The organism is Pseudomonas sp. FW305-7 (genome assembly GCF_058786735.1).
Map to the genome: position 1 here is coordinate 1 of NZ_JBYSZA010000033.1, position 55699 is coordinate 55699.

The window sequence follows — 55699 nt, forward strand, 5'->3', positions numbered from 1 at the left end:
GATCTCGGGGGTGCCGGCCATTCGCGAGCAGGCTCGCTCCCACAGGGGGGCGGTGGTGTTAATGAATAATCCAGCTCAGCAACCACAACCCCAGCAGCAACCAGATAATCCCGGCAATGATCGACGCATTCATGAACGCGCGAATCGCCGACCACAGCAGCATCAACCCGACGATCAGCGCGATGATGCTGATGATCGACGTGTCCATCCCCAGCGTCTTGGCCAGCCCGTCGACAAAGTTGCCACCGGCATTGCTCAGAATGTTGAACAGGCCACTGAGGCCATCAACGATAAAGCGGATGACCGAACCGAGCGCCTGGCCGAGCCATTCGAAAAAGCTTTCTACCTGCATGTGTGCATCCTGATGAAAGAGCTGAGCCTTGGGCCACAACGCAGGTGGCCGAGTTCCCTGCATGATAGTGGGTTTACTCAATCTCTGTGGGAGCGAGCCTGCTTGCGAAGGCGTTGTGTCAGTGACATCAATGGTTGATGACACAGCGCATTCGCGAGCAGGCTCGCTCCCACACTAGATCACCTGCGCTGCTTGCCTTTGGTGGACATCCCCCCGAAGCTATACGCCTTCAGGAGAGCCCGATGAACCTTGTTGAACTGACCGAACGCCTGCACGCCATTCGCGACCGCAATGACTGGCGGCAATTTCACAGCCCGAAAAACCTCGCCATGGCCGCCAGCGTCGAGATGTCCGAACTGGTGGAGATCTTCCAATGGCTGACGGAAGACCAGTCGCGCCAGTTGCCGGCAGACAAACTCGCCCACGCCGGGCAGGAAGTCGGCGATATCGTCCTGTATCTGTTGCTGCTGTGCAGCGAGTTGGGGCTGGACATGAATGAAGTGGTGCGCAGCAAGCTCGCCGACAGCGAACGGCGGTTCAGCTGATGAGCGACCGGCATTTCGATCAGTTGGCGACCCGCTTCGCCGAAAAAATCTACGGCGGCGCCAAAGGCGCGATTCGCCTCGCGGTGTTGCAGGCTGACCTCGCCGAAGCGCTGCCGGATCGTCCGTTGCGCGTACTCGATATCGGCGGAGGTCTGGGCCACATGTCGCTGTGGCTGGCCGAACGCGGGCATGACGTGACCTTTACCGAGCCGGCCGAGCCGATGCTCGAAGGCGCCCGCCAGCGCTTCGCCGAGGCGGGGCAGACCGCGACGTTCATTCAGGCGCCGTGGCAGGAACTCTTCGGGCAACTCACCGAACCGTATGACCTGGTGATCTGCCATGCGGTGCTGGAATGGCTGGCCGAACCCCACGCGATCCTGCCGGTGTTGCACCAACTGACCAAGCCCGGTGGCTGGTTGTCGCTGGCGTTCTACAACCGCGATGCGCTGATTTATCGAAATCTGCTCAAGGGCCATTTCAAGAAGATGCGCAAGAACGACATGGCCGGCGAAAAGCAGAGCCTGACTCCGCAGCAACCTCTCGATCCGAGGGAACTGGCAACGCAACTCGACGGCCTGTGGCAGGTCGAAAGCCAGAGCGGGATACGGGTTTTCCACGACTACATGCCGGTGGAATTCCAGGCCCGCGCCGAACTCGTGGATTTACTCGAGATGGAGCTCGCTCACCGTCGTCACCCAGGCTTCGCCGGGCTTGGGCGTTACTTGCACTGGATCTGCCGGCCGATCTGATCGGAGCGCGAAATGAAAGCACAAGCGGGGTTATTGCTGATCTGTCTGGGGTTGGCCGCCTGCCAGGGCAGCAACCCCTACGTCGCGCAGTCGCAGCCCCTGCCGCCAGCGCCACCGCAAGCGTCCAACACCTTTGATCGCAGCGCTTACCCGGCGCCACCGCGCGATTATGGGCGTTACCGCAGTTGGGCCTGGCTCAACGGGCAGTTGCCGCCGGGCACGGCCTGGGCGGATTCGGCGCAAGTGGCCGAAGCGGTGAGCAATGCGCTGGATCAACGCGGCTTGCGTCCTCTGCACGACAATCGCCCGGCAGACCTGTTCGTCACAGCCAACCTGCGTCTGGAAACCCGCTTGCGTCAGGTCCAGGACGATTACGGCTACGGCGGGTACGGCGGCTATGATCGTTACGGTCGCGGTTACGGCATGTACAACAGCGTGCCGGTCGTGCGCACGTATCAGGAGCAGGTAGTGGTGGTGCGGGTCGATCTGTTCGACGCTGGCACCGGGCAACCGGTGTGGAGTGCCAGCGCCGAAACCGCGAACAAGGGCAGCCAGATCGATCGCACCGATGCGATTCGCGAGGCTGTCGAAAAGGCCATGTCGGCGTATCCTCCCAGTTAGCTTCCGGCTGTCGGGAAGCTCCTGCAGGTTCATGTCTTCAAGTGGAGAACAACCATGTTCCGCCGTCTCGCTTTACTGGCCATGGCCGCGCTGCTCAGTGCCTGCGCCGCCAACCAGGTCAACCATGACTTTGATGCCAGCCGCGACTTTGCCGCCTATCGCAGCTGGAGCTGGAAAGACCCCGCTCTGCAATATCGCCCCGACGATCCACGGATCAAGAGCGACCTGACCGAACAGCGCATCCGCCAGGCCGTCAGCGATCAACTCGATCAGCGTGGCTTGCGCCCTGCCGCCGCGGGCGGCAAAGGTGATTTGAGCGTGCAGACCTACCTGATCGTCGAGGATCGTCAGCAGCAAGTGACGACCAACTACGGTGGCGGTTGGGGTGGCCCGTGGAACGGCTACTGGGGCGCGCCGATGTACAACGAAACGCGCAATATCACCTACAAGGTCGCGACCATCCAGATTGACCTGCTCGACGGCAAGGACGGCAAACTGGTGTGGCGCGGCAGCGATGAGCAGATGCTGGCCAGCAAGCCGAATCCGGAGGATCGCAGCAATGCCATTCGCGAGACAGTCGCCCGCATCCTCTCCAACTACCCACCGCGTTAACTGCCCTTAACATCAATTCGAACCCTGTGGGAGCGGGCTTGCCCGCGATGACGGCGGCACATACAGCACTGATGTGTCTGACCCACCGTTATCGCGGGCAAGCCCGCTCCCACAGGTTCATTGGTTGCCCAAAGTCAGCATTCCATTGCCAAGGGACTGGCTTGTTGCCAGCAGTCTTATCCAGCGCCGTCTACACTCAAATCCACCAATGGAGGTAGCGCTCGGCAGTGCGCCGGCAAAGGAGTGCGCGATGTCGCCTCGTTCGCAATTCAACGGCCCGGCCCGGCAGCGCGGGGCGATCGGTCTGATGGCGGCGCTGACCCTGGGCCTGGCCTTGGTGTGCATGGTCCTGGTGGTCGACAGCGGCCGTTTGTACATGGAGCAACGCCGCTTGCAGCGGGTGGTCGATGTCGCCGCGCTGGAGGCGGTCTCGCGCGGTGGCGATTGCCTGTCAGGTGCCAGCGCCAACGCTTACGCCACCGCCAGTGCGGCGCGCAACGGTTTTACCGTGGGCCAGGGGGCGACTCTTGTCGTGACCTGCGGCACCGTTCAAACCGGTGCCAACAACCTGCGCGCCTTCGCCGCCGATGCCAGCAAGAAAGAAGCCATCAGTGTGGTCGCCACCCGGGTCGTGCCCAGCAGTGTGGCTGCGGCGTTGTACGGGCTGTTTACCCCGGGCAGCGTCTCGCCGACCACTCGCCTCGGCGCTACCGCCGTCGGCGCCTCCTCGATTCTGCCGCCACAGGCGCAATTGACCATCGGCACTACGCTGGCCACCGTCGATGCGAGCAAGTCTGCGCTCCTCAACTCGGTATGGGGGGGCATGCTTGGTGGCAGCCTCAACCTCAGCGTTGCTGGCTGGCAGGGGTTGCTGGACGCCAATATCAACCTGCTCAGTTACCTCAATCAACTGGCGCTCGATGTCAATGTGGATGCCGGCAACTACACCCAACTGTTGAGCAAGAACATCCAGATCGGCCAACTGATCGATACCGCCATCACCGTGCTGACCAAGGGTGGCACCACTACCAGTGTCGCGGTCAACGGCCTGCTCGGGTTGAAGGCCGTGGTCGGCAGCACCGAAGTGGCGCTGGGCAAATTACTGCAGTTGCAGACCGGTGCCACGTCTGCCGCGCTCAATGCCAATCTGCAAGTGTTCCAGTTGCTTGAGGCCGTCGTGCAGGTGGCCAACAGTCAGAACGCGCTGAGCGCGACGGTGCCGTTGAGCATTCCGGGGCTGGTCAACGGCTCGGTCAAAGTCAAAGTCATTCAGCCGCCGCAATTGTCGGCCGTGGGCAACCCGATGCTGGCCAAGGCCGACCCCATGGGTGCCAACCGGATTTACGTGAAAACCGCGCAGGTGCGCACGTTGATCTCGCTGAACCTGCCGGTGCTGTCTGGCGTCGCCGGGCTGGCCAGCGCCATCGTCAGTACGCCGCTGGTGGGCGGATTGACGGACACACTGAACAACCTGTTGCACCTGAACATTGCCGGTACGCTGAACTCGTTGTTTTGCACGCTCGGTGGCACCTGTCAGCGCACGGACCTGAAGATTCTGCCGACGTCGAGCATCGACATTCTCCTGGAAGCTTCGGCCGCCGACAGCCATGTCACCGATTACAACTGCTTGAGCGATGCGACCAAAAGCCTGACCACCCAGACCAACTCCTCACTGGTCAAACTCAAGGTCGGCAAGATCGACGCGACCAATGCGTTTTCATCCTCGGCAGACGTCACGGTGCAGCCGCTGGCGTTGATCGATGTCGGCGTCATCACCTGCACCATTCCACTGCTGGGCCTGGGCTCGGCCACTTGCGATCCCAACTCGCGCAAGCCGTTTTACGGTGGCGGTCTCGGCGTGATGGTGGACACCTCGGTGGCCAGTACCCAGAACATCCACACCTACAATCAGCCACCGGAAATCAAGCAACCGCCGCTGAACTACAGCTTCGGTACACAAGGCGTGGTCAATAGCCTGAAAGGCACGTTGAGCGGGGTTCAGGTGCAAGCCTACAAACCCACCGGTTCGAGCCTGCTGGGCGGTTTGCTCACCACCACTGCGGATGTCCTGGCTGGCGTCAACAACACGCTGGGCGTGGTCATCGACAACTTGCTCAGCCCGGTGCTTGACCCGATCCTCGACAGTTTGCTCGCCAACCTTGGCATCACTCTGAACAAGGTCGATGTCGGCGCCAACCTCAGTTGTCGACCGCCCGGCCAGCCGACCCTGGTGATTTAATCGTTGAGCGCGATCGGCAGCTCGATACAGAACTGAGCACCTTCGTCGCCATTGCGCACACTCAGGCGTCCGCCCATGTTGTCGATGATGCCGTAACTCACCGACAAGCCCAGACCGGTGCCGACGCCAACCGGTTTGGTGGTGAAGAATGGCTCGAAAATGCGCTCCAGCAGACGCGGATCAATGCCGCCGCCGTTGTCCTCGACCCACAACCGCACCACGTGCTCATCGCACTCGGCACGCACGGCGATCCACGGCTGGAAGTCGCGATCCGCCTCGCGCTTGCCGAGCAAGGCATCGCGCGCATTGACCATCAGATTGATCAGCACTTGTTCGAGTTGATCGACATAGCCGCGCACCTGAACCTGAAACTCCGCCTCGTTGACCCGCAACTCGACACCTTTGCCACGCAAGCCTTCCGACAGCAGCGACAGCGTGCCTTCAATGGCATCGAGGGGGTTGAACGGATGCTGTTCGATTTCCGAGCGGCGGCCGAACACGCGCATGTGATCCACCACCCGTGCCGCCCGTTGCACTTGCGCGTCGATGCGATTGAGCTTGTCGGTCAAATAGTCGATCTGCACATCGCCGTTGCCCAGACGCTTGAGCACATTGACGATGGCCATGCGCATCACGTTCAGCGGCTGGTTGATTTCGTGAGCGAGACCGGTGGCCATTTCGCCGAGGGTGGCCATTTTTGCGCTTTGCGTCAGCTGCTGCTGGGAGCGCCGCACCTCGGTGTTGTCGCGTCCCACCGCTTGCACCTCGATCAGGCGACCTTGCTCATCAAACACTCCACGATCCGACCAGACCCACCACGCGTGCTCGCGACCGGGCAGGCGCAAATTGATTTCGGCGCTGCTCACCGGCTGTTCCGGGGTCAATTGCGCCAGGCGCTGGATGAAGGCTTCGCGCTGTTCGTCGGACATCCAGCCGCCCAGATTCACGCCGGGCAATTGCTCGGGCAGGCATTCCAGATACGTCGCCAACGGCCGGTTGCCGAAGGTCAGTGTCAGGTCCGGGCGGTAGCGGCAAATCATCGCCGGCGAGTCTTCCACCAGAATCCGGTAACGCTCTTCGCTGGCCTTGACCTGTTCGGCGGCGAGGGTCGCTTCGGTGACGTCCAGCCACAATCCCACCGCTTCTACGGGCAGGCCGAGATCGTCACGCAGCAGCTTGGCTTCGTCGAGCAGCCAGTGCGCATTGCCCTGACGGTCGAGCACGCGATAGCGCGTGCTCACCGAACCTTCGCGCAGCAACTGGCGTGTGCGTTCGAAATAGCGCGGGCGGTCTTCGGGATAGACGTGTTCGACCAGCCGCCCGTTGTCGCAATCAGCGAGATTCCAGCCGAGCAACGGTTGCAGGCTGGCGCTGAAAAACGTCGGTTGCAGCGCGCCTTCGACATAGCGCTGCACATAGATCACGGCAGGGGCACTGGCGATCAGATTGTCCAGCCGCGCGTGAGCGGCGGCAGCCTGTTGCTGCTGATTCTTGATGTCGCTGATGTCGAGCATGAAGCCCACCAACCGGCGCTCGGCACCGATGCCCAGCGAGCGACCCTGCAAGCGATACCACAAAGGCAACGGCCGATCGCTGGATTGCAGGCGCACACACAATTCCAGTGGCGTGCCTTCGTCCTGCAAGGCTTGCAGATGGCTGCGCAGCTCATCGCGGTCGGCGGGATGCACCTGAGTGAACCAGTCCTGAATCGGTAGCCGTTCCGCTGACAAACCCAGGCTGGCGGCCAGCGCCGGGGCCAGTTGGACTTCGGCGCTGTCGCTGCTGACCTCCCACCAACCGGTGCCGAGCAGCGCTTGCAGCACGTCAAGGCGTTCCAGTTGTTGGTGATGGCGATGCTCGCGCAGGCGCTCCAGTAACGGCGCGGCCACGGCAGCGGCCACCAACAGCCAGTCGTGATCGTTCAGATCCGGTGCCTGTTGCTGCGCGTTATAACTGGCGCAGAGCAACCACGCCGCGACGCCCTGCGCATCGCGGTAGGGCACGGCGAAACCTGCGTGCGGGCCGAACAGCGCGCTCAGGCGCGGTTGTTCGCTGGCCAGCAAACGTTGCGGCAAGGCGCCGTTGAGACTGTCGAGGCCAGTGCCCAGACGCTGCTGATCACGCCATATCTGCGGTGCCTGCAACGCGGCGTAATGCTGATGAACCTGCCAGCCCTGGCCTTGCTCATCGAGCAGTGCCACCGCCAGACAAGGGATGTGTAAATGCTGACTCAGGCGTTGCAACTGTTCGCCCAGTACCTCGGGCAAGCGGGCGAGGCTGCCCAGGCGCAACTGATCGCGAACCTGCGTGGCCAACAACTGGCATTGCTCGCGACTGCGGGTCTGCCGGCGTTCGCCGAGCAGGTCGCCGATGTCGAGCAACTGCAGCAGCCAGCCGTCACCTTGCGCCTGCACCCAGCCGCGTAAATGCAGCGGCGGACCGGCGAGGCTGAAAAAATCCAGGTCGAGCAACTGGCCTTGCCAATCGGCTGGTCGCCCCTCCAGCGCGAGGCTGCTGTGTGGCAACACATACTCCAGCAACGGCGCGGGATGGCTGGTGGACATCCGCTGCGCGAGTACATGGCGCAGCGGCCCGCTCAGATGAAGGACCTGGCCATCGCCATCCAGATGCAGTTGCAGGCCGACGCTCGGCACCACAGGGTTGTCCAGCGGCTGGACCGTTTCGGGGTGTCGATTGAGCAGGCGACCGAACAGCTTGTCACCGGAACTCAAAATTGCAGGCTCGACGAGGCGCGTAGCGTCGCGGGCAGGCGCGGTACCGAACCGATGCCCGGCAACACCAGAAACGGCAGTGCCTGATTCAATTTGCTGGTGGGATAGTTGATGGTCACGGTCAGCACGCCGCCGGTATAGGTGATGGTGCTGTCCGAGGCGGCGTTGAAGTTCAAGGCGCCGGGCAGCCACGCCAATTGCCGGGTCAGCTCGGATCTGGCAGTGGCCGTGACGGCGGCGGGGTAATTGGCGGTGGCCGGATCAAGTGCCACGCTGCGGCGCACGGCTTCGGCCGTCGATTCATTGAACGACTGCATCAGCAACAGCGGCAGGCTGTAGCTGACCAGACCATAAAACACGGCAAAAAAAACGATGAACACCAAGGCGAATTCGATGGCGACAGCGCCTTTTTGCTTGCGGGGGAGGCCGGATTTCATGAGTGCGTCTACCCTGACAATCACTACGTAATATCAGCATAGAATCATTCGGCCAAAACGGACGTTTTTTACCGCATGCACAGCTTTGTCCTACTGATCTGGCTGACACTTTGTGCGGCGCAGGATGCCCGCCAGCGGCATATCGGCAATGGCCTGACCCTGGGGGTGGGCGGGCTGGCGCTGGGATACTTGTTGATCACCGGTCACACCTGGCTCGGCGCCGACATGGCGCAAGCAGGCTGGGCAGTGCTGCTGGCCGTGGTGCTTTCTATTCCTGGTTATATCCTGAAACGTTTTGGCGCCGGCGATGTGAAATTAATGACAGCCTTGGCGCTTGCGACGGACGGTACGCTGCTGCTCGGCGCGTTCATCGGTGCAGCGCTGTCCAGCGCCCTGTGGATCCTGCTGGTGCCAAAACTCTGGCTGCATATGAGTCAAGGGCTTAGAGAACGTCTTCGATATCTAGGGCCAGACAAGTCAAAAAAGCTGCCATTTGCACCGTTCGTGCTGATCGGAACAGTGCTGACTTTGCTTTGGATCCATTAGTCGCCGCATGCCACTACTGCTATGTACATAGTCGGAAAGTGCGTCTACTTTCAAATCAACGTTGTACAGCTTCGCGCTGTCAGTACAGGAACGGTCAGCCTTTGGCCTGGGCATGGAGTGGCAAGTGAACAAGCTTACGTCTGCGATAAAGGTGCTGGTGGTCGACGATCAGCCGCTGATTGTCGAGGAACTCTGCGAATTCATCGAAAGCAGCGGCTACCGTTGCGTGCCTTGCGAATCGAGCAAGCAGGCGATCGAACAATTCGTCGAAGATCCCGCCATCGGCCTGGTCCTGTGTGACCTGCATATGCCGGACATGGACGGCATTCAACTGGTGCAGGAACTGCAACGGCTGGCGGGCAAGCATCGCGTGTTCGAAGCCATCATGCTCACCGGTCGCGCCGACAAACAGGACGTGATCAAAGCCTTGCGCGCCGGGATCGCCGACTACTACCAGAAACCGATTGATCTGGACGAACTGCTCGAAGGTCTGCAACGCCAGGAAGTGGCATTGCAGGAACGGCAGAAAACCCTGCAATTGGGCCATCTGAATCAGAAGCTGCAATACCTCTCCGAGTCGATCGACGATCTCTACCAGGACCTCGACAAAGTTCGCCGTGGCCCCGCGCCTGCAAGTGACGACACGTCGGCTGAGCTGGAAGGCGTGGAGATACCGGCGATTTTCAATCAGTTGTCGCCACGTCAGCTCGACGTCGCAAGGTTGGTTGGCAAGGGCCAGACCAACTATCAGATCGCCTGTGAATTGGGCATTACCGAGAACACGGTAAAACTCTATGTCTCGCAAGTGCTGCGTCTGACGCACATGCATAACCGCACCCAATTGGCCCTGGCCTTATCACCCGGCAACTCGGGACGGCAACGGGTGACCGCGCACTGACTTCAACTGACCCCCGCACTCAACGGGGTCATACCCCGCGAACGCTGCTGACCTTGGGTTTGGGAAACAGATTGTCCAGGGTTTCCAGCAAGCGCACGTGATAGATCGGCTTACGGAACAGATCCAGCACCTGCAAGCGCAGCATGTCGCTGACGTCCTCCATGTCCGCGTGCCCGGAGGTGACGATCACCGGCAGATGCTGGCGCGAGGTGTGCTCACGCAGGCGCTTGATCAGCGACATGCCGCTTTCTTCCGGCATGCGCAGATCGGTGATCACCAAGGCGATATCGGGATGGCGGGTCAGATGGTGCAGGGCGAGTTTTACCGACGTCGCGGTGTGACAGGTGAAGCCTTCGCCCTCCAGCAACTCCGCAAGCTCCAGCAGTGCGTCCTCCTCATCGTCGACGAGGAGCAACTGCTGGCGTGGAGTGTGTGAGGAGTTCATAGGCAACACCTGCAATGGACTGAGTGCTGACGGTAGAACCCAATGGCTGCATTGACAAGTTATCCGCCGAGCGCGGTCTGGATCTGGGTCAGAATCGCGGTGACACGCGTGCCGATGCCCGAACCGAACGCGGCAATCACCAGCGCCACCAGACCGACCACCAACGCGTACTCGATGGCGGACGCGCCTTCAGTGTCTTTGGTCAGACCTTTGAAAAATGTGGTCGTGGATTTGATCTTTTGAACAATGAGGGAATACGACATGAGAATTCTCCTTGAGCACGCCAGGTGTTGCGCGTTCGCAACATGATTTCCCTGTGCCAGCATCAGCATTGTCGGCATTTCTCGAGCCTACAACTGTAAGAACGGATTAACCCTAAAGTAGTAGGGGGCCGATTCACGGCATAAAACGACATTTGGCGCTTCAGGCCTCTACTTTCGTTGGATATTTCCGCCTTCGTAATGGCGTTTTGTTCGGGCTGCGCTACCGTCAAATAGCGAAATAGTTACTTGTTCATAGCTGCCTGATTGCGAAGTTATCTCGTTGAACGTCACGGGTCACTGCAAGAGAGACAAAGCGCAGCGGGAAAGGGAGAGCCGTCATGAACAGTCGCGTCACTTTGGGTCTGGCCGGGTTGTTTCTGGTGGGCGCCATCATTGCCGGATATTGGGGGCTGACATTGAGCCGGCCATCAGTGGCCGAACCGGTCGCTGCACCTGCCGTGGTGCCGGTCGTACCGCCCGCCGCCAAGGCCGAACCCGTGGAAGACCCCACACGCCAACCCGTCGTTGTGCTGCTGCGCGACATCGCCCCTTTCGTGAAAATCACCGCGGCTGACGTTGCCGTGGAAAAACTGCGCACTGCCCCCGCCGGCAGTCTGGGCAACGTCGATCAAGTGATCGGCCGCACGCCGTGGCGGCCCTTGAGTGCCGGCAGCTGGTTGAATGAAGAAAGCTTCGAACCCGGTAGCCAACTGGCACGGATGATTCGTCCCGGTGAGCGCGCACTGGCCGTGGCGGTGGATGAAGTGATCAATGTCGGCGGGCAATTGGCGCCCGGCGATTACGTCGATGTGCTGCTGTTTCTGCGCAAGGACGAAAGCAATCCACAGGCCTCGGCGCAACTGGTGGTTCCGGCGGTGCGAGTGCTCGTGGTCGGCAGCCAGAGCGGCCTGACCAACGACGGCCAGCCAAGCAGCCCCGCGCGCAGTGACGACGAACGATTGAAACAGGAACAGCAACGCATGGCCGCACGCAGCGTGGTGCTGGCCGTGCCTGAGCCGTTGCTCAACCGCTTGATGCTGGCCTCCGGCGCCGGGGTGTTGCGCTTGGCAGTGCGCAGCGCCGATGAGCAACAACTGGCGAAATACTGGGCTGGCGAAAGCGATGTCGCCACCCGTCTCGACACGCCGCGCCGCGACCTGCTCGAGTTCAGCCAGTTGTCCCTGGCAGCACCGCCAAAACCACTCGCGGTGGCCGGGCAACCGACGGCGCGCAAACCCACCGTGGAAGTCATTCGCGGTGCCGAAAACGCTCAACCCACTCCCTGATTCGAGCAAGGACGCCTTTACATGCGCACACGCTTTACGCCCCTGTTCAACGGCTTGTTCCGCGCCTCGCTGCTGAGCGTCGCCTCGATCGGCACGGCCGTTGCCGCCGCGAGCAACTGCGCCGCCCTCGGTCCGTTGCCGGCGACACTGGAAGTCGGCGAAGGCCTGCAACAGGCGTTGCAATCTCCCGTGGCAATCACCCGGGTGGCGGTGGGCGATCCGAAAATCGCCGACGTGCGCGTGACCGGCGATCAGGGCATCCTGCTCACCGGCGTCGCGCCCGGCGCCACCACACTGATGATCTGGAGCGCGTGTGCCAGTGCCCCGCGCCAGAGCATGGTGTTCGTACAAGGCAAGGCGAGTGCGGCGATGAAGGCGGTCTCATTGCCGGCCTCCGACGACCCGAATCTGCCCTCGCAAGTGCAGACCGACATTCGCTTCGTTGAAGTCAGCCGCACCAAACTCAAAGAGGCCGGCACCTCGATCTACGGCAAAGGCTCGAACAATTTCCTCTTCGGTGGACCGGGCACGGTGCCCAACACCGGGGTCACGCCCGGCGTCGTGCCGCTGAACAATATCGACCCGCGCATCGCGGTGCCGAGCATCCCGCTGGCCAACGACATGTTCAACATCGTCTGGGGCGGCGGCAGCAGCAAATTCCTCGGCATCGTCAACGCACTGGAAGGCAGCGGATTCGCCTACACCCTGGCGCGCCCGAGTCTGGTGGCGTTGAGCGGGCAGAGCGCAAGTTTCCTCGCCGGCGGTGAAATCCCGATCCCGGTGCCCAGCGCCAACAGCAACAGTTACTCCATCGAATACAAGGAATTCGGCATCCGCCTGACCCTGACGCCGACGGTGGTCAGTAGTGACCGCATCGCCCTGAAAGTGGCACCCGAAGTCAGCGAGCTGGATTACAACAACGGCGTGACCATCGGCGGCACCAAAGTGCCGGCCTTCACCATTCGCCGCACCGACACCAGCATCTCGCTGGCCGATGGCGAAAGCTTTGTCATCAGCGGTTTGATCAGCACGCAAAACGCCTCCCAGGTGAACAAGTTTCCCGGGTTGGGCGACATTCCGGTACTCGGTGCATTTTTCCGTAACTCCTCGATCAACCGAGAGGAGCGCGAGCTGCTGATGATCGTCACCCCGCATCTGGTTCAACCGCTGGCCGTCAACGCACCGTTGCCTTCGCTGCCGGGTGAAAAACTGCGCAACTACGACCCGAACTGGTATCGCCTGTACTTCCTCGAAAACGGCAACTTCGATAAACGCAGCGGGTTATCGCAATGAGCCAGAGCCTCAGTCAGACCTTCCTCGCCATCACCCGCAACGACACCGATCTTGAGTGGTTGCAAGGTGCGCTGGCGCCGCTCGGGCAAGTGGTCAGCGCCGGGGGCGGCAGCCTTGACGAGTTGCTGGCGCTGGTCGACGTGACCTTCGCCAGCCTGGTCTTCGTCGGGCTCGATCGCGATCATCTGGTGGCCCAGAGCGCCTTGATCGAAGGCGTGCTGGAAGCCAAACCGATGCTCGCCATCGTCGCCCTCGGTGACGGCATGGACAATCAGTTGGTGCTCAACGCGATGCGTGCCGGGGCGCGGGATTTTGTCGCCTACGGTTCACGCTCCAGCGAAGTCGCCGGGCTGGTGCGGCGCCTGAGCAAACGCCTGCCAGCCGTGACGCCGAACGCCCAGCTCGGTGGCTTGACCGTGCTCTACGGCGTGCAAAGCAACGCCGACGGCGCGCTGCTCGCCAACCACATGGCGCTGGTGGTGCAGAAGAGCGGCCAGCAAACCCTGTTGCTCGATCTGGGTTTGCCGCGCGGTGACAGCCTGGCCTTGCTCGGGCTTGAGAGTTCGTTCCATTTTGGCGATGCGCTGCGCCACTTGCGGCGGCTCGATGCGACCCTGATCGACAGCGCCTTCACCAGTGCCGAGGCCGGCCTGCGCATTCTCGCCTACGCGCCTGGCGACGAACCGCTGGAGCGCACCAGCGCCGCCGAGTTGTACATGTTGCTCAGTGCCCTGCGCCAACACTTCCAGCACATCGTCGTCAACCTCACCGGCCAGCCCGACAGTGAGGCGTTGCGCACTTTTGTTAGCCATTGCGACAAGCTGTTGTGGTACACCGACCAGAATGTGCTCGACTGCCGGCGCAACCTCGCCGTGCTCAATCTGTGGCGTGAAAAAGGCATGAAACTCGACCACGGCCGGCTGCTGGTGGATCGCTACCTGCGCAACGTTGCGCCGGATTCCGAGACCCTCGGCAAGACCTTCGGCCTGGAGGTGATTGCGGTACTCGCGTTCAGCCCGGAGATCCGTCTCAACGCAAAAAACCAAGGCGTGACCCTCTTCGAACTGGCCCCGCGTGAGGCCATCAGCCAAAGCCTGCGCACCCTTGGCGAACGCTTGGCGAAACGCTCCGAAGGCCTGGCCAAACCCAAGGCCAACTGGTTCAACCGCTTGCGAGGCACCTCATGAACGGCGAACAACTGTTCGGCGGGCCGCAGCGCCATGCCTCCGGCAACACCGATCACGATGGCCTGAAACTGGTGCTGCACCGCTACATCATCGACGCCATCGAAGAGTCCGGGAAAAACCTGCTGGAGGGCTCTCGGCAGGTGCTGTCGCAATTTGTCATCGACAAGGTCGCCGAATACATCGCGCGCCTGCACCTGGCGATTTCTCGTTATGAAATGGAGCGTCTGGCCGAAGAAATCGTCGATGAGCTGACCGGTTTCGGCCCGTTGGAAGTGCTGCTGCGCGACAACGCGGTGACCGAGATTCTGGTCAACGGCCCGCACCGGGTGTTCATCGAACGCGATGGCGTGCTGCACCTCAGCGACTTGCGCTTTATCGATGCGCATCATGTCGAGCGGGTCATGCAACGCATTCTGGCGCCGCTGGGACGGCGCCTCGACGAGTCGTCGCCGATGGTCGATGCGCGCCTGCCGGATGGCAGTCGGGTCAACGCGATCATCCCGCCGATTGCCCTCGACGGGCCGTGTCTGTCGATCCGGAAATTTCGCAAAGACATGCTCAAGAGCACCGACCTGATGGCGATGCAAACCATCGATCAGGCGATCTACGACTTCATCGAGGAAGCCGTGGGCAAGCGCTGCAACATCCTCATCAGCGGCGGCACCGGCACCGGCAAAACCACGTTGCTGAACATCCTCAGCCAGTTGATCAATCCTCACGAACGGCTTGTGACCATCGAAGACGTCGCCGAATTGCAGCTCGGCCATCCCCACGTCGTGCGTCTGGAAACCCGCCCGCCGAACGCCGAAGGCCACGGCGAGGTGAAGGCCAGCGACCTGATTCGCAACGCCCTGCGCATGCGCCCCGACCGGATCATCCTCGGCGAGATTCGCGGCGTCGAAGTGGTCGACGTACTCACCGCGATGAACACCGGCCACGACGGCTCGATGAGCACCGTGCACGCCAACAATGCCCAGGATGCCTTGCTGCGTCTGGAAACCCTGGTCGGCCTGACCGGGCGCACCATCGCCGAACGCACCTTGCGCCAGATGATCTGCGCCGCGCTGGATGTGGTGATTCAACTGACGCGCATGCCCGACGGGCGCCGCTGCGTCAGCGAAGTGGTGGAGGTGGTCGGCGTGCGTGACGACGTCTACGTCACCAACACCCTGTTTCGCCTTGATCGGCGCACTGGCTTCGGCTTCCTCCGCGAGGCGGTCAATCCGGCGGGCGACAAGTTGCGCCGCGAACCGGCGCTCGCGCATTGAGGGCTACGGCATGCTCAAACCGCTGTTGCTGATCGTGATTTGTCTGGCCTTGCTCGGGCTGTCGTTGCGGATGTTTTACACCGGCTGGCGTCAGGGCGGTGCCGAGCGGGTGCTTGATCGGCTTAATCAGGGACAACCCCAACTGACCGCGGATTCGCCGCGCTGGGCCGGTCTTGAACGCGCCTTTTTGCGCGCCGGACTGGGCCGGCCGACCGAGCGCATCGGTGTCTGGCTGCTGCTCTGGGGTTTCGCGGTGCTCATCGGTTTTGCCTTGGCGGGGTGGATCGGTCTGCTGGTGCTGCTCGTGCTGCCACCGCTGGCATTGCGCGTGTATGTCAGTTGGCGCTACCAGCGCCGGTTGCGGCGCATGATCGAGCAACTGCCGCAATTGCTCGATCACACCGTGCGCAGTTTGAAGTCCGGGCGCACCCTCGCCGATGCGGTGCTGGGTGGCATCGAGGCCAGCGAATATCCGCTCAAAGACGCCATGGGCCGGGTCCAGCGTAACGTGCAGTTGGGCGTGAGCCTGCCGGACGCCGCGTCGGATCTGGCCGAGCTGTACGAGCGTGATGAGTTTCGCCTGTTTGCCCTCGGTCTCAAGGTCAATCATCGCTACGGCGGCAACGCCAGCGAGTTGCTGGAAAACCTCATCAAGATGATCCGCGAGCGTGATCAGGCCTCCCGCCAATTACGCGCCATGACCGGTGAAACCCGTCTCACGGCCTGGGTGCTGGGTTTGTTGCCGATCATCATGGCCGGGTACTTCCTGATGGCCAATCCGATTTATCTGGTCGCCATGTGGCACGACCCGTCCGGGCAGCGAATGCTGGCCACGGCGTTCGGCATGCAGGTGATCGGCAGTCTTCTACTCTGGCGGATGCTGCGCAGCCTATGAGCACGCCCCTGATGATCAGCGCCGTGCTGTTGCTCGGCGCCGCGCTGTTGCTGCTGGTCAGCCTGTTGGAGCAGCGCCGCCGCACCCGGCAAGTCAGCCGTCGACTGGAGGGCGACCTGCTGCGGGAAAACCGTTTCGGCAATCTGCTGCAAGTGCTCGGCGACAGCAAGGTCGGCCAGCGCAGCGTCAAACTCGACAATGAAACCCAGGCCCTGCTCAACCGTCTGGGCTGGCGCAGCGCGCGCCAGCGTTCGTTGTTCGCTGCCTGCCAGATCGGCTCACCGTTATTGCTGCTGGCGCTGACGGTGTTGCTGCAATCGGTGTTTTTCCCCGCCGTGGAAAAGCAGTGGATCGCGCCGTTGTTCGCCCTCGGCGTCGGCTATCTGTTGCCCAAGCGACTGCTGGTGATTGCGGTCGCCCGACGGCAAAAACAACTGGCGACCGAGATCGGCACATTCATTCCGCTGCTGCGCATCCTCTTCGAATCCGGCATGGCCGTGGAGCAGGCATTACGTGTCCTCAGCCATGAGGGTCAGGCCTTGCTGCCGGTGCTGACTCAGGAGCTGCGTCTGGTGCTGGCGCGTGTCGACTCGGGTCTTGAACTGGGCGAAGAACTGAACAAGGCCACGCAATTGCTGGCGGTGGATGAGTTCACCGACACCTGCGTGATCCTCCAGCAACTGCTGCATCAGGGCGGCGGCGCGATGAAGTCGCTGCTGTCGCTCAAGCAATTGCTCGATGACCGACGCCTGACGCGTCTGCAGGAATACATCTCGAAGATGTCCGCGAAAATGTCCGTCGTGATGATGCTGTTTCTCTTCCCGGCGTTATTGATTGTCCTCGCCGGCCCGGGCTTCACTGCCCTGGCGAAAGCGTTGGGTGCATGAAGGAGTGGTGATGAAAGCAATGATTGCAGGCATGTGTTTGTTGATGCTCGGTGGCTGCGCCAATACCGGGCAGAACCCGTGGGAGGCGCTGACCAACAGCGCCAGTTGCGGCAAGTTGAGTTCCGATCAGCAACTGTCGCTGAACCTGGCCGATGACATGGCCAATGACGGCAAGCTGCACGCCAGCCTGGCCAACCTGCAAAGCCTGCCGGACAACCTTGCCGATGTGCGTTTGCGCAAGGCCAAGGTCTATCGCCTGCTCGGGCGCAGCGAGGCCGAACCGTTGTATCGCAGCCTGCTCGGCACCTGCCTCGCTGCCGAGGCCGAGCATGGTCTGGGCCAACTCGCCGCAGCGAAATCCGACTACGGCCAGGCGCAAGCGCACCTGCAACGTGCGGCACGGTTGGCGCCGACCGACGAAAAAATCCGCAACGACCTCGGCGTGGTTTACCTCAACCAGTTGCGCATCGAAGACGCACGCTTCGAATTCCTCACCGCCATGGAGCTCAAGCAGAGCGATCAACTGGCGGCGCTGAATCTGGTCACGCTGTTGCTCTATCAGGACGACTGGACCCGCGCCGCCGAACTGGTCGGCCGTCTCGGTCTGAGCCCGGCGCAATTCAGTGAGGCCCAGAGCCGCGCGGAAAAACTCAAGTCGCCGAGTCGCGCCACCGTCGCTGTCACGGCGATGCTCAAGTCAGGAGAACTGTGATGAAAACCGCGATGTTTTGTCTGGGCTTGTTGGCACTGCCGCTGACCAGCCACGCCATCGACGCCGGCCCGGCCTCGGCCCAGCAACAGGAAACCGAAGGCTGGCTGCAACTGCAGGGCCGCAACAAAGTCGCCTCGCCGAAAATGCAAACGGCCACGCCGACCGAGCGTGAACTGACCATGCAGCGTTGGCTGAAAAGCTATCAGCACGAGATCCCGCAGTTTTTCGATCAGGAGCAGGGCGGCAAGGTCGACAGTGGCTCGGGGGGCGGGGGCTGACAGTTTTTCAGCAGGTTTACCGCGTCATCGTTCATCGCTGGCAAGCCAGCTCCCACAGGATTTGCATCAGTCTTGGGTTTGCACATGAACCTGGGGAGCCAGTTGCCACAGGATTTGCATCAGTCTTGAATTTGCACACGACCCCTGTGGGAGCGGGCTTGCCCGCGATGAGGCCCGCCCAGTCACCCCATCATCAGTTGTTTAAATATGTGTGGATTTACCGGAACTGTCCCACAAGGTTTTCAGGTTGTCCGTCGGACGTGCGCTCACTAGTCTTGGGCGGTCGCTGACCTCTCAGCGATCGGGTGTGGAAACCTGAATTCTAAGTAGATGCACTGCATCAGCACCGTAATCGTTGCCGACGTCTTCGTTCGTCTGCAAACTGCGTCGCGGCGGCTGTGCGTGGGCAGACTTCGGTCTGGCCGGTTGCCTACTTATCGGTTTTCCACCCTGCGTACAGCTGCCACCTTTTTATCGTGTGGAAACGATCGGGAGGTGGCTCCAACAGCCAAGCAGGAGCTTTTTCATGGACAAACTGATTCCCGACCCACCCCTCGAAACCACCACCCCGCTCGAAGAAATCCTGCGCGCCGAGGACCAGGCCAGAAACCGCGAAGCCATCAAACGCGCCCTCGATTTCTACCTCTGCCCCAACCCCGTCAAACCCCGCCAACCCAGCACGATGTTCCTCGTCAACCCGAGTGTCGACACCGAAAGCCTGCTCGCCCACGCTTGCGAATCACTGGCCAGTGCCAGCGCGGCGACCAGCAACTTCGCCAATGAACTGAGCGGCACGCAGCGCAGCACGGTGTTGGGCATCCAGCAGGTTGTCATGCTCGCCGAACTGGCGGTGAACCGCGCGCTGGACCGGGTGGACCCACAGACCTGATCCGCAGGTTTACCGCGTTATCGTTCATCGCTGGCAAGCCAGCTCCCACAAGGTCATGTGCTGATTCAAGACTGATGCAAAACCTGTGGGAGCTGACTTGCCAGCGAGGCCCGCCCAGCCATCCCATCGGCAGTTGTTTAAATATGTGTGGCATTTCCGGAACTGTCCCACAAGGTTTTCAGGTTGTCCGTCGGACGTGCGCTCTCTAGTCTTGGGCGGTCGCTGACCTCTCAGCGATCGGGTGTGAGAACCCGGCAACTTATGGTCATTCAGTATCTGTGCACGCATAATCGCCGCCAGCTATCCGCTGTTGGTTTGCGTCATGGCGGCTGTGTGCGGGCAGACTTCGGTCTGGCCGGGTGTCCATAACCGGTATTCTCACCCCGCATATAGCTGCCACCTCTTTGCCCCGTGAGAATGGCAAAGGGGTTGCGCTGAAGACTGTGGAGAACTGTTGCAATGGACAAACTGATTCCCGACCCACCCCTCGAAACCACCACCCCCCTCGAAGAAATCCTGCGCGCCGAGGACCAGGCCAGAAACCGCGAAGCCATCAAACGCGCCCTCGATTTCTACCTCTGCCCCAATCCCGTCAAACCCCGCCAACCCAGCACGATGTTCCTCGTCAATCCGAATGTCGACACCGAAAGCCTGCTCGCCCACGCTTGCGAATCGCTGGCCAGTGCCAGCGCGGCGACCAGTAACTTCGCCAATGAACTGAGCGGCACGCAGCGCAGCACGGTGTTGGGCATCCAGCAGGTTGTCATGCTCGCCGAACTGGCGGTGAACCGCGCGCTGGACCGGGTGGATCCGCAGACCTGATCCGCAGTTTTACCGCGTTATCGTTCATCGCTGGCGAGCCAGCTCCCACAAGGTCATGCGCTGATTCAAGACTGATGCAAAACCTGTGGGAGCTGGCTTGCCAGCGATGAGGCCCTTTCAGCCATCCCAATACTTGTTGCCTGGCCGTTCTGCGTCGGAGCCGCCGCAGTGGGCTATCGAAAAATTGACGCCATCGCTTTGACATTTTAATGGTGTCGAAATGATGGCTCGTGTAGATTGCGCCGCGCCCGGATCAGATGAACTGGTGGGCCGGTAGGGATGCCAAAGTGAATGCGTGAACCCTGCTGAAACCGTATTTGCTGTTTTGGAAGGGAATCTCGCGTGAACACTTCTTGCCTGCGTCGCTCGTTATTGGCGCTTTCCGTTGCTGCTGCCACTTTCAACGCCACGACTGCGTTGGCCGCCACGCTCAATTACGATCTGAGTGGCGGGCCATTGGTCAGCGTCAGGAAAACGTATGACTTCCTCAATCTCGTCGGCTCGATAAACGTTGTGGAGACTTCGCCGTCGGCCATGACCAGCGCCGCGCAGTTTTCCGGATCGCGGGTCAATGTCGAGATGACCAACAAGGCTGCGATCACCATTGATGGTGCCACCCACGGTGTCGGGATCGATATAAAGTCAGCGGGTATTTCCTGGGTCGGACTCGGTTCGAACCTCATTCACGAGGGCTCGATCACCGTCAATGGTCTGGCCGACAGTGGTGATTCGACCGGTATCGCGCTAAAGGACATGCCGATCACGCGTCACCTGCTCAACAGAGGCACTATCACCGTCACCGGCAATAACGCCACAGGGATTTCGCTGATCGGCACGACCATCGGCAACGGTGTGAACAATGACCTCGGTGGCAACATCATCGTCAGTGGTAACAATGCCCGTGGCATTTACATGGAAAACACCCGGCAATCAGCGTCGATCTACAACGTCAAGACGATCAAGGCCACCGGCAATGGCGCAGAAGGGCTGTCATTGAACGGCGCAGCGTTTGTGCCGAGGGCGAGTGACAGTACCGACAGCATTTTCAACATGGGCACCATTTCCGGCGAAAGCATTGGCATCCATGTGAGCAATCAGCCGGCCGCGCAAGGCTCGTTCAATATCACCCTCGGCGGGGGACTGGTCGAAGGCCGAACGGCTGCCATCCAGGTGGACGATGGGCGCAGTTATTTGTACTGGTGGGGCGGCGACATCAAAGGCAATTTGCTCGGCCTGTCCGGGATGGCGGTCGATGGCGAAGTCGACTTCGATGGTTCGCTGATCAAGTCCGGTTACGTGGCCATTCAAAAGGCCACGTTGAGTCTGGTGCAGCCTCACACCACGATCATCGGCAATCTGGACATGGAAGACGCCGAATCGAATATCGCGATGTCGGTCGGCAATGACACCGATATCAACCGGCCGATTCTGACGGTCAGCGGCACCACCGACATCGCACCGGGCGGACACCTGCAGTTGCAGGCGCGCTCCAGCGATTTCCGCACCGCCGCCGCCGGCAACCGATACACCTTGATCAGTTCGGGCAATCTCGTCGGTGGGGAAAACCTCGCCGTCGAGTCGACCTCCGCGCTGCTCTATGTAAAAAGCTATGGCGTGGAAGGCAACGACATCAAGGCATTGGTCAGCACCAAGTCGCAGGAAGTGGTGACGGAAAACACGCTTGATGCCGGTGGCAGCCACAACGCTGCAACGGCGGCAGGACATTTGACCAGCCTGATGTCACGCATCGACGAGCAGGATCCGGTGTTCCAGACCTTCGCCAATGCCAGCACCGATGCGCAACTGGCGCGTCTGTCCGAGTCCCTCAGCCCGGATGTCAGCCGAGGCGTGCTGCACGCCGCCACCAACAGCCAGACGCTGGTCTCCGGCGTGATCAACGAACGCTCCAGCCGCGCGCGCAATACCACCGGTTCGAGCGAAAAAGGCGTGTGGCTGCAAGCCCTGAGCAGCGATGCCAATCAGGACGAGCGCCGCGGTGTGTCGGGTTATGACGCCGACAGCCACGGGATTGCCGTGGGTGCCGATGGCCAGTTGAACGCAGACACGACGCTGGGCCTGGCTTACAGCTACCTCGATACCGACGTGAAATCCGACCTGGGCAGCAAGACCAAAGTCACCGGTCACGCGCTGACGGTCTACGGCAACTGGGTGCATGACAACTGGTTCGTCGACACCTCGTTGATGTACGGCTGGAACGACAACGAGTCCAAGCGCTACATCGCCGGCACCCGCGCCAAGGGTGATTACGACAGTGATGTGTTTGGCGTCAGTGCCCTGGCCGGTTACAGCCTGCGTCTGATGCCGGATGTCGTGCTGGAGCCGCAAGTCGGCGCACGTTACGCCAACGTGGGCATGGATGCGTATCGCGAGAAAGGCAGCGCCGCCTCGCTGAATGTCGGCAGCCAGCGTTACGAAGTCGGTGAGTTGGGCATGGGCGCGCGTCTGGCTGCTGCGTTTGCAGTCGGCGCAGGCAGTCTTGAGCCTGAAGCGAAACTGATGGCCTGGCACGACGTGATTGGCGACAAGGTGTCCACGCAGTCTTCGTTTGTACAGGGCGGCGATTCGTTCACCAGCCGCGGCACCACGCCAGTGCGTGACAGCTATGAACTGGGCCTGGGCGCGAACTACCGGATGGGCGCGTGGAGTGTCGGCGGTGCCTACAACTACGTGACGGCCAGCGGATTTGATTCCGATGGTTTCACGGCGAAGGTGCGTTACGCGTTCTGATCCATCAGATAACCGCGTGATCGTTCATCGCTGGCAAGCCAGCTCCCACATTTGGAATACGTTCCAACCTGTGGGAGCTGGCTTGCCAGCGATGGCGGTCTGTCAGCTCAACAGATTTATCTGACACCCTACAACTGATAACTGAAGCTGATGCTGTAACGCGTCCGCCGATTGAAAGTGTCCAGCGCTTCATCCGACATCGCCTTCGCCGCTTCCAGCGCAATGTTGTAGTACTTGGCGTCGCCGAATCTCAAACCCACCGCCGCCGACGACAAGTTGTTGGCCTGCACCGGCAATTCATTGAACCAACTGCGCGAACGATCGAGCACCACGTACGGTTGCAGGATGCGCACCCAGTTGCCGTCGCGATTGAAACTGTAGTTGACCTCGTAAGCCACCCCCCAGCCCTTGTCGCCCGACGCCTGATCATCGGGATAACCGCGCCCGAAATTCTGCCCGCCGAACACTGCGCGTTCGCTGTCGGGGAGGGTGTCGTCGCTCCAGTACAACGCGGCCGACAGCACGCCTTGCCAGTTGTCGAAGAACTTGTCGCTCTGCACGCCGGACAGGCGCACCCGGAAGAAGTCGAGGTCGATGGCGTTGTTGTTGGTCTTCGCGCCCATGCTGTCCAGGCCCTGGTACACGCCACCGCTGAGAATCCGCAATTGCCGGGCATCGGCCTTGCGCCAATCGCTCTCGAAAGCGAGGGCGCGGATGTCGGTGCGTTCTTCGACGCTCAGCGGGTAACCGATGACGTTGTAGCGAGTCTTGTCATTGACCGCGTACAGCCGCGATCCGGCGGTCAGCAGTTCGTTGGAAGCCGCGATCAGGGGGAGGGTGAAGCCGATCGAGTAGCGGTCGTTTTCGCGGTGCGGTTTGAGTTGCAGGCCATTGTCGAGCAGCACATTGGTGCCGGGGTCGGCACGGTAGCGGGAGGCGGAAAGGGCCAGTTGCGTACCTTCGCTATCGAGGAACTGGCTGTAGTCGAGGCGGTAGTAATGTTCTTTGTCGTCACCCGGTGGAAACAGACCGCTGAGGCTCAATTGCTCGCCCATGGACGTCTGCGAATTGCTGCTCACGCCGAGTAAAGCTTGCGTGCCGTTGCGGTTGTCTTCAGTGGTGCTCAGCGTGCTGGTGAACGGTTTGCGGCTGGCTTGCGCGACCAGCGTTGTGGCGCCATCGGTGGTGCCCGGCGGCGGTACTTGTGCCTGGATCGTCACGCCGGGGATGCGCGTCATCAACGTGGTATAGCGCTCGAACGTCTTGCGGGTCAGCGGCCGCTCGGCCTGGATTTTCGCCGCCAGTTTGTCGAGCAGGCCTTTGACCCTGCCGACATCACCCTGCATCTGCACATCCCGCACGTAACCTTCGACCAGTACGACGCGGGCGACGCCGTCGTCGAAGTTCTGTTGCGGTAAAAAGGCGTAGGACAGCAGGTAGCCGTCCTGCTGATAGCGCCGGGTGATGTTGCGCGTCGCTTCGATCAGCTCGGCGAGGCTGGTTTCGTGGCCGATCAGTGGTTTGTAATTGTCGGCCAACTCGTTCAGCGGATAGATCGTGCCGCCCTCGATCTGCACGGTTTTGAGATTGACCTTGGTGCTCATCATCAACGGTTGCGCGGCAGTTGCGCCGGGGTCTGGCACCTGCAACGGCGCGGCAGCCGGGCGATAGGCGTCGGCCGGCAAATTCGGCACGGGCAGATTACGGATGGTTTCGTTGCTGTTGAGAAAGCTGGGGAGGGTGTCGGCGAGGGCGGCGGAACTGAGACTGAGGCACAGCAGGGATGCCATAACGCGCATAGGACACTCCATGGTCAGATCACAGCACAGGGCTGGGTTCTCCTAAGAAAAAAGCGGAAGACTCGTGGGAATCTTCCGCCCTCAACCAAGCGTAGGCGCTGTATGTGAGGCCGTCGAATCGGCCAGGTGCAATTTAGCGTTTGTTGCCTCCCAGGGCGCCGGTCAGGCCACCGAGTACTCCGCCCAGACCGCCCGTGGTGCCGCCGCCGGTTGCGGTTCCGGTGCCGCCGTTGACCAGGCCGCCAACCGCTGCAACGGTACCACCGACGTTGTTGACCAGACCTCCGACGGCTGTGGTGACCGGGTTGTTGGTGGCGGCAATCGCGCCACCCAGATTGCTGACCGCACCGCCGACTTGACCTGTGAGCGCGGCGACTGGCGAGCCGAGACCAGTAGCGGCGCCGACTTGCTGGGTCACGTTGGTGACGGCGCTGGTGACCGGATTCAGACCAGCACCGACGGTGGCGCCGACAGTGGCCAGTGGCGAAGTCGTTGCAGTAATCGGTGAGCCCGAACCGCCGAGCACGGTGTTCAGCGAAGCGACGGTGTTACCCAGTCCGCCTGCGGCAACGCCACCGGCACTGACCACGCCGTTGGTATTGCCAGCGTTCAAGCCTGTGCCGACGTTAACCACGGCGCCGCCCACGGTTTGCAACAGACCCGTGCCGCCGAGGCCGCCACCCAGTCCACCGCCGATACCGCCACCAGTTCCTGAGCCGGTGCCGTTCGACACCAGCCCACCCGCCTTGCCAACCGCTGTGCCGACGTTGCTCACGGCACCGCCGAGGGTGTTGGTCACGGCGTTGCCATTGCCAGCAGCGGTGACCTTGCCGCCCAAACCGTTCACGGTGCCGCCGACTTGCGAAATCACGCCTTTGAGCGGATCACCGAGGCCGGTGGTAGCGCCGAGTTTGCCGGTGGTGCTTTCAACCATGGCGATCACCGGGACCAGGCTGGCGCCGACTTTATTGGTCAATTGGCTGGTTGGGCCATTGGTCAGCGTGGTGTCGAGGGTATCGCCGAGCATGGTGACTTTCTCGCCAACGCCGTCGAGCAATGGTGCCACTTTGGTGACCACGCCGCCGACCACGGGAACGCTGCCGGTGGCGGTTGCCAGTTTGCCGCTGAGGTCGGACACGCCGTTGCCGACATCGGTAACAACTCCGCCGACCGAGGCCACGGTGGTGGTCAGGCCTTTAGGGTCGGTCGCCAGTTTGCCGACGCCATTGGCAATGCCATCGCCTAGCGTGGTGACGACGTTGCCGGTGGTGTTCGCCGCGCTCTGCACTACGCCACCGACTACAGGCACGGTGCTCAAGGAGTCGCCAATCTGACCGACACCATCGCCGACGCCGCTGACGGTTTTGCCCACATCCTGCACCAGGGTGGTGGTTACCAGTGACGGAGTAGTTGGATTGGTCGGGTTGGTTGGATCAGTCGGGTTCGTTGGATTGGTTGGATCCGTCGGGTTGGTCGGATTAGTCGGGTTGGTTGGATTGGTGCCTCCCGTTCCGCCCGTACCGCCAGTGCCTGCAGTGCCGTCTGTGCCACCGGTACCGCCAGTGCCACCGGTCCCACCCGTTCCAGCGGTGCCGCCGCCGGTCCCATCAGTGCCACCCGTGCCGCCGGAGCCATCGGTTCCTGCGCTGCTGGCGGGAGAAGAACTCCCAGAACTGCTTTTATGGCCGCCACCGCCACTGCTGCAACCGGTGAGGCCGAGGGAGAGGATCAATGCCAGAGCGATTGCTGATTTGCACCACACGTCTTGAGTTTTCATGATCGAGATTCCTTGCACCTGTTACAACGTTCGTTGTCTTCGATGGCTCCCCGGTCTATCGCCGGTGATGCCTCCGTCCGTTGTGTCAATCTCAGTCCAAGGGCAGGTTCCAGGCCATTCTCAAGTTGGTATTAACGCCTTTATATATAAGGTGATGCGCAGCGCCTAAGGACTAATACCCAAGATATAGACGCGCAAAAAAAAGCCTTGAGAATCAAGGCCAGGTGTTTGTCGAAGAGGTGGTCAAGGTGCGGAAAAACTTAAGTGATATATACACAATTTACAGGTCGGCCCCTATTTCCCGGGCGCTGAAAACCTTGTGGTGACAGGGAGCTTTTGTGGTGAGGGGATAAATCCCCTCACCACAGAGATTCCTTCACACAAATTCTGTTTTCATCACCCACTTCTGGATTCAGGCAATCGGCTGCCAATTGCCCACCATATGCTCCAGATCCCCCGCCCCCACCAGCCGCAATTCGCCACTGGATCCCGCTTCGCTGGCCAGCAACGTCACCTCACTCGGCAATCGCACCGGTTTGCGAAAGTGCACCGCGATCTCCAGATTGGCCTTGGGTAAATGATCCGCCAGCGCCGCGAGTGTGCGGGCCTTGTTCCACAAGCCGTGGGCGATGGCCGTGGGAAAGCCGAACAACTTTGCGCTCGCCGCGCTCAGGTGGATCGGGTTGTAGTCTCCCGACACCTTGGCGTATTGCCGGCCAATGTCTGCCGGCGCCTTCCAATGGGCCACTTCCGTCAGCGCTTGCGATGGCTGCCAATGCTGTTCGACGGCTTCACCGTCAAGTTTTACCCCGCGACAGAGCATCTGACTTTCGGCTTCCCACAACGGCCCGAGCTGATCATCCAGCGTGGTCAGCAGATCGAACGTCGCGCCCTTGGGATGCGCTTGCAGATTATTCACGCGCACGCTGACTTGCGCGCGACTGATCGCGCCCATCGGCCGCAGCACGCGAATGCGGTTGCTCAAATGAATCAGGCCCAGCAGCGGAAACGGAAAGTCCTTCGCCGTGAGCAACTGCATCTGCAAGGCAAACGCGAGGATGTGTGGATAAGTCGGCGGCAGCAGACCGTCGTCGGTAAAACCGCAGACCTTGCGATAGTCCGCCAGGCGTTTGCCATCGACGTCGACCCAGCAGCGCAAGCCGCTGTCGGGCAGTTGCGTGCCAGTGATCTTGCGTCGCGTCGCCGCCCGCGCATATAGCCCGGTCAGGCTTGGTTCGCGGTCCAGTGTGTGCCATTCGATGCTCATGCCTAAGCCCCCAGAACACTTTGTCCACAGACCCGCAGCGCCTGCCCGGTGAACGCGCCGGTGCCCGGTTGCGCCAGCCAAGCCACGGCCTCGGCGACGTCTTGCGGCAAGCCGCCCTGGCCCAGCGAACTCATGCGTCGTCCGGCCTCACGCAGGCCGAAAGGAATGTGCGCGGTCATCTGCGTTTCGATGAATCCCGGCGCCACGGCGTTGATGCTGATGCCGCGTTCCAGCAGTGTCGGCGCCCACGCTTGGGCCAGGCCGATCAAGCCTGCCTTGCTCGCGGCGTAGTTGGTTTGCCCGCGATTACCGGCGATACCGCTGATCGAGGCGAGCAGGATCACCCGCGCGTTGTCTTTCAGCGTGCCGCTGTCGAGCAGGGCTTTGGTCAGCACTTGCGGCGCATTGAGGTTGACCGCTAGCACCGCGTCCCAGAATTCCGGGGTCATGTTGGCCAAGGTCTTGTCGCGAGTGATCCCGGCGTTGTGCACCAGAATGTCGAGGCCGTCCGGCAGTTGTTCGATCAGTTGCGTGGCAGCGTCCTCGGCGCAGATGTCGAGGGTGATGCTGCGCCCGCCGAGGCGTGCGGCGAGGGCTTCAAGATCAGTCTTGGCCGGCGGCACGTCGAGCAGGATGACCTCGGCGCCATCGCGTGCCAGGGTCTCGGCAATCGAAGCGCCAATGCCGCGCGCTGCGCCGGTGACCAGCGCCTTGCGCCCGGCCAGTGGTCGCGTCCAGTCGGTGACCGGCGTCGCGCACGCGGTCAGGCGAATCACCTGTCCGGAAACGAAAGCACTTTTCGGCGAAAGGAAAAACCGCAGCGGGCCTTCCAGCTGATCTTCGGCACCGTCACCGACATAAATCAATTGCAGCGTGCCACCGCTGCGCAACTCCTTGGCCAGCGAACGGGAGAACCCTTCCAGCGCCCGTTGTGCGCTGGCGGCGAACGGATCGCTCAGGGTTTCCGGGGCGCGACCGAGGATCACCAGGTGGGCGCTGGATTCAAGATTTTTCATCAGCGGCTGGAAGAACTCGCGCAGCTGTTTGAGCTGATCGGTCTGTTGCAGATCGCTGGCGTCGAACACCACAGCCTTGAGTTTCGGACCAAGGCCGGGAATCCATTCGGTAGCGCTCGCCGGTTGCTCGCCGTAGCGGTAAATCCCCTCGGTCAAGCGATTGGCGAAGGCGCTGACGCGCTCGGCCAGCGGCCCGCCGCCGATCAGCAGCGCACCCTCCACCGGCCGCAGGCGTCCGGCCTGCCAGCGCTCCAGTCGCACCGGCGACGGCAGGCCCAGAGCCCCGACCAGACGATGGCCGATGGACGAGTTGGCAAAGTCGATATAGCGGTCAGACATGGAACGCTCTCCAAATGTTGGGGTTCAAAGTGTGGACTGCCAATGGCAAACAATCGTTCGATCCACGCAATAAGGCCTACGCTAGAACAGCAGAGTAGACCACTGACCCTGTGCGGGCTGGCTTGCCAGCGATGGCGGACTGTCTGCCACTGAAGGTGTTGGATGTGCCGGCCCCATCGCTGGCAAGCCAGCTCCCACAGGGTTCTATGTGAACCTGGACATCTAAAAAGGAGCTTTTCATGAGTCAGCTGCGCCGCGTCGCGATCATCGGCGGTAACCGTATCCCTTTCGCCCGTTCCAACGGACCGTACGCTACCGCCAGCAATCAGGCGATGCTCACCGCCGCCCTCGAAGGCCTGATCGAACGCTACAACCTGCACGGCCAGCGCATCGGCGAGGTCGTGGCGGGCGCGGTGCTTAAATTGTCACGGGATATGAACCTGACCCGCGAATGCGTACTTGGCTCGCGCCTGTCTCCGACCACCCCGGCCTATGACATCCAGCAAGCCTGCGGCACCGGCCTGGAAGCGGCGCTGCTGGTGGCGAACAAAATCGCCCGTGGCCAGATCGACAGTGGCATTGCTGGCGGCGTCGACACCACCTCGGACGCGCCGATCAGCGTCAGCGAGGGCCTGCGCAAGATCCTCCTGCAAGCCAACCGCGCCAAGACCACCGGCGACAAACTCAAAACTTTCCTGCAACTGCGCCCCCAGCACCTGATCCCGGAATTCCCGCGCAATGGCGAAGCGCGCACCGGCCTGTCGATGGGCCAGCACTGTGAGCTGATGGCGCAGACCTGGCAGATTCCCCGCGAAGAGCAGGATCAACTGGCCCTGGAAAGCCATCACAAACTGGCCGCGTCCTACAGCGAAGGCTGGCACAACGATTTGATGACGCCGTTCCTCGGCCTGACCCGCGACAACAATCTGCGCCAGGACCTGACCCTGGAAAAACTCGCGTCGCTGAAACCGGCCTTCGAAAAAAGCGCCAAAGGTACGCTGACGGCGGGCAACTCCACGCCGCTCACCGATGGCGCCTCGGTGGTTTTGCTCGGCAGTGAGGAATGGGCGAAAGAGCGCGGCTTGCCGATCCTCGCTTACCTGCGCGACGGCGAAGCGGCGGCGGTGGATTTCGTCAATGGTGCCGAGGGCCTGCTGATGGCGCCGGTGTACGCGGTGCCACGTTTATTGGCGCGTAACGGGCTGACGTTGCAGGACTTCGACTACTACGAAATTCATGAGGCGTTCGCTGCGCAGGTTTTGTGCACCCTCAAGGCCTGGGACGATCCTGAATACTGCAAAACCCGTCTGGGGCTGGATGCGCCGTTGGGTTCGATCGACCGCAGCCGGCTTAATGTCAAAGGCAGTTCACTGGCGGCGGGGCATCCATTTGCCGCGACGGGTGGGCGGATTGTCGCGAATCTGGCGAAGTTGCTGGATGCGGCGGGCAAGGGCCGGGGGCTGATTTCGATTTGCGCCGCGGGCGGCCAAGGCGTCACTGCCATCATTGAAAGATAAATCGGATCCTGTGGGAGCGGGCTTGCCCGCGATGAGGCCATCAGATTCAATATTTTTATTGACTGGGATATCGCCATCGCTGGCAAGCCAGCTCCCACAGGTTTATGCGGGCGTGCTCAAGGACGCTTACAGGCCAATGTCAGATTCTGTCGCAAATGCCCTCAACACCGATCAGCTACATTCACCACCGCCTCGGCTATGATTCGCCGCGGTCAGATTTTCGGCACAGTGTGTGCATTCTCAAGGTTCACAGGTCGGCAACCCCTCCCCGAGACGCGAGGATTGCCGTATAACGAGTGACATTCGCGTGTTTGGTAATAAAGGACCCACAATAAAAGCTGATGAAGACTCCAAAACGCATTGAACCCCTGATCGAGGACGGTCTGGTCGACGAAGTGCTGCGCCCACTGATGAGTGGTAAAGAAGCAGCTGTTTATGTGGTGCGCTGCGGCAATCAGTTACGTTGCGCAAAGGTCTACAAGGAGGCGAACAAACGTAGTTTCCGCCAGGCGGCCGAGTATCAGGAAGGCCGCAAGGTTCGCAACAGCCGACAGGCCCGAGCGATGGCCAAAGGCTCCAAGTTCGGTCGCAAAGAGACCGAGGATGCCTGGCAGAACGCCGAGGTGGCGGCGCTGTTTCGTCTGGCCGGTGCCGGTGTGCGCGTGCCGAAACCGTACGACTTCCTCGATGGCGTATTGTTGATGGAACTGGTGGCCGACGAATTCGGCGACGCCGCGCCGCGTCTGAACGACGTGGTGCTGGAGCCGGATCAGGCCCGCGAGTATCACGCGTTCCTGATTTCGCAGATCGTGCTGATGTTGTGTACCGGTCTGGTGCACGGTGACCTCTCCGAGTTCAACGTGCTGCTGACACCGACCGGCCCGGTCATCATCGACCTGCCGCAAGCAGTCGATGCAGCGGGCAACAACCACGCGTTCAGCATGCTCGAGCGTGACGTTGGCAACATGGCCTCATACTTCGGCCGTTTTGCGCCAGAGCTGAAGACGACCAAGTACGCCAAGGAAATGTGGGCGTTGTACGAAGCCGGCACCTTGCATCCGAACAGTGTGCTGACCGGTGAGTTCGACGATCCGGAGGACCTGGCCGATGTCGGCGGGGTGCTGCGCGAGATCGAAGCGGCGCGGCTGGACGAAGAGCGCAAGCAGGCGATTCGTGCGGCAGATGACGAGCCCAAGGGCAAGTCGGACGAGCCACCGCCTCCGCCATGGATGCAGTGATCGTGTAAAGAGAAACCCGGCTTCGGCCGGGTTTTTTTATGGGTGCTGTCTGTATATGCCTGTGATATTGCAGCCCCTCACCCCAGCCCTCTCCCCAGGGAGAGGGAGCCGAGCGAGTTGTCTGGCGCTAGACATCGACCTGAAACACCGAGTCGATTAAGGATTCGGCAAAGCACGATCAGGTCGGTGTACCTCTCAAATATTCCCCAATCAGTCCCCTCTCCCACTGGGAGAGGGTTAGGGTGAGGGGCTTTTAGATCCTGTCGAATAAGCGTCTACTGTCCACCGCTCTAATCCACACTCAAGGACTGAATGTGACCACCCCCCGCAACGCCTACCTGATCATCACCGCCCGACTGATCTCCGATTTCGGCGCTTTCCTCAACATGGTTGCGCTGGCCACGTACGTCTATCTGCTGAGCAACAGCGCCATGAGCGTCGGCATTTTCCTCGCCAGTCGCGTCGGCGGCGGGATTTTCGCCAGTCTGATCGGCACGCGGTTCTATCGGCGCTGGAGCGGGCGTTTGCCGCTGATTGCATTCGATCTGCTGCGCGCTGGCGTGCTTGGTCTGTTGCTGATCGTGCCGGTCAGTCAGCAAGCGCTGCTGTTGCCGCTGATTGCCTTCGGGCTGGGCTTTGGCAACTCAATGTTCGCCATCGGTCTCAACAGCCAGTTGCCCAGGTTGATCGAGCCGTCGCAGTTGCTGAAAACAAACGCGTGGATCACTTCGGCCTCTTCGGCGGCGATGGTCGGCGGCAGTCTGGTCTCGGGGTTGCTGGTAGCGGGTTTTGGCTTCGAAACGGTGTTCGCCCTGAACGCGCTGACCTATTTGCTGGCTGCATTACTGATTGTGCCGCTGCGTTTCGACGCTCCGACCCTCAACACCGAGCCCGAGCGCGGCGAATGGTCGGCCCTCAAGCAAGGCCTGCGCAGTGCGCCGGTGATTGCCGCCATGCTCGCCGTGACGATGGCCGACACCTTGGGCAGCGCCGCGCACAACGTCGGTTTTCCGATCATCTCGAAACTGCTCTCGCCCGAGTCGGCGAGCACCACGCTGGGCCTAATGCTGGCGGTATGGGCCAGCGGCAAACTGCTCGGTGCACGAATCGCCAGCCGCCTGAAAGGCTCGGACAACATCCATCTCGAGCGGCGGTTCTTCTTCGGTGTGGCGCTGATGTCCTGCGGTTTCATCCTGATGTTTCAGCAGCACAGTCTCTACGGATTGCTGTTGTTTTCCTTGCCGGCCGGGCTGGGTGACGGCTTCTCAGAAGTCGGCCTGATGTCACGGCTGCAACGCGAACCGGAACACCTGCGCCTGCCGATTTTCAGTTTCCTGACGCTGCTGCAAATGACCGGATTCGGCGTCGGTATGTTGATCGCCGCGCCGTTCTACGAGTGGTGGACACCGGGTGCCGTGGTCATGCTGTTCCACGGCATTCCCCTCGGTACCCTGCTCACGGTGAAAGGGCTGGCGCTCAGGCGCGGGCTGGTTGTGCGCAGCAGCCCGACGCCAGTTCCTTGAGGATCGGGCAATCAGGGCGATGGTCGCCCTGACAATGCTCGACCAGATCCTGCAAGGTGTCGCGTAGCTCGCCGAGTTCGCGGATCTTCTGGTTCAACTCGTCGATGTGCTGCCGCGCCAGCGCCTTCACATCGGCGCTGGCCCGCTGGCGATCCTGCCAGAGCGTCAGCAGTTTGCCGACTTCTTCGAGAGAAAAGCCGAGATCGCGCGAACGCTTGATAAAAGCCAGTGTGTGCAAGTCATCATCGCCGTAGACCCGATAACCGCTGTCGGTGCGATGGGCCGCTTTGAGCAAACCGATCGACTCGTAGTAGCGGATCATTTTCGCGCTCAGGCCACTGTGCCGGGCCGCTTGGCCGATGTTCATCGGTGCTCCTCCAGATCCTTGGGTTTCCAGGTTTTCAACAGTAGCGCATTGCTCACTACGCTGACGCTCGACAACGCCATCGCCGCACCGGCCAGCACCGGGTTGAGAAAGCCAAACGCCGCCAGCGGAATGCCGATCAGGTTGTAGACGAAGGCCCAGAACAGATTCTGGCGAATTTTCGCGTAGGTCTTGCGGCTGATCTCCAGCGCCGCCGGCACCAGCCGTGGATCACCGCGCATCAGCGTGATGCCCGCTGCGTGCATGGCGACGTCGGTGCCGCCGCCCATGGCGATGCCGATGTCGGCGGCAGCGAGTGCCGGAGCATCGTTGATGCCGTCGCCGACCATGGCGACGACACCGGTTTTCTTCAGTTCGGCGACGGTGGCGGCTTTGTCTGCCGGCAAGACTTCGGCGTGAACGTTTTTAATGCCAAGGGCCTCGGCCACCACGCGCGCACTGCCGCGATTGTCGCCGGTCAGTAAATGGCTGTGGATATCGCGTGCGGCGAGTTGTTGTACGGCTTGCAGTGCGCCCGGCTTCAAGGTGTCACCGAAGGCGAACAAACCCAGTACACGCAGCTCGGGGCTTTGTTCGATCAGCCACGACAGGGTTCGGCCTTCGGCTTCCCATGCCTTGGCAGATTCACTGAGGTTGCCTGCACTCAATCCGCTTTCTTCCAGCATCCGCCGATTGCCAAGGGCCAGACGCCGACCGTCCAGCGTGCCAGCGATGCCACGACCGGTCAGTGACTGGCTGTCGCTGATATCCGGCACAGGCAGATTTCGCTCAGCGGCTGCGTCCAGCACCGCTTTGGCCAGCGGATGCTCGCTGCCGCGTTGCAGGGCCCCGGCCAATTTCAGCAGCGTATTTTCATCGCCATTGACGGCACTCAAATGCGCGATGCGCGGGGTGCCGGAGGTCAACGTGCCGGTCTTGTCGAACACCACGCTGCTGACTTCATGGGCGCGTTCCAGTGCTTCGGCGTCCTTGATCAGAATGCCGTGCCGCGCCGCCACGCCAGTGCCGGCCATGATCGCCGTCGGCGTGGCGAGACCGAGGGCGCAAGGGCAAGCGATCACCAGAACCGCAACGGCGTTGATCAACGCGGTTTCCAGCGGTGCGCCGTACAGCCACCAACCGATCAGCGTTGCCAGGGCCAGGACCAGCACGGTCGGCACGAACACCTGGCTGACTTTATCCACCAGTTTCTGGATCGGTGCTTTCGCCGCTTGAGCGTCTTCGACCAGACGAATGATCCGCGCCAGCACGCTTTCCGCGCCGAGTGCGGTGGTGCGCACCAGCAAGCGACCTTCACCGTTGATCGCACCACCGGTGACTTTGTCCCCCGGTTGTTTCGGCACCGGCAGACTCTCACCGCTGATCAAGGCTTCGTCGGCGTGGCTCTGACCCTCCAGCACTTCACCGTCGACCGGGAAGCGCTCGCCGGGTTTGACCAGAACAAGGTCGTTGAGGCGCAGGGCGCTGATGGCGACATCCTGTTCGCGGCCGTCGATCACCTGAATTGCCCGTTCCGGCCGCAAGGCTTCAAGGGCGCGGATGGCACTGGCGGTCTGGCGTTTGGCGCGGCTTTCGAGGTATTTGCCGAGCAGCACCAGGGCAATCACCACCGCCGACGCTTCGAAATACAGATGTGGCATGCGCCCGGCGGCAGTCGCCCACTCATAAAGACTCAAGCCATAACCGGCGCTGGTGCCGAGGGCGACAAGCAAGTCCATGTTGCCGGCCCCGGCGCGCACGGCTTTCCACGCCGCCACGTAGAACCGTGCACCGAAGATGAATTGCACTGGCGTGGCGAGGGCGAATTGCGCCCAGGCGGGCAGCATCCAGTGAATGCCGAACGGTTGCAGCAACATCGGCAAGACCAGCGGCAGGGCGAGGGCGATCGCGCAGATCAAAGCCCAGCGCTCGTGCTTCAGGCGCTGTTGCTGGTTATCGGTGGGTGGGTTTTCGGCTTGCCAGACGCTGGCCGAATAACCGGCCTTGCTGACGGCATCGAGCAGGGTTTGCGCGTCGATCTGGCCGAGCAGTTCGAGGTGCGCGCGTTCATTGGCGAGGTTGACGCTGACGCTTTTCACCCCGGCGACTTTGTTCAGGGCGCGCTCGACGCGACCCACGCAGGAGGCGCAGGTCATGCCATCAATTTTCAATTCGAGGGTGTGTTGCGGCACGCTGTAACCGGCGCGCTCAACCGCGTCCATCAACGCCGGCAAGCTGTCGCCGGGCGCCTGCACGCGGGCCTGCTCGGTGGCGAGGTTGACGCTGACGGCACTGGCGCCGCTGACTTTGCTCAAGGCCCGCTCGACACGCCCGGCACAACTGGCGCAGGTCATGCCGGCAATCGGCAGATCGAAAGTGATGGATTCGGACATCGGTCACGCTCCCTGTAGAAGTTGCCTACAGGATCAACCTTGCCATGCGGGCAAGGTCAAGCGCCAATCTTTGAGGCACCATCAATCAATGTGGGAGCGAGCAAGCCCGCTCCCACATGGGGATTTGCTTAGTAGCCGAGATCGGTGCGCTTCAAGTACATGCCTTCCTGGTTCATCGCGATTCGGAACTTCAGGATTTCGCCGGCATGCAGTTTGATCTCCTGCGAACCCGGCGCGAGCATGCCCGGGTTGCAGCCCGGCATTTGCCCCGGCAGCAGTTTAAGCCGTAGCGAGACATTGCCCGGCGGCAGATTGAATGAGGTGCTTTGCTCCTGAAACAGGCGCGCCGACAGTTGATCCTGAATGTAAACACCGATCTCGCAGGACGTCGCTACTTCCAGGCGCTCGCGGGAAATGATCAGCACGCCATAATCCTCGCCGGCGGCTTGCACCTGAGGGATAGCGGCAAACAGGCCGAGGAAGCCAAACAGGCTGAAAGCTGACCAGCGCATGGCTGAATCTCCTGAATTTATGTCATTGATGCACGCAGCTTGGCCGAGCGCGGCGCCGATTGCCAGCCCGGCAGTTTATTCAAGAACTTGACCTTGCCATCGTGGCAAGCTCGAAACTGCCGGCAACCTCACTCAAAAGGAGTCATTTGCATGCAAGTGTTCAATGTTGAAGGCATGACCTGCGGTCACTGTGTCAAAGCCATCACCAACGCCTTACAGGCCAAGGATCCGGCGGCCAGTGTGCGCGTCGATCTGGCGGCCAAGGAAGTCGGCGTCGAAAGTGCGCTGAGTGCTGAGCAGGTCATCGAAGTCATCAGCGAAGAAGGCTACGCAGTGAAACTGGCCTGATACAAATCCCTGTGGCTAGGGAGTTTGCTCCTGCTGGACTGCGCAGCAGGCCCATTGTTTCTGGCCTGGATATAAATCGGGGCCGCTGCGCGCCCCAGCGGGAGCAAGTTGTGGTTTGTCAGATTTTTAATTGTTAGCGAGCTATCGGAATGTTCAAGGCGTTCGGGCGCGGCTAGACTGTCGGGCTGCCGACTTGCCAACCTGGATGCCTGATGAACTTCCGTACCATTCTGATTCTCGGTGCCTTGACTGCCTTCGGGCCGTTGGCCATCGACTTTTATCTGCCTGCCTTTCCGTCCATGGCGCTGGCGTTCGGCACCGACGAAAAACACGTGCAGATGACCCTGGCGGCGTATTTCCTCGGTTTGTCCATGGGGCAGCTGTTGTATGGCCCGGTCGCGGATCGCTTCGGGCGACGGATTCCGCTGCTCACCGGTCTGGCGCTGTTCACGCTGGCCTCTCTGGCCTGTGCCTATGCGCCGAACCTGGAATGGCTGATCGGCGCACGCTTCGTGCAAGCGCTGGGCGGCTGTGCGGGCATGGTGATTGCGCGGGCGGTGGTCAGCGACAAATGCGATGCGGTGGGTTCGGCGAAAGTCTTCTCGCAGTTGATGCTGGTGATGGGCCTGGCACCGATTCTGGCGCCTATGCTCGGCGGGCTGCTGGTCAACACCACAGGCTGGCAGTCGATCTTCCTGGTGCTGACCGGTTTCAGTGCGTTGGCGGGGCTCGCCGTTGCACTTGGCTTGCCGGAAAGCATGCCAGCGCATATGCCACGCCAACCATTGTCCGGCGCGTTGCGCCAATACGGGCGCTTGTTCAAGGATAAAGTCTTTCTTGGCCACGCCCTCACCGGCGGCATTGCCGTCGCCGGGATGTTTTCCTACATCGCCGGTTCACCTTTCGTCTTCATCAAACTCTATGGCGTGCCGGCCGAGCATTTCGGCTGGCTGTTCGGCACCAACGCGGCAGGTTTCATTCTGGTGGCGCAGGTCAATGCACGGCTGTTGGCCAAGCGCGGTCCGGCGTTTCTGCTGGCGCGTGCGGTGTGGGTGTATCTGTTGGCGGGGCTGACACTGCTGGCGGTCAGCGCGCTTCATACCGAAGCGTTGTGGCCGTTACTGATTCCGTTGTTCATCTGCATCGCCAGCCTCGGCTGCATCCTGCCCAACGCTGCGGCCTGCGCAATGAACGGCCAGGGGGCGCGGGCCGGCAGTGCGTCGGCGCTGATGGGCTGTCTGCAGTTCAGCGTGGCTTCCGGTGCTGCTTCGCTGGTGGGGATTCTGCACGACGGCAGCGCCATGCCGATGGCCATGGTCATCAGCCTGTGCGGTCTGCTGGTGGTATGCGTCGCGATGCTCACCCGGCGTTTGCAGAATGCCCGGGCGCTGGCGCAAGCGGCTGTCTGAGCAGACTCAGCCGGCGGCGCGCTGCTGGCTGCGGTCGGGAATCTGATGGGGCGCGCAAATTCGCGCTTCGAGGGTGCGAGTGAAGGCCAGGGCCTCGGCTTCACTGCGGAATGTCACGGCGTGTTGATCGAGTCGAACCTGCCATTGAGACTTTGCCACTTCTTTTATCAGGATCTTCATTGCTGACCTCCCTTGCGTAAAAGATGTATCGCAGAGGCTTCGATTCTAGTCCTGAATACGATCGCAATTGTGACAAAGGTCAAGCATCTGACTGACGGCAAAAAAACACCGCAGCCCGGGCAGGAACTGCCGCAGGCTGCGATCTTTTGATCTTCAGAAATGTTCTAAAACAATTTTCCCTTTGGCTTTACCGCTTTCGAGCAATTCGTGCGCCCGGCGTAGGTTGGCGGCATTAATCGTGCCGAAATGCTCGCCGACCGTGGTCTTCAAGGTCCCGGCATCGATCAGCTCGGCCACGCGGTTGAGCAGATGGTGCTGCTCGATCATGTCTGGCGTCTCGAACAGCGAGCGGGTGTACATGAATTCCCAATGCAGCGACAGGCTCTTGCGCTTGAGCTTGCTCACGTCCAGTGACTTCGGATCGTCGATCAGCGCCAGTTTGCCTTGTGGCGCCAGGGCTTCGACCAGTTGATCCAAATGCTGATCGGTCTGGGTCAGGCTGGCGACGTGGGTTACGTTGGCGAGCCCCGCGCGTTTCAGCTCTTCACTCAGCGGCTGACTGTGATCGATCACCAGATCCGCACCCAGTTCGCTGACCCAGTCGCGAGTCTGCGCCCGGGAGGCGGTGCCGATCACCTTGAGACCGGTCAATTGTTTTGCCAGTTGGGTGAGGATCGAGCCGACACCACCGGCTGCGCCGACGATCAGCAGGCTCTGACCTTCGTCGGTCTGGCCTTCGCGGATTTGCAGGCGTTCGAATAGTAGCTCCCACGCAGTGATCGCGGTCAGCGGCAGGGCGGCGGCTTCGGCGAAACCGAGGGACTTGGGCATATGGCCGACGATTCGCTCATCGACGACGTGCAGTTCGCTGTTGCCGCCAGCACGGGCGATGGAACCTGCGTAAAAGACTTTATCCCCAGCCTTGAACAGCGTCACTTCGCTGCCGACGGCTTTGACCACACCGGCCACGTCCCAGCCCAGCACCTTCGCTGCGCCGGCTTCAGGCGCCACGTTCTGGCGCACCTTGGTGTCGACCGGATTGACCGAGATGGCTTTGACTTCCACCAGCAGATCGCGCGGGCCGGCGACCGGCTCCGGCAGTTCGATGTCTTGCAGGGAATCGGCGTCGCTGATGGGCAGGGAAGCGTAATAGGCAATGGCTTTCATGGTGGGCTCCGTACAAGTAAGGGAAGAAGGGCTCAGGCGATGCTGCCCAGACGTTTCAATTCGAAGTGTTCGATGCACTGCCCGGCAGTGGCCTGGAAGTTTTGAAAATGCGCGCTGGCGTTGTGCGCTTGCAGAATCGCTTCACTGGCCCAGTGTTCGATCACGTAGAAAACCCGTGGGTCGGCCAGGTCGCGGTGCAAGTCGTACTGACTGCAACCGTCCTCGGCACGGCTCGGTTCAACCAGTGCGCGCAACGCGTGTTCGAGAGTGTCCTGTTGGCCGGGTTTGGCGATCAGGGTGGCAATGGCGGTGAATGGCTGGGACATGTTCGGCTCCACAGAAGCGGGATGAATTCGATGGAGCAGATGATTGGCTATTTCTCCCCGAGATAAAACCGGCTAAAAGAGCAGTCTCTTTCAATATTTTTTTGATAATCGAGGCTGTAAATGCTGCGTTTCGATGACTTGCAGTTATTTGTCCGGGCGGCGGATCTGGGCAGCCTGTCGGCGGCGGCGCGGGTGATGGACATGTCCGCTGCGGTGGCCAGTGCGGCGTTGAAACGCATAGAGCAGCAACTCGGCGCGCGTTTGCTGGCCCGTTCGACGCGCAGTCTGCGGCTGACCGCGGAAGGCGAAGGCTTCCTCGAATACGCCCGGGCGGCATTGAGTCAGCTGGACGAAGGCCGGCGCCTGCTGGCCAGTGGGCAGGATCAGGTCAGCGGGATCTTGCAACTGTCGGCACCGTCGGATTTTGGCCGCAACCTGCTGTTGCCGTGGCTCGACGAGTTTCAGCGCGAGCACCCGAAGCTGACCGTGCGCCTGTTGCTCGGCGACCGCATTGCCGACCTGTTCCGCCAGCCGGTGGACATTGCCCTGCGCTATGGCGAGCCGGAAGACTCCAGCCTGATCGCCTTGCCCATCGCCCCGCACAACCGCCGTGTGCTTTGCGCCTCGCCAGCCTATCTGGCGCGGCACGGTGAGCCGCGCCAGCTCGAACAACTGGCGCAGCACAATTGCCTGTTGTACATGCTCGGCAGCCGGGTTCATGACCACTGGAGCTTTCACGACGGCAAGCGCGAAGTCGGCTTGACGGTCAGTGGCGACCGCTTCAGCGATGATGCCGACGTGGTGCGGCTGTGGGCGCTGGCCGGGGCGGGAATCGCCTACAAATCCTGGCTCGACGTGGGCGCCGATGTGCTCGCCGGACGCCTCAAAGTGCTGTTGCCAGAGCTGCAATGTGAGCGCGCTCCGCTGAATCTGTTGTGCGCCCATCGCGCACAATTGAGTAAGCCGGTGAACCTGTTAAGGGAAATGCTCGCCAGCCGATGCGCTGATTTGAGTAGTCAATTTCCCGTTTTCCCAAAAGTTGATCATTAGTCGCAGGTAAATAGAGAAATTTCTGTCAGGAACAATCACCACCCGTGCAGGCTGCGAGGCGGGACGGAGCGTGCATCCCGCTTATACTAGCGCCCGCCTCATGCCAGTACCGAAACCCGGCCCGAACGCCGTCAATGCCGAGTTGCCCCTGTTTAATTGCGGGGTTCGCTGCGGTGGCGGGTTCTGCGCCGAAGCATGTTGCGTCAATGGCCTGCCTTGCCCCGGCTCAGGGCGTTTTTCGCGTCTTGGCCGCCGACCCATTACTGGTCAAGATGTCTCCGAGCAGTAGACGATACGATTCCACAGGGAGTGAATACATGGAACATGCACCTTGCATCAGCCAGATCGCCACGTTGCTGGCCGACCCCAAGCGCAGCGCGATGATGTGGGCGTTGATGGATGGCTCGGCCCGGCAGACCGAGGAGCTTGCGCTACTGGCAGGGCTGTCGCCGTCATCGGCCAGTGCGCATCTGGCACGGCTGGCCACCGGCGGTCTGTTGAAGGTCGAAGTCCGTGGTCGCAAACGGTTTTTCCGCCTCTCGGCGCCGGAGGTGGGGGCCGCGATAGAAGCACTGGCCAGCGCCACCATCGCCAGTGCTCCGCGGGAAATCGCCGAGGTGTTCAAGCGCACCACCCCTATGGCCAAACCTCAGTCGGCGCCGTCGTCGCTGTTGCGTGCACGCTTTTGCGATGACCACCTGGGGGGCACGCTGGCCGCCGATCTGTATCAGCGACTGCTCGACGCCGGCTGGATTGAACAGCTCGAACAGCGCGTAGTGGTGACCCACAAAGGTGCGAAGCAACTGGCCGGGCGCGGGGTGTTCATCCAGGCGCTGGCCCATCGCAACGTTCAAGTGGCCTGTGCATGCCCCGACTGGAGCGAGCGACGTCCGCACATGGGCGGCTCACTCGGCGCGGCGTTGTTGCAGTTATTCATGCAGTCCGGTTGGCTGACCCTGCCCAATGATTCACGAGCCCTGCAACTGACGGCCGCCGGCCAGCGCGAGCTGCATCGATTCGCCAAGGAAACCGAGCTGGAAATGGCGTAACAGGCGCTGCGCAAGCGTCGCCTGTTACGGCATCAGTCCTGCTGGCGTCGTCTACGGTTGCGAACAGGTCGCATCCAGCACGAACGCCAAGGCACTATCGCGCACACTCGATCCGGGGATATTTCGGATGGGGGAGGCGATATGGATACTCAAGGCTTCAGCGCGGCAGAACGCCTGGAACGACTGCCGATCAGCGGTTATCACCGGATCATTTTCATCATCATCGCGCTGGCGTTTTTCTTCGACTCCATGGACCTGGCGATGATGACGTTCCTGCTCGGCTCGATCAAAGCCGAGTTCGGCCTGAGCAGCGCACAGGCAGGATTGCTCGCCAGTTCGAGCTTCTTCGGCATGGTGCTCGGTGCGTCGCTGTCCGGCATGCTCGCGGACCGCTTCGGGCGCAAACCGGTGTTTCAGTGGAGCATCGTCCTGTGGGGCGTGGCCAGTTACCTGTGCTCGACGGCGCAAACGGTCGAGGCGCTGACGCTGTTTCGAATTCTGCTGGGGATTGGCATGGGCATGGAGTTTCCCATTGCGCAGTCGATGCTCTCGGAGTTGATCCCGGCTCAGCGGCGTGGGCGTTATATCGCGTTGATGGATGGCTTCTGGCCGCTGGGTTTTGTTGCTGCCGGTGTGCTGTCGTACTTCCTGTTGCCGGTGATTGGCTGGCGCGACATCTTTCTGGTGTTGGCGGTGCCGGCGGTGTTCGTGTTGGCGATCCGTTTTTTCATCCCCGAATCACCGCGCTGGCTGGAACAGGCCGGGCGGCAGGAGGCGGCGGACAAGGTCCTCGACGGCATCGAACAGCGCGTACGCGCATCGCTCGGCGCTACCACGTTGCCCGCGCCGGTGCGGTTGCCCCGCACCGTGACGCCACCGGGCCATTTCTTCTCGGCGCTCAAGCAGATCTGGTCGCCACAGTATCGCCAGCGCACAACGATGATCTGGAGCCTGTGGTTCTTTGCGTTGCTGGGTTTTTACGGGCTGACGTCGTGGTTGAGTGCGTTGCTGCAACAGTCGGGCTTCGCCGTGACTCAGTCGGTGTATTACACGGTGCTGATTTCGCTGGGCGGGATTCCCGGATTTTTAATGGCGGCGTGGCTGGTCGAGCGTTGGGGGCGCAAACCGGTGTGCATCGTCACCTTGCTCGGCGGCGGGGTGATGGCGTTTCTCTACGGGCAGAGCGCGGTGTTCGGCGGCAACGTTGCCCTGTTGATCGGCACGGGGCTGCTGATGCAGTTCTTCCTGTTCGGCATGTGGGCGGTGCTCTACACCTACACGCCAGAGTTGTATCCGACCTCGGCACGGGCGACGGGCTCGGGATTCGCCTCGGCGATAGGCCGTGTGGGTTCGCTGCTCGGGCCGTTGGTGACCGGGCTGGTGTTCCCGATTACCGGGCAGGGTGGGGTATTTGCGCTGGGGGCGCTGTGCTTTGCGATAGCGGCGGGGGTGGTGTGGCTGTTCGGGATGGAGACGCGGGGCAAGACGCTGGAAGAGCTGACTGAGCGCTAGATTTCCAGCTAAACATAACTCCTGTGGGAGCGGGCTTGCCCGCGATGGCGGACCGTCAATCAACATTGATGTTGGAACTGATGGCCTCATCGCGGGCAAGCCCGCTCCCACAGTTTTTCGTATTGCTCTTTATGGTTTTACCAACCGCGCATCCAGGCTGTTCTGCGCCAGGCGCTTGGCCTGATCCTGAGTCATGCCCAGGTGTTCGTGCAGCGCATAAAAGTTCTCGGTGACGTAGCCGCCGAAGTACGCCGGGTCATCGGAATTCACCGTGACCTTCACACCACGTTCGAGCATGTCGAGAATGTTGTGCTGCGACATGTGATCGAACACGCAGAGTTTGGTGTTCGACAGCGGGCACACGGTCAGCGGGATTTGCTCGTCGATAATCCGCTGCATCAGACGCTCGTCTTCGATGGCGCGCACGCCATGGTCGATGCGCTGGATTTTCAGCAGGTCGATGGCTTCCCAGATGTACTCCGGCGGGCCTTCTTCACCGGCGTGAGCGACGGTCAGGAAGCCTTCGTGACGAGCGCGATCGAACACACGCTGGAACTTGCTCGGCGGGTGGCCCATCTCGGAACTGTCGAGGCCGACGGCAACAAATGCGTCACGGAACGGCAGCGCCTGATCGAGGGCTTTCTGTGCTTCGTCTTCGCTGAGGTGGCGCAGGAAACTCAGGATCAAACCGCTGGTGATGCCCAGTTGCTGCTCGCCATCCTTCAGTGCGGCGGCGATGCCGTTGAGCACCACTTCGAACGGGATGCCACGGTCGGTGTGGGTCTGCGGATCGAAGAACGGTTCGGTGTGAATCACGTTCTGTTCTTTGCAGCGCAGCAGGTAAGCCCAGGTCAGGTCGTAGAAATCCTGCGAGGTGCGCAGCACGTCGGCGCCCTGGTAATACAGGTCGAGGAATTCCTGCAGGTTGTTGAAGGCGTAGGCCTTGCGCAGGGTTTCGACGTCGTTCCACGGCAGGGCGATCTTGTTGCGTTCGGCCAGGGCGAACAGCAGCTCGGGCTCCAGCGAGCCTTCCAGGTGCAGGTGCAGTTCAGCCTTGGGCAAGGCGTTGAGCCAGTCGTACATATTCTTTTCTCATCAGGTGCAATGACGGCATTCTACAGATGCTCGCCGAAACAATTGGCAAAACCTGACCAAGCGATCCATCACACCGCCTCTTGTTCGCGTCGGTAGGCGTAGGTATCGGCGAAGCGCGACAGCAGGAATTCGGCGCAGGTGGTGGTCGGATATTTCGCCGGATGCTGTGCGTCCTGGCAACCGGGCAGGCATTCGATGCGCGTGTCCGGGTGTGGCTCGGCGAAGAACGGCATCGAGTAGCGATCCACCCCGAGCGGGCTGATCACTCGGTGCGGTGTCGAGCGATAACGGTCGTTGCTCCAGCGCGCCATCATGTCGCCGAGGTTGACCACGAAGGTGCCGTCGATGGGGGGCGCGTCGATCCATTCGCCCCGCACATTCTTCACCTGCAAGCCCCCGGCGCTGTCTTGATACAGCAGGGTGATGCAGCCGTAATCGGTGTGCGCGCCGGCGCCTTGCTGCTCAGCGGAACTGGCGGTGTGGCGGGGCGGGTAGTGGATCATGCGCAGCACGGAGACGGGATCGACGAAGCGGCTGTCGAAGAAGTCGCGCTCAATGTTCAAGGCAATCGTCATGGCGTGGAGCAACGTCTGCGCGAGGGCCTGCATATCGAGGTAGTGCTGTTCCATCAGCGCTTCCCAACCCGGTTGCGCGGGATGGCGGTTCGGTCCGCGCAAGGGTTTTTCCGCCAGCACCTCGGGATGGTTGGCCGGCAGGTGCAGACCCATGTCGAAGGTTTCTTTGAGGTCGCTGGGTTTGCTCGGGTCGAGTTGCTCCGTGGCGACGGCGCCGTAGCCTCGGTGGTGGCGAGTCTGGGTGATGTCGATCTTGAGTTTGTCGGCGACGGGCAGGGCGAAGAAACGTTGCGCGTGATCCAGCAGATCGTCGATGCGCTGGGCGGAGATCGGATGGCCCTTGATGTAGAAGAAGCCCCATTCGCGGCAGGCTCGGTCGATTTGCGCGGCGACGGCGGGCCAGGCGTTCTGGTCGTCGCTGTAGAGCGGGCTGATGTCGATGATCGGAAGCTGATCCATACAATTGTCCTGAAGAAACGTTAACTTGAGAACACTGAAAAACCCTGTGGGAGCTGGCTTGCCAGCGATGAGGCCATCACATTCAACATCATTGTTGCCTGTCAGACCGTCATCGCTGGCAAGCCAGCTCCCACAGGGTCGGTGTTTTTTTCGAGGGGATTACTTCGGCATCTCGGCCTTCATGCCTTCCACGTAATAGTTCATCGACGCCAGCTCCGCATTGGTCGCGCTTACACCTGCCGGAATTTTCTCGACCCCGGCCTGATCCTTGATCGGCCCGGTAAATGGCTGCAACGCGCCGCTCTTGATGTCGGCGATGATCTGCTCGGCCTCGGCTTTCACCGGTGCCGGCACCAGATCGCTGATCGGCAATTCAACTGTGCCTTCTTTCAACCCGCCCCAGTAATCCTGAGGTTTCCAGGTGTGGGCGATCACGCTTTGCGTCGCCTGGATGTAATGCGGCGCCCAGTCATTGACGATCGAGGTCAGCACCGCTTTCGGGCCGAAGTGCGCCATGTCCGAGGCGTAACCCACGGCGTACACGCCACGACGCTCGGCCGCTTGAATCGGCGCCGGGCTGTCGGTGTGCTGGAACACCACGTCGACGCCCTGATCGATCAGCGCATTCGCGGCATCGGCCTCTTTGCCCGGATCGAACCAGGAATTGACCCACACCACTTTGATCTCGGTGCCCGGGTTGTATTTGTTCAGGGCCAGTTGAATGGCGTTGATGTCGCGGATCACTTCCGGGATCGGGAACGAGGCGACGTAGCCGATCTTTTTGGTCTTGGTCATTTTCGCGGCGAGGAAGCCACCGACGTAGCGGCCCTCATACGTGCGCGCCAGATAGGTGCCGAGGTTTTTGTCCTGCTTGTAGCCGGTAGCGTGTTCGAAAGTCACCTTGGGAAACTGCTTGGCAACTTTCACGGTCGGGTTCATGTAGCCGAAAGAGGTGGTGAAGATCAGGTCGTACTTGTCCTTGGCCATGTTGCGGATCACCCGCTCGGCGTCGGCGCCCTCGGCGACGTTTTCCACGTAGTTGGTGGTGATCTGATTGCCGAGTTTCTCCGCGAGTGCCTTGCGCCCCTGCTCATGCTGATACGTCCAGCCGTGGTCGCCGATCGGGCCGATATAGACGAAACCAACCTTCAGCGGATCGGCAGCGCTGGCGCTCAGGCTGATCCCCAGACCGATGGCGGCGCACAGCAGTTTGTGCAGCGGACGTATTTGCATGAATTGGAGCTCCATTTTGTTGTGTGTGCTCCGGGCCAATGCAAATTGCTGACCAACAGGACAACAAACCTTCCGAAACTGCGTAACGGCCATCGCGAGCAGGCTCACTCCTACATTTGGAACGCGTTCCCCTGTAGGAGTGGGCCTGCTCGCGATAACGCCCTCAAGGCCAATAAAAGTGCACTTGGCAAAGTCTCGCTATCAGTTGGTGCGCTAAGGTGTAACGAAACGTTAGCGCCGCCCCGCAGTCAGTAGCTCATTCGACTCTCTTGGCAAAAAGGCCCGCCATGTTCTCAATCCTCAAGCAAGAAAGCTTTCTGCTACTGGCGGTCATTGCCGCGTGCGTCGCCTATCCGCTGGAGCACTGGATGCTGCACAGCGGCCAGATCGTTGCGCTGGTCTCTGGCTTGGTGCTGATCGCCTTCATCGTCGCCGCGTCGATGCGCGTCGCCCATCACGCCGAACTGCTCGCGGAAAAGGTCGGCGATCCCTACGGCACGATGATCCTGACCCTCGCCGCGGTGCTGGTGGAAGTGGTGATCCTGGCGATCATGATGAGCAACGAGGCATCGGCGACGCTGGTGCGCGACACGATCTATTCGGCGGTGATGCTCGACATCAACGGCATCCTCGGCCTCGCCGCATTGATGGGTGGGATCAAGCACGGCGAGCAGTCCTACAACGACGACTCGGCACGCAGCTACAGCGTGATGATCCTCACCGCCATGGGCGTGTCGATGGTGGTGCCGGAGTTTATTCCCGAGGCGAACTGGAAGATTTATTCAGCGTTCACCATCGGTGCGATGGTGGTGCTTTATGCGTTATTCCTGCGCATGCAGGTCGGCCCGCACAGTTACTTTTTCAGTTACAGCTACCCGGACAAACGCCGCAAGAAAGAGCCGGTGGAGGAGGAACCGAAACCGCTCAGCCTGGGCTGGTCGATCAGCATTCTGGTGTTCGGTGTCGTGGTGATCGGCGCACTCGCCGAAGTGATGTCCAAAACCCTCGATCTGGGCCTGGAAGGCACGGGCGCACCGCCGGTGATTACGGCGATTCTGGTGGCGGCGATTTCCGCAGCGCCGGAGATTCTGACCGCATTGCGTGCGGCGCTGGCCAACCGCATGCAGTCGGTGGTCAACATTGCGATGGGGGCGTCACTGTCGACGGTGATTTTGACCGTGCCGGTGATGGAGGCGATGGCGCTGTATACCGGCCAGCCGTTTCAGATGGCGATGACGCCGGTGCAGACAGTGATGATCTTCATTACCTTGATCGTCAGCGCGATCAATCTGAACGACGGCGAGACCAATGCCATTGAAGGCATGACGCATTTTGTGTTGTTTGCGACGTTCATCATGCTGTCGCTGCTGGGTCTCTGATAGCCACATTGATCGTTCCCACGCTCCGCGTGGGAATGCCGCCATGGACGCTCTGCGTACGCTGCTGGGACGCGGAGCGTCCCGAGATGCATTCCCACGCAGAGCGTGGGAACGATCAGATGGGGAGGGGGAATCAGGTACCGGCGATCAACTGGCGAGCCGCCTGGCTGTGATCGGCAATCAGGCCTTTGAGATCCAGTCCTTCAACCTGGCCATCAATCACCCGCCACATGCCGCCAATCATCACCCGATCGGCACGGTCCGCACCGCACAGCAGTAATGCCGAAATCGGATCATGGCTACCCGAGAACCGCAGCTCATCGAGCTTGAACAGCGCCAGATCCGCCTGCTTGCCCACCGCCAGTTCGCCGATGTCGGTACGGCCCAACAGGCTCGCCGAGCCCTTGGTGGCCCAGCCGAGTACGCGCTCCGGGGTGATCTTCTCGGCGCCATAACGCAGGCGCTGGATGTACAGCGCCTGACGCGCTTCAAGGATCATGTTCGAGGCATCGTTGGACGCCGAACCATCCACGCCCAGACCAAACAGCGCGCCAGCGTCGGTCAGATCGATACTCGGGCAAATGCCGGAGGCCAGACGCATGTTCGAACTCGGGCAATGGCAGATACCGGTGCCGGCTTGGCCGAGGCGGGCGATTTCGTCCGGGTTGAAGTGGATGCCGTGAGCCAGCCAGGTGCGCGGGCCGAGCCAGCCGACGCTGTCCAGATAATCCACGGTGCGCAGGCCGAAACGCTGCAGGCAGAAGTCTTCTTCGTCGAGGGTTTCAGCGAGGTGCGTGTGCAGGCGCACGTCCAGTTTGTTCGCGAGTTCGGCGCTGGCCGACATGATTTCCGGGGTCACCGAGAACGGTGAGCATGGCGCCAGGGCGATCTGGATTTGCGCGCCATCGCCACGCTCGTGGTACTCGTGAATCAGGCGCTGACTGTCGTCGAGAATCACCTGACCTTCCTGCACGGTCTGCTGCGGTGGCAGGCCGCCGTCCTTCTCGCCGAGGCTCATCGAGCCACGAGTGAGCATGGCGCGCATACCCAGTTCGCGCACGGTTTCGACTTGCACGTCGATGGCGTTTTCCAGACCGTCCGGGAACAGGTAATGGTGGTCGGCGGCGGTGGTGCAGCCGGAGAGCAGCAATTCAGCCAAAGCCACTTTAGTGGCGAGGGCAAGTTTCTCGGGTGTCAGGCGCGCCCACACCGGGTACAGGGTTTTCAGCCACGGGAACAACGGCTGATTGACCACCGGCGCCCAGGCGCGAGTCAGGGTTTGATAGAAGTGATGGTGGGTGTTGATCAGGCCCGGCAGGATCACATGCTCACGGGCATCGAACACTTCATTGCACGGCGCCGAAGGCTGTTGACCGGCAGCGAGCACTTCGACGATCACGCCGTCTTGCAGCACCAGACCGCCACGGGCATCAAGCGCGTTGGCCGTGAAAATAGCGAGGGGATTTTTTAACCAGGTACGGGTCGCGGGCATTTGCCGGCTCCTCTGAAAGTTGGGTTCAGGGTTGCCAGCTCAGTGATGCCCTGTCTGCTGATCCAGGGTCGCCGCGAAGGACGAGGTGCGCAGTTTCAAACAAATTGTTGCATCGGGCAAGCCCCACCCGACCGGACAACTCATATCCCTGTGGGAGCTGGCTTGCCAGCGATGGCGTCGGATCAGCACCTTATATGGCCACTGACACTCCGTCATCGCGGGCAAGCCCGGCTCCCACAGGATTTGGGTTGTTTACCAGGGAATGGTTTCACCCTTGTAATTCACAAAGTGATGCCCGCCCTTGCCGGTAAACGCATTCACCTGATCAATCAAACCGCGCGTGCTGGTTTCGACATCAATGTCGGCGCCTTCACCACCCATGTCGGTCTTCACCCAGCCCGGATGCAGCGACAGCACGGTGAGTTTCTGCTCGCCCAACTGGGTCACGAAACTGTTGGTCATCGAATTCAGCGCAGCCTTGCTTGCCTTGTACAGCGCCAGTTCCGGCGCATCGGGCATGGTCACGCTGCCGAGCACCGAACTCATGAACGCCAGCACGCCGCTGCCATCGCGGATCTGCCCGACAAAACGCTGGGCCAGATTGATCGGCGCCACGGCATTGGTGAAAAACAGTTGCCCGACTTCGGCCAGGGTCGCCCCGCCCGATGTTTGTATATCCGGACCTTTGACCCCGGCGTTGACGAACAGCAGGTCGAAGGTTTCGCCCTTGAGTTGCTGACTCAGGGCGATGACCGCTTGCTGATCATCCATATCCAGCTTCTCGATGCGCACCTTGCCCAGCGCTTGCAGCGCCTCGGCCTTTTGCGGATTGCGCACGGTGGCCGTCACTTGCCAGCCGTCAGCCAGCAGGGTTTTCACCAGCCCGAGGCCCAAGCCACGGGAGGCGCCGATGATCAGTGCATTTTTTGCCTGGGACATGATGGGTTCCTTGAAAGTTACGGTTCACGGATTCAATGGACACGCCTGACCGAGCCGTAGTTGCAACTCCTGACGGAGCGCGTCGAGTTCGCTCATGCGGGTTTCGATCAGTTGCAGTTTGTCGCGCAGCAACTGCGCCACGGCGTTTTCCGGATCGGGCGCTTTCCACAGCGCGGCAACACTGTTGCCGATCTCGCTGAGGGTAAAGCCCAGCCGTTGCGCAGTCTTGATGTAGAGCACCAGTTGCACAATTTCCGGTGGATAGTCGCGATAACCGTTGGCGCTGCGTTGTGCCGCGATCAATCCGCGTTGCTCGTAGAAACGCAAAGTATCGCGGCTGACGGCGCTGGCCAGGGCTAATTCACCGATGCGCATGCGGGCTCTCAAAAGGGCTATTGACCCTGGAGCATACTCCAGGCTTTACCGTGCTTGCTCCTCAAATTTCTGGAGCATGGATGATGTGGACTTCAACGCAGTATCGAAACGTGGTGCGCGGCAGTGCCTGGTATGACCTGATCGTGACGGCGGCATTTGCCACGCCGTGGAGCTTTGCCGTTGTGCATGGTTTTTTGACCGCGCTGAATCTGCCGGGTGACTTGCCGGCATTCCAGCCTGTGCATGTGCTGATGGCGAATCTGCTGGGCTCAGTTGTTTGCGTGTGGGCGGTGCTGCGGATTCGTGATCCGCAGGCGCTTTATGGACGTTATGACGCAGTGGCGCGGTTTCTGTTTGCGGCTTGGCAGGGCTATGCGCTGCTCCATGGCGCCAGTTCATTGTTGGTGATCTTCTTGTTCTTTGAACTGGCGTGGGGCGTTGCTCAGGTGTTGCCTGTTCGGGCCCCATCGCTGGCAAGCCAGCTCCCACAGGGATCTCGGATATGAATGAGATATCCGCCACACCACAAATACCTGTGGGAGCTGGCTTGCCAGCGATGGGGCCAGTGAGATCACCGCCCTAATGCCCTGATTGCCAAGGCTGCCCCAGCGACACCGGTGCATACAACCGAGTCCGAACCGCATCGCGTGACAACACCACTAACACCACAATCGTCGCCACATACGGCAGCATCGCCAACAGACTCGATGGAATCGCCAGCCCCAACCCCTGCGCCACCAGATGCAGGATGCTGGCGAGGCCGAACAGATACGCCCCGAGCAACAACCGCCACACCCGCCAACTGGCAAACACCACCAGTGCCAAGGCAATCCAGCCGCGCCCGGCGGTCATGTTTTCCGCCCACATCGGCGTATACGCCAGCGACAGATACGCCCCGGCCAACCCGGCCATCGCGCCGCCAAACAGCACCGCCAGTGTGCGCACCGTCAATACCGGCAAGCCCATCGCACTGGCCGCATCCGGGTTTTCACCAACCGCTTGAATGATCAACCCGACACGGCTTTTGATGATCACCCACGCTACCAGTGCAAACAGCGCAAACGACAGATACACCAGCAGATCCTGAGCGAACAGCATCCGCCCGATCAGCGGGATTTCACTCAAATACGGAATCGACAACGGTTCAAACCCGGCCAAGGGTTTACCGACCCACGCCGCGCCAACGAAGGTCGACAGCCCTACACCAAAAATCGTCAGCGCCAGCCCGGTCGCGACCTGATTGGCGTTGAACACCAGCGCCACCAGGGCAAACAGCGACGACAGCAACATCCCGGCAAGCATCGCCAGCAACACACCGAGCCACAGGTTGCCGCTGTTGAGGGCGACGATAAAACCGATCACCGCGCCAAACAGCATCATTCCTTCCTGGCCGAGGTTGAGCACGCCGCTCTTCTCGCAGATCAGTTCGCCCAGCGCCACCAGCAACAGCGGCGTGCCGCAACGCACCATGGCGTAGAAAATATTGCTCAACAGATCGATATCCATCACAGCGCTCCGGCGGTTACGGCGGTGGTCGAAGTACGCCGTGTCCAGCGCAGGTTCAGGCGCGGCCGATAGAGGATCAGCACGTCACAGGCGAGCAGGAAAAACAGCATCATTCCCTGAAACAACTGGGTGATCGCTTGCGGCAGATTCAGACTCATCTGCGCGCTCTCGCCACCGATGTACAGCAGCGCCATCAACAGGCTAGAGAACAGAATCCCGAGCGGATTGAGTCGCCCGAGAAACGCCACGGTAATCGCCGCATAGCCATAACCCGGCGACACCTGCGGCACCAATTGGCCGATCGGCCCAGTCACTTCGCAGACACCCGCGAGCCCGGCCAAGCCGCCACTGATCAACAGCGCCAGCCAGATCAGGCGCTTCTCGCGAAAGCCGACAAACCCTGCCGCGCGCTTGTCCAGCCCGAGCACTTTGATCTGGAAACCGACAAAACTTTTCTGCAACAACACCCACACCGCAACCAGTGCAAGCAGGGCGAAATACACCCCGGCGTGCACGCGGCCATCCTCCAGCAACAACGGCAAACGGCTGGCGTCACCGAACATCGCCGATTCGGGAAAGTTGAACCCGGCCGGGTCTTTCAGCGGCCCATGCACGCAGAACAGCAGCAGGTTCAGCGCAATGTAATTGAGCATGATGCTGGTGAGGATTTCGTTGGCGTTGAAGCGCGTGCGCAACCACGCCGTCAGCCCGGCCCACGCCGCACCGGCGAGGGTGCCGGTAAGCAGAATCAACACCAGCGCCCAACGGCTTTGCATGTCGATGATGTTCACCGCCAGGGCACTGCCGGCCAATGCGCCGAGGAGTAATTGACCTTCGGCGCCGATGTTCCAGATGCGCGCCTGATAGGCCACCGCCAGACCGAGCGCGCAGAGCAGAATCGGCAGGGCTTTGACCAGCAATTCCGAGACGCCATACACGTCGCTGACCGGCGCAATCAGCAAGGTGTACAAGGTTTGCAGCGGATCATGGCCGAGGGCGATGAACAGCAGCGAACCGCAACCGAGCGTCAGCGCCGCCGCCAGCAACGGCGAGCACCAGAGCATCAGGCGCGATTGCTGGCCACGGGGTTCGAGGGAAAGCAGCATGGTTGAAAGCTCCGTTAAACCGTGGCGTGTTTTTGCGCGACGTCAAACTGACCGGCCATCCAGCCGCCAACGTCGCTCAATAAGGTGTCTGTGGTGTTTTGCAGTGCCGACAGCCTGCCGCCGCACAACGCGCCGAGGCGGTCGCTGATCTGGAACAGTTCGTCGAGGTCTTCGGAAATCACCAGAATCGCCGCGCCGGCATCGCGCAGCGCGATCAGTGCGCGGTGGATGGTGGCGGCGGCGCCGACGTCAACGCCCCAGGTCGGGTGCGCAGCGATCAGCAGTTGCGGTTGCTGAAGGATTTCCCGGCCGAGGATGAACTTCTGCAGGTTGCCGCCGGACAGACTGCGCGCGGCGGCTTGGGGGCCCGGGGTTTTCACGCCGAAGCGCTGAATGATTGTTTCGGCGAGGGCTTCGACTTTGCCACGCTCGATCAAGCCGTTGCTGACCAGTCCTTGCTGGAAAGCGGTAAGCAGGGCGTTGTCCGCCAGACTCAATTCCGGTACCGCGCCGTGACCGAGTCGCTCGGCAGGCACGAATGCCAGGCCGAGTTTGCGTCGCGCATCGGGGCGTAAATCACCGACGCTTTTTTCGCCGAATCGAATGGTCGCAGCCTCGGCACGGGGCAGGGTTTGTTCGCCACTGAGCAGCGCGAGCAATTCATCCTGACCATTACCAGCGACCCCGGCGATGCCGACGATTTCACCGCTGCGCACTTGCAAGTCGACAGCCGTCAGCGAGCAGCCGAATGGGTCGGGGTTGTGCCAACTCAAGCCACTGACCTGCAAAAACGCCGCGCCACCGCCGACCTTCGGATAGTCGCCGATGAGTGCCGCCGCTTCGCCGACCATCAACTGCGCCAACTGTTGATCCGAGCACTCGGCCGGCGCGCAATGCCCGGCCACGCGCCCACCGCGCAATACCGTGGCGCTATGGCACAAGGCGCGCACCTCAGCGAGTTTGTGGCTGATAAACAGAATGCTGCAGCCCTCGGCGGCGAGACGGCGCAAGGTAACGAACAACTCGTCGGCTTCCTGTGGCGTCAGCACCGAAGTGGGTTCATCGAGGATCAGCAGGCGGATGTCCTGCATCAGGCAACGAATGATTTCCACCCGTTGCCGCTCGCCGATCGACAGGCTGTGGACAAGTCGCTCAGGTTCCAGCGCCATGCCGTAGCGGCGCGAGACTTCACGAATTTTCGGTTCCAGCTGCTTCGGCGTTCCGGCCTTGGCGCCCATCGCGAGCGCAATGTTTTGCGCCACGCTTAGCGTTTCGAACAGTGAAAAATGCTGGAACACCATACCGATGCCCAACTGCCGTGCCTGCGCCGGATTGCGGATAGTTACCCGTTGGCCTTGCCAGAGCATCTCCCCCGCATCGGCCTGGGTGACGCCGTAGATGATCTTCATCAGCGTGCTTTTGCCCGCGCCGTTCTCGCCGAGCAGGGCGTGGATTTCCCCGGGGGCGATGCTCAGGTCGATGGCGTCATTGGCCAGACAACCGGGGTAGCGTTTGCTGATATGGCGCAGTTGCAGGCGCGGGATTGAATCGGCGATGGGCATGGCAGGCTCGACTGGCTTGGAGTTATGCCTGTGGATAAAGCAATTTCCTGGCCATTGAGTCAGGAACCTGTGCAGTGCCTGCTCGCAAGGGCTGAACACAGAGCTTCGCAGCCGGAATCGAGCTGATTCATGGCACCAATTCGGCGCAAAGCCATTGAGCAGGCTCCAGTTTTGCCCGTCGGCCATTGATCAAAAAATGAACAAACCGGTGGGACCTATGCAATACCTGCGACTGCGCCAGCCATGAACGGGTTATCCACAGGTTGTTCCACAGTTATTGTGCGCAAGCGGAAAACCCGGGCATAAGCACTGGGGGGCTTTCTTCTAATGGTGATAAACGCGGCTAACTGGTTGTTTTTGCGTGGGATTTGCATTTCGTCTGGCGAATTGAGCGAAAAGTGAGCAAACCCCGCAAACCCGCGTGACAGAAGGGTTACAGCGGAATGTACTCAGGTTATCCACAGTCGGGTGCACAGCAGATGTGGGCA

52 protein-coding genes are annotated in these 55699 nt (G+C 61.2%); 28 read left to right on the plus strand and 24 right to left on the minus strand.

Features of this window, described 5'->3' with window-relative positions:
* Positions 1-58 precede the first annotated feature (58 nt).
* The gene (locus AC3WMT_RS26945) at positions 59-352 is read right to left on the minus strand and encodes a hypothetical protein (protein ID WP_007914623.1); all 294 of its coding nucleotides are present in this window, start codon (positions 350-352) and stop codon (positions 59-61) included.
* 242 nt (positions 353-594) lie between these two features.
* Here AC3WMT_RS26945 and AC3WMT_RS26950 point away from each other — a divergent pair, with 242 nt between their 5' ends.
* From AC3WMT_RS26950 to AC3WMT_RS26970, 5 genes are all read left to right on the plus strand, one after another.
* Entirely contained in the window at positions 595-897 is a 303-nt protein-coding gene (locus tag AC3WMT_RS26950) for a MazG-like family protein (protein WP_007951009.1), read from the plus strand.
* The gene (locus AC3WMT_RS26955) at positions 897-1646 is read left to right on the plus strand and encodes a methyltransferase (protein ID WP_103306305.1); all 750 of its coding nucleotides are present in this window, start codon (positions 897-899) and stop codon (positions 1644-1646) included. The genes AC3WMT_RS26950 and AC3WMT_RS26955 overlap by 1 nt, the downstream gene beginning before the upstream one ends.
* A 12-nt stretch (positions 1647-1658) precedes the next feature.
* Positions 1659-2267, plus strand: a complete 609-nt coding sequence (locus AC3WMT_RS26960; RefSeq protein WP_103306304.1) for a DUF4136 domain-containing protein — start codon at positions 1659-1661, stop codon at positions 2265-2267.
* Between the two features lie 54 nt (positions 2268-2321).
* Positions 2322-2879 carry a DUF4136 domain-containing protein gene (locus tag AC3WMT_RS26965; protein ID WP_103306303.1) on the plus strand — a complete coding sequence of 186 codons (558 nt, stop codon included), beginning with the start codon at positions 2322-2324 and terminating at the stop codon, positions 2877-2879.
* A 250-nt stretch (positions 2880-3129) separates the two neighbouring features.
* A complete protein-coding gene (locus AC3WMT_RS26970; protein ID WP_103306302.1) occupies positions 3130-5118 on the plus strand; it encodes a pilus assembly protein TadG-related protein in 1989 nt (662 codons plus the stop codon).
* Here AC3WMT_RS26970 and AC3WMT_RS26975 read toward each other — a convergent pair.
* Together AC3WMT_RS26975 and AC3WMT_RS26980 are read right to left on the minus strand one after the other, a co-directional pair.
* Entirely contained in the window at positions 5115-7850 is a 2736-nt protein-coding gene (locus tag AC3WMT_RS26975; protein WP_103306301.1) for a PAS domain-containing sensor histidine kinase, read from the minus strand. The two genes, AC3WMT_RS26970 and AC3WMT_RS26975, sit on opposite strands and share 4 nt — an antisense overlap.
* Positions 7847-8287, minus strand: a complete 441-nt coding sequence (locus tag AC3WMT_RS26980; protein ID WP_103306300.1) for a TadE/TadG family type IV pilus assembly protein — start codon at positions 8285-8287, stop codon at positions 7847-7849. The genes AC3WMT_RS26975 and AC3WMT_RS26980 overlap by 4 nt, the downstream gene beginning before the upstream one ends.
* A 75-nt stretch (positions 8288-8362) precedes the next feature.
* Here AC3WMT_RS26980 and AC3WMT_RS26985 point away from each other — a divergent pair, with 75 nt between their 5' ends.
* A complete protein-coding gene (locus AC3WMT_RS26985; RefSeq protein ID WP_103306299.1) occupies positions 8363-8833 on the plus strand; it encodes a prepilin peptidase in 471 nt (156 codons plus the stop codon).
* A 124-nt stretch (positions 8834-8957) separates the two neighbouring features.
* Complete coding sequence (locus tag AC3WMT_RS26990) at positions 8958-9731, plus strand: response regulator transcription factor (RefSeq protein WP_103306307.1); 774 nt, start codon at positions 8958-8960, stop codon at positions 9729-9731.
* A gap of 28 nt (positions 9732-9759) precedes the next feature.
* Here AC3WMT_RS26990 and AC3WMT_RS26995 read toward each other — a convergent pair whose 3' ends face one another.
* Positions 9760-10176, minus strand: coding sequence for a response regulator (locus AC3WMT_RS26995; protein WP_103306298.1), 417 nt, complete (start codon positions 10174-10176; stop codon positions 9760-9762).
* Positions 10177-10235: 59 nt separating this feature from the next.
* The gene (locus AC3WMT_RS27000) at positions 10236-10439 is read right to left on the minus strand and encodes a Flp family type IVb pilin (RefSeq protein ID WP_103306297.1); all 204 of its coding nucleotides are present in this window, start codon (positions 10437-10439) and stop codon (positions 10236-10238) included.
* 338 nt (positions 10440-10777) lie between these two features.
* Here AC3WMT_RS27000 and cpaB point away from each other — a divergent pair, with 338 nt between their 5' ends.
* The 11 genes from cpaB (at position 10778) to AC3WMT_RS27055 (ending at position 22704) form a co-directional block, all read left to right on the plus strand.
* Entirely contained in the window at positions 10778-11725 is a 948-nt protein-coding gene (gene cpaB, locus AC3WMT_RS27005) for a Flp pilus assembly protein CpaB (RefSeq protein ID WP_103306296.1), read from the plus strand.
* A 21-nt stretch (positions 11726-11746) separates the two neighbouring features.
* Positions 11747-13018, plus strand: coding sequence for a type II and III secretion system protein family protein (locus tag AC3WMT_RS27010; RefSeq protein ID WP_103306295.1), 1272 nt, complete (start codon positions 11747-11749; stop codon positions 13016-13018).
* On the plus strand, positions 13015-14205 hold the full coding sequence (locus AC3WMT_RS27015) for a CpaE/TadZ family protein (RefSeq protein WP_103306294.1): 1191 nt from the start codon (positions 13015-13017) through the stop codon (positions 14203-14205). The genes AC3WMT_RS27010 and AC3WMT_RS27015 overlap by 4 nt, the downstream gene beginning before the upstream one ends.
* Positions 14202-15473: a TadA family conjugal transfer-associated ATPase gene (locus AC3WMT_RS27020; protein ID WP_103306293.1), complete on the plus strand. Its 1272-nt coding sequence runs from the start codon at positions 14202-14204 to the stop codon at positions 15471-15473. Before AC3WMT_RS27015 ends, AC3WMT_RS27020 begins: the two co-directional genes overlap by 4 nt.
* Positions 15474-15483: 10 nt before the next feature.
* The gene (locus AC3WMT_RS27025) at positions 15484-16368 is read left to right on the plus strand and encodes a type II secretion system F family protein (RefSeq protein WP_103306292.1); all 885 of its coding nucleotides are present in this window, start codon (positions 15484-15486) and stop codon (positions 16366-16368) included.
* Positions 16365-17255 (plus strand): type II secretion system F family protein, encoded by an 891-nt coding sequence (locus AC3WMT_RS27030; RefSeq protein WP_103306291.1) that lies wholly within the window; start codon positions 16365-16367, stop codon positions 17253-17255. Before AC3WMT_RS27025 ends, AC3WMT_RS27030 begins: the two co-directional genes overlap by 4 nt.
* A 10-nt stretch (positions 17256-17265) precedes the next feature.
* A complete protein-coding gene (locus AC3WMT_RS27035; RefSeq protein WP_103306290.1) occupies positions 17266-17967 on the plus strand; it encodes a tetratricopeptide repeat protein in 702 nt (233 codons plus the stop codon).
* Positions 17967-18245: a DUF3613 domain-containing protein gene (locus tag AC3WMT_RS27040; protein WP_103306289.1), complete on the plus strand. Its 279-nt coding sequence runs from the start codon at positions 17967-17969 to the stop codon at positions 18243-18245. Before AC3WMT_RS27035 ends, AC3WMT_RS27040 begins: the two co-directional genes overlap by 1 nt.
* A gap of 526 nt (positions 18246-18771) precedes the next feature.
* Positions 18772-19134: a DUF6124 family protein gene (locus tag AC3WMT_RS27045; protein WP_103306288.1), complete on the plus strand. Its 363-nt coding sequence runs from the start codon at positions 18772-18774 to the stop codon at positions 19132-19134.
* A gap of 459 nt (positions 19135-19593) precedes the next feature.
* On the plus strand, positions 19594-19956 hold the full coding sequence (locus AC3WMT_RS27050) for a DUF6124 family protein (protein ID WP_103306287.1): 363 nt from the start codon (positions 19594-19596) through the stop codon (positions 19954-19956).
* A gap of 342 nt (positions 19957-20298) precedes the next feature.
* A complete protein-coding gene (locus AC3WMT_RS27055) occupies positions 20299-22704 on the plus strand; it encodes an autotransporter family protein (protein ID WP_103306286.1) in 2406 nt (801 codons plus the stop codon).
* A gap of 128 nt (positions 22705-22832) precedes the next feature.
* Here the strand turns inward: AC3WMT_RS27055 and AC3WMT_RS27060 are convergent, their stop codons facing one another.
* From AC3WMT_RS27060 to AC3WMT_RS27075, 4 genes are all read right to left on the minus strand, one after another.
* Entirely contained in the window at positions 22833-24503 is a 1671-nt protein-coding gene (locus tag AC3WMT_RS27060) for a ShlB/FhaC/HecB family hemolysin secretion/activation protein (protein ID WP_103306285.1), read from the minus strand.
* Positions 24504-24636: 133 nt separating this feature from the next.
* Positions 24637-26280, minus strand: a complete 1644-nt coding sequence (locus tag AC3WMT_RS27065) for a collagen-like triple helix repeat-containing protein (RefSeq protein ID WP_103306284.1) — start codon at positions 26278-26280, stop codon at positions 24637-24639.
* Positions 26281-26692: 412 nt separating this feature from the next.
* Positions 26693-27547: a MaoC family dehydratase gene (locus AC3WMT_RS27070; RefSeq protein ID WP_103306283.1), complete on the minus strand. Its 855-nt coding sequence runs from the start codon at positions 27545-27547 to the stop codon at positions 26693-26695.
* Between the two features lie 2 nt (positions 27548-27549).
* Entirely contained in the window at positions 27550-28902 is a 1353-nt protein-coding gene (locus AC3WMT_RS27075; protein ID WP_103306282.1) for a 3-oxoacyl-ACP reductase, read from the minus strand.
* A gap of 239 nt (positions 28903-29141) precedes the next feature.
* Here AC3WMT_RS27075 and AC3WMT_RS27080 point away from each other — a divergent pair, with 239 nt between their 5' ends.
* The 3 genes from AC3WMT_RS27080 (at position 29142) to AC3WMT_RS27090 (ending at position 33180) form a co-directional block, all read left to right on the plus strand.
* Positions 29142-30419: an acetyl-CoA C-acetyltransferase gene (locus AC3WMT_RS27080; RefSeq protein ID WP_103306281.1), complete on the plus strand. Its 1278-nt coding sequence runs from the start codon at positions 29142-29144 to the stop codon at positions 30417-30419.
* A 341-nt stretch (positions 30420-30760) separates the two neighbouring features.
* Positions 30761-31657 carry a PA4780 family RIO1-like protein kinase gene (locus tag AC3WMT_RS27085; RefSeq protein WP_103306280.1) on the plus strand — a complete coding sequence of 299 codons (897 nt, stop codon included), beginning with the start codon at positions 30761-30763 and terminating at the stop codon, positions 31655-31657.
* 314 nt (positions 31658-31971) lie between these two features.
* Positions 31972-33180, plus strand: coding sequence for an MFS transporter (locus AC3WMT_RS27090; RefSeq protein ID WP_103306279.1), 1209 nt, complete (start codon positions 31972-31974; stop codon positions 33178-33180).
* Here the strand turns inward: AC3WMT_RS27090 and cueR are convergent.
* The 3 genes from cueR to AC3WMT_RS27105 form a co-directional block, all read right to left on the minus strand.
* Entirely contained in the window at positions 33134-33547 is a 414-nt protein-coding gene (cueR, locus tag AC3WMT_RS27095; protein WP_096819703.1) for a Cu(I)-responsive transcriptional regulator, read from the minus strand. The genes AC3WMT_RS27090 and cueR overlap by 47 nt on opposite strands.
* Positions 33544-35937 (minus strand): copper resistance metal-translocating P1-type ATPase CueA, encoded by a 2394-nt coding sequence (gene cueA / locus AC3WMT_RS27100; RefSeq protein ID WP_103306277.1) that lies wholly within the window; start codon positions 35935-35937, stop codon positions 33544-33546. Before cueA ends, cueR begins: the two co-directional genes overlap by 4 nt.
* Positions 35938-36065: 128 nt before the next feature.
* Positions 36066-36449 carry a hypothetical protein gene (locus tag AC3WMT_RS27105; protein WP_103306276.1) on the minus strand — a complete coding sequence of 128 codons (384 nt, stop codon included), beginning with the start codon at positions 36447-36449 and terminating at the stop codon, positions 36066-36068.
* A 150-nt stretch (positions 36450-36599) separates the two neighbouring features.
* On the opposite strand from AC3WMT_RS27105, the gene AC3WMT_RS27110 reads away from it, so the two are divergent.
* Both AC3WMT_RS27110 and AC3WMT_RS27115 read left to right on the plus strand, forming a co-directional pair.
* On the plus strand, positions 36600-36797 hold the full coding sequence (locus AC3WMT_RS27110) for a cation transporter (RefSeq protein WP_103306275.1): 198 nt from the start codon (positions 36600-36602) through the stop codon (positions 36795-36797).
* 212 nt (positions 36798-37009) lie between these two features.
* Positions 37010-38206 (plus strand): multidrug effflux MFS transporter, encoded by a 1197-nt coding sequence (locus tag AC3WMT_RS27115; RefSeq protein WP_103306274.1) that lies wholly within the window; start codon positions 37010-37012, stop codon positions 38204-38206.
* A gap of 6 nt (positions 38207-38212) precedes the next feature.
* Here AC3WMT_RS27115 and AC3WMT_RS27120 read toward each other — a convergent pair whose 3' ends face one another.
* The 3 genes from AC3WMT_RS27120 to AC3WMT_RS27130 all read right to left on the minus strand — a co-directional run bounded on the left by AC3WMT_RS27120 (position 38213) and on the right by AC3WMT_RS27130 (position 39879).
* Complete coding sequence (locus AC3WMT_RS27120) at positions 38213-38386, minus strand: hypothetical protein (RefSeq protein WP_177431451.1); 174 nt, start codon at positions 38384-38386, stop codon at positions 38213-38215.
* 153 nt (positions 38387-38539) lie between these two features.
* Positions 38540-39553 (minus strand): zinc-binding alcohol dehydrogenase family protein, encoded by a 1014-nt coding sequence (locus AC3WMT_RS27125; protein ID WP_103306273.1) that lies wholly within the window; start codon positions 39551-39553, stop codon positions 38540-38542.
* A gap of 32 nt (positions 39554-39585) precedes the next feature.
* Positions 39586-39879 (minus strand): putative quinol monooxygenase, encoded by a 294-nt coding sequence (locus AC3WMT_RS27130; RefSeq protein ID WP_103306272.1) that lies wholly within the window; start codon positions 39877-39879, stop codon positions 39586-39588.
* Positions 39880-39999: 120 nt separating this feature from the next.
* Between AC3WMT_RS27130 and vimR the strand changes: the two genes are divergently transcribed.
* From vimR to AC3WMT_RS27145, 3 genes are all read left to right on the plus strand, one after another.
* Positions 40000-40929: a transcription regulator VimR gene (gene vimR / locus AC3WMT_RS27135; protein WP_103306271.1), complete on the plus strand. Its 930-nt coding sequence runs from the start codon at positions 40000-40002 to the stop codon at positions 40927-40929.
* Between the two features lie 317 nt (positions 40930-41246).
* Positions 41247-41978 carry an ArsR/SmtB family transcription factor gene (locus tag AC3WMT_RS27140; protein WP_103306270.1) on the plus strand — a complete coding sequence of 244 codons (732 nt, stop codon included), beginning with the start codon at positions 41247-41249 and terminating at the stop codon, positions 41976-41978.
* Positions 41979-42119: 141 nt separating this feature from the next.
* Complete coding sequence (locus AC3WMT_RS27145) at positions 42120-43490, plus strand: MFS transporter (RefSeq protein WP_103306269.1); 1371 nt, start codon at positions 42120-42122, stop codon at positions 43488-43490.
* Between the two features lie 129 nt (positions 43491-43619).
* Here the strand turns inward: AC3WMT_RS27145 and AC3WMT_RS27150 are convergent, their stop codons facing one another.
* The 3 genes from AC3WMT_RS27150 to AC3WMT_RS27160 form a co-directional block, all read right to left on the minus strand.
* The gene (locus AC3WMT_RS27150) at positions 43620-44573 is read right to left on the minus strand and encodes an adenosine deaminase (protein ID WP_103306268.1); all 954 of its coding nucleotides are present in this window, start codon (positions 44571-44573) and stop codon (positions 43620-43622) included.
* 80 nt (positions 44574-44653) lie between these two features.
* Positions 44654-45619, minus strand: coding sequence for an isopenicillin N synthase family dioxygenase (locus AC3WMT_RS27155; protein ID WP_103306267.1), 966 nt, complete (start codon positions 45617-45619; stop codon positions 44654-44656).
* A 159-nt stretch (positions 45620-45778) separates the two neighbouring features.
* Positions 45779-46852 (minus strand): BMP family ABC transporter substrate-binding protein, encoded by a 1074-nt coding sequence (locus AC3WMT_RS27160; RefSeq protein ID WP_103306266.1) that lies wholly within the window; start codon positions 46850-46852, stop codon positions 45779-45781.
* Between the two features lie 287 nt (positions 46853-47139).
* Here AC3WMT_RS27160 and AC3WMT_RS27165 point away from each other — a divergent pair, with 287 nt between their 5' ends.
* The gene (locus AC3WMT_RS27165; RefSeq protein WP_103306265.1) at positions 47140-48231 is read left to right on the plus strand and encodes a calcium:cation antiporter; all 1092 of its coding nucleotides are present in this window, start codon (positions 47140-47142) and stop codon (positions 48229-48231) included.
* Between the two features lie 133 nt (positions 48232-48364).
* On the opposite strand, the gene AC3WMT_RS27170 is transcribed toward AC3WMT_RS27165, so the two are convergent.
* The 3 genes from AC3WMT_RS27170 to AC3WMT_RS27180 form a co-directional block, all read right to left on the minus strand.
* Positions 48365-49723: an 8-oxoguanine deaminase gene (locus tag AC3WMT_RS27170; RefSeq protein WP_103306264.1), complete on the minus strand. Its 1359-nt coding sequence runs from the start codon at positions 49721-49723 to the stop codon at positions 48365-48367.
* A gap of 252 nt (positions 49724-49975) precedes the next feature.
* Positions 49976-50662 (minus strand): SDR family oxidoreductase, encoded by a 687-nt coding sequence (locus AC3WMT_RS27175; protein WP_103306263.1) that lies wholly within the window; start codon positions 50660-50662, stop codon positions 49976-49978.
* A 24-nt stretch (positions 50663-50686) separates the two neighbouring features.
* Positions 50687-51037, minus strand: coding sequence for a MerR family transcriptional regulator (locus AC3WMT_RS27180; protein ID WP_103306262.1), 351 nt, complete (start codon positions 51035-51037; stop codon positions 50687-50689).
* An 83-nt stretch (positions 51038-51120) separates the two neighbouring features.
* On the opposite strand from AC3WMT_RS27180, the gene AC3WMT_RS27185 reads away from it, so the two are divergent.
* On the plus strand, positions 51121-51543 hold the full coding sequence (locus AC3WMT_RS27185) for a hypothetical protein (protein WP_103306306.1): 423 nt from the start codon (positions 51121-51123) through the stop codon (positions 51541-51543).
* A 73-nt stretch (positions 51544-51616) separates the two neighbouring features.
* Here the strand turns inward: AC3WMT_RS27185 and AC3WMT_RS27190 are convergent, their stop codons facing one another.
* From AC3WMT_RS27190 to AC3WMT_RS27200, 3 genes are read right to left on the minus strand one after another with little or no spacing between them, the layout of a single operon-like run.
* Positions 51617-52543, minus strand: coding sequence for an ABC transporter permease (locus tag AC3WMT_RS27190; protein WP_103306261.1), 927 nt, complete (start codon positions 52541-52543; stop codon positions 51617-51619).
* On the minus strand, positions 52543-53649 hold the full coding sequence (locus AC3WMT_RS27195; RefSeq protein WP_103306260.1) for an ABC transporter permease: 1107 nt from the start codon (positions 53647-53649) through the stop codon (positions 52543-52545). Before AC3WMT_RS27195 ends, AC3WMT_RS27190 begins: the two co-directional genes overlap by 1 nt.
* 14 nt (positions 53650-53663) lie before the next feature.
* Positions 53664-55211, minus strand: a complete 1548-nt coding sequence (locus AC3WMT_RS27200; protein WP_103306259.1) for an ABC transporter ATP-binding protein — start codon at positions 55209-55211, stop codon at positions 53664-53666.
* Between the last annotated feature and the right edge of the window lie 488 nt (positions 55212-55699).

Excerpts from the sequence above, each read along its gene's own strand:
- AC3WMT_RS27145 (WP_103306269.1), top strand. The coding sequence starts at position 42,120 with ATGGATACTCAAGGCTTCAGCGCGGCAGAACGCCTGGAACGACTGCCG.
- AC3WMT_RS27080 (WP_103306281.1), top strand. The coding sequence starts at position 29,142 with ATGAGTCAGCTGCGCCGCGTCGCGATCATCGGCGGTAACCGTATCCCT.
- AC3WMT_RS27070 (WP_103306283.1), bottom strand. The coding sequence starts at position 27,547 with ATGAGCATCGAATGGCACACACTGGACCGCGAACCAAGCCTGACCGGG.
- AC3WMT_RS27120 (WP_177431451.1), bottom strand. The coding sequence starts at position 38,386 with ATGAAGATCCTGATAAAAGAAGTGGCAAAGTCTCAATGGCAGGTTCGA.
- AC3WMT_RS27020 (WP_103306293.1), top strand. The coding sequence starts at position 14,202 with ATGAACGGCGAACAACTGTTCGGCGGGCCGCAGCGCCATGCCTCCGGC.
- AC3WMT_RS27180 (WP_103306262.1), bottom strand. The coding sequence starts at position 51,037 with ATGCGCATCGGTGAATTAGCCCTGGCCAGCGCCGTCAGCCGCGATACT.
- AC3WMT_RS27200 (WP_103306259.1), bottom strand. The coding sequence starts at position 55,211 with ATGCCCATCGCCGATTCAATCCCGCGCCTGCAACTGCGCCATATCAGC.
- AC3WMT_RS27030 (WP_103306291.1), top strand. The coding sequence starts at position 16,365 with ATGAGCACGCCCCTGATGATCAGCGCCGTGCTGTTGCTCGGCGCCGCG.
- AC3WMT_RS27025 (WP_103306292.1), top strand. The coding sequence starts at position 15,484 with ATGCTCAAACCGCTGTTGCTGATCGTGATTTGTCTGGCCTTGCTCGGG.
- AC3WMT_RS26980 (WP_103306300.1), bottom strand. The coding sequence starts at position 8,287 with ATGAAATCCGGCCTCCCCCGCAAGCAAAAAGGCGCTGTCGCCATCGAA.
- AC3WMT_RS26995 (WP_103306298.1), bottom strand. The coding sequence starts at position 10,176 with ATGAACTCCTCACACACTCCACGCCAGCAGTTGCTCCTCGTCGACGAT.
- AC3WMT_RS27015 (WP_103306294.1), top strand. The coding sequence starts at position 13,015 with ATGAGCCAGAGCCTCAGTCAGACCTTCCTCGCCATCACCCGCAACGAC.
- cueR (WP_096819703.1), bottom strand. The coding sequence starts at position 33,547 with ATGAACATCGGCCAAGCGGCCCGGCACAGTGGCCTGAGCGCGAAAATG.
- cueA (WP_103306277.1), bottom strand. The coding sequence starts at position 35,937 with ATGTCCGAATCCATCACTTTCGATCTGCCGATTGCCGGCATGACCTGC.
- AC3WMT_RS27105 (WP_103306276.1), bottom strand. The coding sequence starts at position 36,449 with ATGCGCTGGTCAGCTTTCAGCCTGTTTGGCTTCCTCGGCCTGTTTGCC.
- AC3WMT_RS26950 (WP_007951009.1), top strand. The coding sequence starts at position 595 with ATGAACCTTGTTGAACTGACCGAACGCCTGCACGCCATTCGCGACCGC.
- AC3WMT_RS27190 (WP_103306261.1), bottom strand. The coding sequence starts at position 52,543 with ATGGATATCGATCTGTTGAGCAATATTTTCTACGCCATGGTGCGTTGC.
- AC3WMT_RS26970 (WP_103306302.1), top strand. The coding sequence starts at position 3,130 with ATGTCGCCTCGTTCGCAATTCAACGGCCCGGCCCGGCAGCGCGGGGCG.
- AC3WMT_RS26955 (WP_103306305.1), top strand. The coding sequence starts at position 897 with ATGAGCGACCGGCATTTCGATCAGTTGGCGACCCGCTTCGCCGAAAAA.
- cpaB (WP_103306296.1), top strand. The coding sequence starts at position 10,778 with ATGAACAGTCGCGTCACTTTGGGTCTGGCCGGGTTGTTTCTGGTGGGC.
- AC3WMT_RS27110 (WP_103306275.1), top strand. The coding sequence starts at position 36,600 with ATGCAAGTGTTCAATGTTGAAGGCATGACCTGCGGTCACTGTGTCAAA.
- AC3WMT_RS27155 (WP_103306267.1), bottom strand. The coding sequence starts at position 45,619 with ATGGATCAGCTTCCGATCATCGACATCAGCCCGCTCTACAGCGACGAC.
- AC3WMT_RS26960 (WP_103306304.1), top strand. The coding sequence starts at position 1,659 with ATGAAAGCACAAGCGGGGTTATTGCTGATCTGTCTGGGGTTGGCCGCC.
- AC3WMT_RS27115 (WP_103306274.1), top strand. The coding sequence starts at position 37,010 with ATGAACTTCCGTACCATTCTGATTCTCGGTGCCTTGACTGCCTTCGGG.
- AC3WMT_RS26985 (WP_103306299.1), top strand. The coding sequence starts at position 8,363 with ATGCACAGCTTTGTCCTACTGATCTGGCTGACACTTTGTGCGGCGCAG.
- AC3WMT_RS27140 (WP_103306270.1), top strand. The coding sequence starts at position 41,247 with ATGGAACATGCACCTTGCATCAGCCAGATCGCCACGTTGCTGGCCGAC.
- AC3WMT_RS27000 (WP_103306297.1), bottom strand. The coding sequence starts at position 10,439 with ATGTCGTATTCCCTCATTGTTCAAAAGATCAAATCCACGACCACATTT.
- AC3WMT_RS27185 (WP_103306306.1), top strand. The coding sequence starts at position 51,121 with ATGTGGACTTCAACGCAGTATCGAAACGTGGTGCGCGGCAGTGCCTGG.
- AC3WMT_RS27085 (WP_103306280.1), top strand. The coding sequence starts at position 30,761 with ATGAAGACTCCAAAACGCATTGAACCCCTGATCGAGGACGGTCTGGTC.
- AC3WMT_RS27010 (WP_103306295.1), top strand. The coding sequence starts at position 11,747 with ATGCGCACACGCTTTACGCCCCTGTTCAACGGCTTGTTCCGCGCCTCG.
- AC3WMT_RS27130 (WP_103306272.1), bottom strand. The coding sequence starts at position 39,879 with ATGTCCCAGCCATTCACCGCCATTGCCACCCTGATCGCCAAACCCGGC.
- AC3WMT_RS27060 (WP_103306285.1), bottom strand. The coding sequence starts at position 24,503 with ATGCGCGTTATGGCATCCCTGCTGTGCCTCAGTCTCAGTTCCGCCGCC.
- AC3WMT_RS27065 (WP_103306284.1), bottom strand. The coding sequence starts at position 26,280 with ATGAAAACTCAAGACGTGTGGTGCAAATCAGCAATCGCTCTGGCATTG.
- vimR (WP_103306271.1), top strand. The coding sequence starts at position 40,000 with ATGCTGCGTTTCGATGACTTGCAGTTATTTGTCCGGGCGGCGGATCTG.
- AC3WMT_RS27160 (WP_103306266.1), bottom strand. The coding sequence starts at position 46,852 with ATGCAAATACGTCCGCTGCACAAACTGCTGTGCGCCGCCATCGGTCTG.
- AC3WMT_RS27125 (WP_103306273.1), bottom strand. The coding sequence starts at position 39,553 with ATGAAAGCCATTGCCTATTACGCTTCCCTGCCCATCAGCGACGCCGAT.
- AC3WMT_RS27195 (WP_103306260.1), bottom strand. The coding sequence starts at position 53,649 with ATGCTGCTTTCCCTCGAACCCCGTGGCCAGCAATCGCGCCTGATGCTC.
- AC3WMT_RS27040 (WP_103306289.1), top strand. The coding sequence starts at position 17,967 with ATGAAAACCGCGATGTTTTGTCTGGGCTTGTTGGCACTGCCGCTGACC.
- AC3WMT_RS27045 (WP_103306288.1), top strand. The coding sequence starts at position 18,772 with ATGGACAAACTGATTCCCGACCCACCCCTCGAAACCACCACCCCGCTC.
- AC3WMT_RS27050 (WP_103306287.1), top strand. The coding sequence starts at position 19,594 with ATGGACAAACTGATTCCCGACCCACCCCTCGAAACCACCACCCCCCTC.
- AC3WMT_RS26965 (WP_103306303.1), top strand. The coding sequence starts at position 2,322 with ATGTTCCGCCGTCTCGCTTTACTGGCCATGGCCGCGCTGCTCAGTGCC.
- AC3WMT_RS27170 (WP_103306264.1), bottom strand. The coding sequence starts at position 49,723 with ATGCCCGCGACCCGTACCTGGTTAAAAAATCCCCTCGCTATTTTCACG.
- AC3WMT_RS26945 (WP_007914623.1), bottom strand. The coding sequence starts at position 352 with ATGCAGGTAGAAAGCTTTTTCGAATGGCTCGGCCAGGCGCTCGGTTCG.
- AC3WMT_RS27175 (WP_103306263.1), bottom strand. The coding sequence starts at position 50,662 with ATGTCCCAGGCAAAAAATGCACTGATCATCGGCGCCTCCCGTGGCTTG.
- AC3WMT_RS27075 (WP_103306282.1), bottom strand. The coding sequence starts at position 28,902 with ATGTCTGACCGCTATATCGACTTTGCCAACTCGTCCATCGGCCATCGT.
- AC3WMT_RS27165 (WP_103306265.1), top strand. The coding sequence starts at position 47,140 with ATGTTCTCAATCCTCAAGCAAGAAAGCTTTCTGCTACTGGCGGTCATT.
- AC3WMT_RS27035 (WP_103306290.1), top strand. The coding sequence starts at position 17,266 with ATGAAAGCAATGATTGCAGGCATGTGTTTGTTGATGCTCGGTGGCTGC.
- AC3WMT_RS27150 (WP_103306268.1), bottom strand. The coding sequence starts at position 44,573 with ATGTACGACTGGCTCAACGCCTTGCCCAAGGCTGAACTGCACCTGCAC.